Here is a 57,671-nt window from a genome sequence, read left to right on the forward strand (position 1 = left end):
GCGACTACGTCGACGGCGAGGGCTTCGCCGCGCTGATGAGCCGCAGCGGCATCACGCGCGACAGCACGGTCGTCATCTACGGCGACAAGAACAACTGGTGGGCCGCGTACGCGCTGTGGGTCTTCTCGCTCTTCGGGCACCAGGACGTCCGTCTGCTCGACGGCGGCCGCGCGAAGTGGGAGGCCGAGGGACGCGACTACACGACCGAGGCGCCCGAGGTCGAGGCCACCGACTACCCCGTCGTCGAGCGGGACGACAGCGTCATCCGCGCCTACAAGGACGACGTGCTGGCGCACCTCGGCAAACCCCTGATCGACGTGCGCTCGCCCGAGGAGTTCTCCGGCCAGCGCACCACGGCCCCGGCCTACCCCGACGAGGGCGCCCTGCGGGCCGGTCACATCCCGAGCGCCCAGAACGTGCCGTGGGGCAAGGCCGCGGCCGACGACGGCACCTTCCGGCCTCTCGCCGAACTCGACGCCATCTACCGCGACGGGGCGGGCCTCTCCGACGGCGACGAGGTCGTCGCCTACTGCCGCATCGGTGAGCGGTCGAGCCACACCTGGTTCGTCCTGACGCACCTGATGGGCTTCGAGGACGTGCGCAACTACGACGGCTCCTGGACCGAGTGGGGCAGCGCCGTGCGGGTCCCCATCGTGCAGGGCACCGAGCCGGGCGAGGTGCCGGCCCGGTGACCGACGCGGCCCTGCCCGAGGCGCTCGTCGAGATCCGCGAGGAGTTCCTCGCCCTCGACGTGCGGAACCGTCTTCAGTTGTTGCTCGAGTTCTCGAACGAGCTGCCCGAGCTGCCCGCCCGGTACGCCGACCATCCCGACCTGCTCGAACGGGTGGTCGAGTGCCAGTCCCCCGTGTTCCTGTTCGTCGAGGTCACCGACGGTCGGGTGCACCTGCACGCGACGGCACCACGCGAGGCGCCGACGACCCGGGGCTTCGCCTCGATCCTCGCCCAGGGGCTCGACGGACTGACCGTCGAGCAGGTGCTCGACGACGTCCCCGACGACTACCCGCAGACGATCGGCCTGACCGAGGCCGTGAGCCCGCTGCGCATCCGCGGCATGACCGCGCTGCTCGGCCGCGCCAAGCGTCAGATCCGCGAACGGACCGCCGTCGCGTGACGCTCCGGGTGCTGCACGCCCTCGGACGTCCCGGCGACGTCGGGCTCGAGCTCGAGATCGACGAGGACTCGACCCCCGCCCGGATCCGCGAGCTGTACGCCCCGCCGAGCGAGACGTGGCTGCGACTCAACCTGATCGCGGCGGTCAGCGGTGACGCCGCGGGGTCCGACGGCACCTCCGAGACGCTGAGCAACGCCACCGACCGCACGATCCTGGCCGCCATCCGCTCGCTCGCCGACGGTGTCCTCGTCGGTGCGGCGAGCGTGCGCGCCGAGGGCTACCGGGTGCCGAAGTCCTCGCGACTCGTCGTCGTCACGGCGTCGGGCGACCTCTCCGGCCACCGGATGGACCCGGCCGAAGCCGAGCGGGTCGTCGTGGTCTGCCCCGAATCCGCGCGGGCACGGGTCCGCGAGACCCTCGGTGAGGCGATCTGGGCGGCCGCCCGCGTGTTGACGGCGACCGACGACGGCGGCCGGTTGGAGCCCGCCGCGATCCTCCGGTGCCTGCGCGAGCAGCGCCTCCGTTCGCTCGTCTGCGAGGGCGGCCCCTCGCTCGCCGGGCAGTTCCTCCGGGACGGCCTCGTCGACGAGCTGTGCCTGTCGACTTCGCCGGTCGTGATCGGCAGCGGCCTGCCCGTCTTCGGTCGCGAACGTTTCGACCCGGCGTCGCTCGTCCTCGGCCAATTGCTGGTCGACGAGCAGAGCACGCTCTACGCGCGGTGGTCGGTGGACGGTGGACCCGCGAGTCGCTGACGGTCGAGCCATCGACCGATCGCCCCCTCGAACCGCTCGGGGTCGAGGTTCCAGAGCTTGGTGTGCCGGGCGACGTCGAACACCTCGAAGGTCACGATGTCGGGCCGCGCCTCGGCCAGCGCGTAGGACGCGGTGGACGGCACGAAGCCGTCGTCGTCGCTGTGCAGCACCAGCACCGGGAGGTCGAGCTCGCCCGCGCGCGAGACGAGGTCGAGCCGGTCGAAGTCGATGGGCTCGGCGCTGCCGGCCAGCCGGCAGAGCAGGGGCGACCCCAGGAGGCGCAGCACCAGACCCTGGACGACCCCCGGCACCCGCATGGCCGCGCCCTGGTAGGCGAGCGTCGTCCGCCAGTCGACGACGGGCGACTCGAGCACGAGACCCGAGACGGCGCCGCGCAGGGTGGAGCGGGTGGCGGCCTGCAACACCAGCGCCCCACCCATGGACCATCCCATCAGCACGACGGACGTCGCCCCGTGGTCGAGGGCGAACCGGATCGCCGCCTCGACGTCGCGCCACTCGGAGTCGCCCAGCCCGTAACGGCCGTCAGGCGAACGGGGCGCCTCGCCGTCGTTGCGGTACGACACGAGGAGCGAGGTGAAGCCCTCTCGCCGGAAGACCGGTGCCGCACGGATCGTCTCGGCGCGCGTCACCCCGCGACCGTGCACCCCGATCATCCACGGGCCGTCGAGCCCGCCCTCGGCGGGGACCAGCCAGGCGGGGGCCGGACCGACCTCGGTGTCGACCACGACCTCGTCGGCCGTGAGGCCCGCGTCGTGCGGCGTCGGGTACAGCCAGCCGCCGATGCGACCCCGGTGGGCGCGCCGCAGGCCGGATGCCTCGACTCCTTCGACGCCCCCGACGCCGTCCTCGTGTTCGACCCGACGTTCGACGTACCGGCCGTCGTCGTGCACCACCTCGCCGATGCGGGCGTGCCCTCGGCCCCGGTCGTACCAGAAGCTGTAGCGACCGGGGAGGCGCGTGTCGGGCGTCGAACGCAGGGTGATCGTCCCGGCGACGGCGTCGTGGGCCTCGATGCGCACGTCGTCGCGTCGCCTCCGGGCAGGGGTGACGATCTTCCGGGCGATGGCGACGATCCCCGAGACGAGGGCTGTGGACGACACCACCACGGTGCCCCCGACCGCGATCGAGACGACGGCGAGCGGGCCGACGCCCCGTCGACCGGTGGATGCGGGGCGGTTCACGGGCGGCTCCTCGGACGGCGTGAGATGGAGCGGGGAGACCTGTGGATCTGCTGAGCCGGGCGCGGCGTGCCGCGGGGGTCGCCCTCAGGATCGACCCTAGTCTTCCAAGGTGTCCGAGATCCCCCCGACGTCGACCCGCCCGCCCGCGTTCGCCGCGGCCGTCGAGTCCGTCCACCGTGCCGCCGCGCGGGACGCCCTCACCGTGACCGAGATCCCCGCTCCGAACGGCCTCGCCCCCCACGCCCTGGCCCTCGCCGGGGACGTCATCGGCGCGTCCGGTCGCCCGGACCCCGACCTCGGCACCGGACGCTTCGTGCTGCTCTACGACGACGACGAACCCGAGGCCTGGGGCGGACCCTTCCGGGTCGTCAGCTTCGCGCAGGCGCCCCTCGAGACCGAGATCGCCCTCGATCCGTTCGTGGCCGACGTCGCGTGGTCCTGGCTCGTCGACAGCCTCGACGCCCGCGGTGCCGTCTACGACCAGGCATCGGGCACCGCCACCAAGATCCTCTCGACCGGATACGGTGAGCTGGCCAACCACGGTGACGGGGCCCAGCTCGAACTCCGGGCGTCCTGGAGCCCCGCCACGACCGACCTGGCCCCGCACATCGAGGCCTGGAGCGAGCTGATCTGCACGCTCGCCGGCCTGCCCCCGACCGTCGAGGGCGTCACCCTCCTCGCCTCGAGGCGGGTCGGACGAGACTGAACCACCGGAACAGAACAGCGCCCCCGGAGAGAACAGCGGAGACATGACCACAGCGACACCAGACGAGGCCGCACCAGACGCGGCGGCGGCCGACGCGGCAGCACCCCACGGCTCCGAGCCGCGCGACACCCGCCCCCGGGTCTCCGTCCGACCCGTCGTCGAGACCGCCGACTCGCAGCACGGCGAGGTGACCGTCATCGACGACCGCGAGGGGTACCTGGCCGCCGTCGAGGCGATCCGCGCCGGGACCGGGCCGGTCTCGATCGACGCCGAGCGCGCCTCCGGCTATCGCTACTCCCAGCGGGCCTACCTCATCCAGGTGTTCCGACGCGGCTCGGGGGTGTTCCTCCTCGACCCACCCGCCATCGGCTCGTTCGCCGAACTACAAGCGGTCATCGGCGACGAGGAGTGGGTGCTCCACGCCGCCAGCCAGGACCTCGCGTGCCTGCGCGAGGTCGGACTCGATCCGAGCCGCATCTTCGACACCGAACTGGGTGCGCGCCTCGCCGGGCTCCCCAAGGTCGGGCTCGGTGCCGTCGTCGAACAGCTCCTGGGCGTCCACCTCGCGAAAGAACACAGTGCCGCCGACTGGTCGACGCGACCGTTGCCGCAGAGCTGGCTCGTCTACGCGGCGCTGGACGTCGAGCTGCTCGTCGACCTCCGGGACGCCATGGAGGCGGTGCTCGCGGACGCGGGCAAGCTCGAGATCGCGCGCCAGGAGTTCGACGCGACCCTGAGGCGGGAGGCAAAGCCCGCGAAGGTCGACCCGTGGCGTCGACTGACCGGGCTGCACAGCCTGCGCGGGTCCCGGTCCCTCGCCGTGGCTCGTGAACTCTGGCAGGCGCGGGACGACTACGCGCGCGAGATCGACACGGCCCCGGGCCGTCTCGTCCCGGACTCCTCGCTCCTGGCCGCCACGAAGGCGATGCCCACCGACAAACGGTCCCTCGCCGGCATCAAGGAGTTCGTCGGCCGGGCCAGTCGCAGTGAGCTGGACCGCTGGTTCGCGGCGATCGAACGCGGCCGTGAGACGACGGACCTGCCCTCGCACCGGGGGCCGGCGAGCGACACCCTCCCCCCGCCCCGATCGTGGGCGGACAAGAACCCGCTGGCCGACGCGCGCTACAAGGCCGTCCGCCCCAAGGTGACCGAGATCGCCGAGGGGCTCGACCTGCCGGTCGAGAACCTGCTCACACCCGAGACCCTGCGCCGGCTGGCCTGGGACCCGCCCATCCCCTTCGACGCACCGACCATCGCGGCCGCACTCGTCGAGCTCGGTGCGCGGACCTGGCAGGTCGAGGCCGTGGCCGAGGCGGTCGCCGAGGCCTTTGTCGACGCCCACCAAGAGCCCGAGGCGACGGGCGACGGCGCTTCGTAGGATTGCTCGAACGATTCTCGGGCCCCCGGCGTCGTCCCTAAGATCAGGACCAGATCCTGACACTGGAGGCACTGTGGCCGAGAGCAACGATGTCGTGTTCGTCGACGGGGTACGCACCCCGTTCGGTCGGGCCGGCGACAAAGGCATGTACTGGCAGACCCGCGCCGACGACCTGGTCGTCAAAGCGATGAAGGGTCTGCTCGAACGCAACCCGTCCCTACCGCCCGAACGCATCGACGACGTCGCCATCGCGGCGACCACTCAACAGGGCGATCAAGGCCTCACCCTCGGACGCACGACGGCGCTCCTCGCGGGTCTCCCCCAGTCCGTGCCCGGGTACGCCATCGACCGGATGTGCGCCGGCGCCATGACGAGCGTGACGAGCGTCGCCGGCGGCATCGCCTTCGGCGCGTACGACGTCGCCCTCGCCGGCGGAGTCGAGCACATGGGGCGTCACCCCATGGGGTTCGCCGCCGACCCCAATCCGCGCTTCGCCGCCGAGAAGCTCGTCAGCGGCGAGGCCCTGAACATGGGCAACACCGCGGAGCGCATCCACGACCGGTTCCCCCAGCTCACCAAGGAACGCTCCGACCGGTACGCCCTGCGATCGCAACAGAAGCTCGCAGCGGCCTACGACGCCGGCCAGATCCAACCCGACCTCGTCCCGGTGGCCATCAAGACGGACCAGGGCTGGGGGCTCGCCACCCGAGACGAGGCGCCTCGACCCGAGACCACGATGGAGGGTCTCGCCGGGCTGCGCACTCCCTTCCGGCCGCACGGCCGCGTCACGGCGGGCAACTCGTCGGGTCTCAACGACGGGGCGACGGTCAGCCTGATGGCGTCGGGTGCCGCGGCGAAGGAACTCGGGCTCACCCCCAAGATGCGCCTCGTCAGCTTCGCCTTCGCCGGCGTCGAGCCCGAGATCATGGGCATCGGTCCCGTGCCGTCCACCGAGAAGGCCCTCCGCAAGGCGGGGCTGTCGATCGACGACATCGGCCTCTTCGAGCTGAACGAGGCGTTCGCGGTGCAGGTCCTCTCCCTGCTCGACCACTTCGGCATCGACGACGACGACCCGCGCGTGAACCCCTGGGGCGGGGCCATCGCCGTGGGTCACCCCCTCGCGTCCTCGGGCGTGAGGCTGATGATCCAGCTCGCTCGCCAGTTCGAGCAGCACCCCGAGGTGCGGTACGGCCTCACGGCCATGTGCATCGGCCTCGGTCAGGGCGGCAGCGTCATCTGGGAGAACCCCCACTACTCGAAGAAGGCGGCACGCGCATGAGCACGGCGACCGAACAACTGACCGAGCTGTCGGCCGACGAGGTCGTCACGCACTCTTACGTCCGCGACGTGCCGTTGCCCTCCGGCGGCGTCCTGGCGCTCATCACCCTCGACAACGGCCGCGACCACACCCGGCCGAGCACGCTGGGGCCGGCGACGCTGCACGAGTTCGGCGCGACCCTCGACGCCGTCCGCAGCCGCGCCTCCTCGGGTGAGATCGCGGCGATCGCCGTCACGGGCAAGCCGTACTTCCTGGCGGCGGGTGCCGACCTCAGCAAGGTGAGCGCCATCCCCAGCCGCGAGGTCGCCCGCGAGCTCGCCCGGCTCGGCCACGCCGTGCTCGGCAAGCTGCACGACGCCCCGGTGCCCACGTTCGTCTTCGTCAACGGGCTCGCCCTGGGCGGTGGCGTCGAGATCGGGTTGCACGCCGACTACCGCACGGTCGACTCGTCGGCCGCCGCCATCGCCCTGCCGGAGGTCTTCCTCGGCATCATCCCCGGGTGGGGTGGCGCCTGGTTGTTGCCGAACCTGATCGGCATCGAGAACGCCCTCAAGGTCGTCATCGAGAACCCCCTGAAGAACAACCGCACCCTGAAGCCCGCCCAGGCGCTCGAACTCGGCATCGTCGACGCGATGTTCGGCCCCGCGTCGTTCCTCGAGGACAGCATCCGGTGGGCCGACGGGGTGCTGACCGGCCGCGTCAGCGTCAAGCGGCCGAACGTGCCGGGCAGGCTCGAGCGTGCCGTCAAGTGGGACGTCGCGATCTCGGTGGCGCGCAAGTCGCTCGAGTCGAAGATCGGCACCGTCGCGAAGTCGCCCTACGCCGCCCTCGACCTGCTGAAGGCCGCGAAGAACACCGACCGGACGACCGGCTTCGCGGCCGAGGACGAAGCGCTGGCCGACCTCGTGGCAGGCGACCAGTTCCACGCCAGCATGTACGCCTTCGATCTCGTCCAGAAGCGGGCCAAGAAGCCCGCCGGTGCGCCCTCCCCCGACCTCGCCCGGAAGATCGGCAAGGTGGGCATCGTCGGGGCCGGACTCATGGCGAGCCAGTTCGCGCTGCTGTTCGTGCGCCGTCTGCGCGTCCCGGTCGTCATCACCGACCTCGACCAGGCTCGGGTCGACGCGGCACTCGCCCGCATCAGAGGCGAGATCGACGAGTTGCAGGGCGGGGGGAGGATCTCGCGGGACGAGTCCAACCGCCTCAAGGCGCTCATCACGGGCACGACCGATCTCGCCGACTTCGCCGACGCCGACTGGGTCATCGAGGCCGTGTTCGAAGAGCTGTCGGTCAAACAGGAGGTGTTCGCGAACGTCGAGGCCGTCGTCTCGGACACGACGGTGCTGGCGACCAACACGTCGTCGCTCGGCGTCGAGCAGATCGGGGCTCGCCTCGCCCATCCCGAGCGACTGGTCGGATTCCACTTCTTCAACCCGGTCGCGGTGATGCCCCTCGTCGAGGTCGTCAAGACCCCGGCGACCGACGACGAGACGCTGAGCACGGCGATGGTGACGGCGAAGGCTCTGCGGAAGAACGCCGTCATCACGGCCGACACCCCGGGGTTCGTGGTGAACCGCATCTTGGCCAAGCTGCTGGGCGAGGCCATGCACGCCGTCGAGACGGGGACGCCGTTCGAGGTCGTCGATCGGGCGACGGCGCCGTTCGGCCTCCCGATGACGCCGTTCGAGTTGCTCGAGCTGGTGGGACTGACCGTCGGGGCGCACGTCCTGGACACCCACCATGCCGCCTTCCCCGACCGGTTCTTCGCCAGTGACGGACTGCACCGCCTGGCCGAGCACGGCACGATCTTCGAACGCGACTCGAAGGGCCGTCGCAAGGGATTCGACAAGAAGGCCGTCGCCCTCGCCGCCGGACCGGGAACGGCCCTGACCGACGACGAGTTGCGCGTCCGCATCGAGGACGGTCTCGCCGACGAGGTCGGGCGCATGCTCGACGACCACGTCGTGGCCGCGGCCGAGGACATCGACCTCTGCCTGATCCTCGGCGCCGGGTACCCGTTCCAGATGGGCGGGGTCACGCCGTACCTCGACCGGGTCGGTGCCTCACGTCGGGTGCGGGGACGCGACTTCCACGAACCCGCGATCCGCGGCGTCGAGTAGACCACCCACGCCGAACGCCCCGTCTCGAGAGGGACGGGGCGTTCGACGTCTGTCGTGCGGCGTGACACCGCACCGGGGCTCAGTCGTGCCGGGCATCCTCGTGCCGGGATGCGGCAGCGGTCTCGTCCAGTGGCCTCGCCACCGGGATTCGGCTGCCGAGCACCTGCGCGACGACGTCGCGAGCGATGTGCTGCGGCGTGAGGCCGGCCTCGTCGAGGATCTCGGCCCGGGACCCGTGCTCGAGGAACTCGTCGGGCAGTCCCAACTCGGTCACGGCCGTGTCGACGCCTGCGCCACGGAGGTCCTGTCGCACACGGGTGCCGATCCCGCCCACCCGCACGCCGTCCTCGATCGTGATGACGAGCCGGTGGGCCGCGGCCAGCTCGATGATGCTGGCCGGGACGGGGACGACCCATCGAGGGTCGACGACCGTGGCACCGATGCCCTGGGCCTCCAGTCGCTCGGCGACCTCGAGTCCGATGCCGGCCATCGGGCCGACGCAGACGATGAGGACGTCGTCACGGCCGGTGCGTCGCAGCACCTCGACACCGTCCTCGAGTCGTTCGACGGCGTCGTGCTCGACGCCGACGGCGCCTTTCGAGAACCGGATGACGGTGGGCGCGTCGTCGACCGCCACGGCCTCCCGGAGCTCTTCGCGGAGTCGCGTCGCATCACGAGGGGCGGCCAGACGGATGTGCGGCACGATCTGCAGGAGGGCGAGGTCCCACATGCCGTGGTGGCTCGGGCCGTCCGGTCCGGTCACACCGGCGCGGTCCAGCACGAAGGTGACCCCGGCCCGGTGGAGGGCGACGTCCATCAGCACCTGGTCGAAGGCGCGGTTCACGAAGGTGGCGTACAGCGCGACGACGGGGTGCAGTCCACCGAACGCGAGACCCGCGGCACTCGTGACCGCGTGCTGTTCGGCGATGCCGACGTCGAAGACCCGCTTCGGGAACCGTTCGGCGAGCTTGTGCAGGCCCACCGGACGCAGCATCGCCGCCGTGATGCCGACGACCTTCTCGTCGTGCTCGGCGATGTCGACGATCTCGTCGGCGAAGACCGACGTCCACGACGGCGAGGTGGCCGCCTCGAGGGGTTCGCCCGTCTCGGGGTCGATCTGCCCGACCGCGTGGAACTGGTCGGCGACGTCGGCGCGCGCCGGATCGAATCCCCGGCCCTTCTCGGTGATGGCGTGCACGATCACGGGCGCCCCGTAGTTCTTCGCCTGGAGCAGCGCTTCTTCCATGGCGACCTGGTCGTGACCGTCGACCGGCCCGATGTACTTGATGTCCAGGTTCGAGTAGAGGGCCTCGTTGTTCGTGAACCGGCTCAGGAAGCCGTGCAGGCCACCCCGGACGCCGCGGTAGACCGCACGACCCGGATGTCCGAGTCGGTCGAAGACGGCCCTGCTGCCGACGTGGAGCTCGCGATAGGCCTGGCGCGTGCGGACCGTGTTGAGGAAACGGGCCATTCCTCCGATGGTCGGGGCGTAGGACCGGCCGTTGTCGTTGACCACGATGGTGAGGCGACGGTCGTTGTCGTCGCTGATGTTGTTCAGGGCCTCCCACGTCATGCCCCCGGTCAACGCGCCGTCGCCCACGACGGCGACCACGTGCCGATCGTCCCGGCCCGTCAGTTGGAAGGCCCGGGAGATGCCGTCGGCCCACGAGAGCGAACTCGAGGCGTGTGAGCTCTCGACGATGTCGTGCTCGGACTCGGACCGCTGCGGGTATCCGGCGAGACCGCCCCGGAGCCGGAGCCCCGAGAAGTCCTGGCGACCGGTGAGGAGCTTGTGGACGTACGACTGGTGGCCGGTGTCGAAGACGAAGGCGTCGTGCGGCGAGTGGAACACCCGGTGCATGGCCAACGTCAGCTCGACGACGCCGAGGTTCGGCCCGAGGTGGCCCCCGGTCTTCGACACCTCGGTCACGAGGAACCGGCGGATGTCGGCGGCCAGTTCGACCATCTGTTCGTTCGTCAGGCGGTCGAGGTCACGAGGCCCCGTGATCGTCTGCAGCAGGCTCATGCTGGCCTTCCCTCTCGGCCCTCTCGGGCATCCCGCCAGTCTAGGCACGCGACCGGCGAGAACGCCGTGCGACCCCCGGACGACGCGGGCGATCGTCCGGGGGCCTGGTCACTGCGGGGTCCGTCGCTCAGACCAGGCTGCGCAGGACGTACTGCAGGATGCCACCGTTGCGGTAGTAGTCGGCCTCGCCGGGGGTGTCGATGCGCACGACGGCGTCGAACTCGACCGGCTGCTTGCCCGCGGGCGAATGGGTGGTGGGGGTCGCCGTGACGTGGACCGTCTTCGGCGTCGTGCCCTCGTTGAGCTGCTCGATGCCGACGATGTCGATCTGCTCCGTGCCGTCGAGACCGAGCGACTCCCAGCTCTCGCCCTGCGGGAACTGCAGGGGAACCACTCCCATGCCGATCAGGTTCGATCGGTGGATGCGTTCGAAGCTCTCGGTGATGACCGCCTTGACCCCGAGCAGGCTCGTGCCCTTCGCGGCCCAGTCCCGGGACGAGCCCGAGCCGTACTCCTTGCCGCCCAGGATGACCAGGGGCGTGCCCTGCTCCTGGTAGCGGGCACTGGCGTCGTAGATGAACGACTGCGGCCCCTCGGCCTGGGTGAAGTCGCGGGTGTAGCCACCCTCGACCCCGTCCAGCAGCTGGTTCTTGAGACGGATGTTCGCGAACGTGCCCCGGATCATGACCTCGTGGTTGCCGCGACGGGACCCGTACGAGTTGAAGTCCTTGCGGTCCACGCCGTGCTCGTCGAGGTAGTGGCCGGCCGGGCTGTCGACCTTGATCGACCCGGCGGGGCTGATGTGGTCGGTCGTGACCGAGTCGCCGAGCTTGGCCAGCACGCGGGCGCCCTGGATGTCGGTCACCGGCGTGGTCTCGATCGTCATGCCCTCGAAGTACGGAGGTTTGCGCACGTAGGTCGACTCGGAGTCCCACTCGAAGGTGGCGCCCGTCGGGGTCGGCAGGGAGCGCCAGCGCTCGTCGCCGTCGAACACCCCGGCGTACTCGTGGGTGAACATCCCTGTGTCGATGGACGAGTCGATCGTCTGCTGCACCTCGGCCGCGTCGGGCCAGATGTCGCGGAGGTAGACGTCGGAGCCGTCGTCGGCGGTGCCCAGGGCGTCGTTCTCGAAGTCGAAGTTCATCGACCCGGCGAGGGCGTACGCGATGACCAGCGGCGGGCTGGCGAGGTAGTTCATCTTGACGTCGGGGTTGATGCGACCCTCGAAGTTGCGGTTGCCCGACAGGACGGCCGTGACGGCGAGGTCGTTGTCCTGCACCGCCGTGGAGATCTCGTCGAGCAGCGGGCCCGAGTTGCCGATGCAGGTCGTGCAGCCGTAGCCGACGGTGTAGAAACCGAGGTCCTCGAGATAGGTGGTCAGGCCGGCCTTCTCGTAGTAGTCCGTGACGACCTTCGACCCGGGCGCGAGGGTCGTCTTGACCCACGGCTTGGCCTTGAGCCCCTTCTTGCTGGCGTTGCGGGCGAGCAGGCCCGCGGCGAGCATGACGGAGGGGTTCGACGTGTTCGTGCACGACGTGATGGCCGCGATGGCCACGGCGCCGTGGTCGAGCGTGAAGGTCGAGCCGTCGCCGAGCGCCACGGAGGTGGGCTTGGAGACCTTGGCCGGTGCGTGCGACGTGTGCGAGATCGAGTGCGGCTGGGCGTCGTCGTCGTCCTCGGCCGTGAAGCCGATCGGGTCGGAGGCCGGGAACGTCCCCTCGACCGCGGCGTCGACGTGCGAGTGGTCGGTCGTGGCGTAGTTCTCGAGGTCGACCTCGAACTGCGACTTGGCCTCGGTGAGTTCGATGCGGTCCTGCGGGCGCTTCGGCCCGGCGATGGACGGGACGACCGTCCCGAGGTCGAGCTCGAGGTACTCGCTGAAGACGGGTTCGGTCGACGGGTCGTGCCACAGGCCCTGCAGCTTGGAGTACTGCTCGACGAGGTCGATCTGCTCCTCGGAGCGTCCGGTCAGACGCAGGTAGTCGAGGGTCACGTCGTCGATCGGGAAGATCGCCGCCGTCGAACCGAACTCGGGGCTCATGTTGCCGATGGTCGCCCGGTTCGCCAGGGGCACCTCGGCGACGCCTTCGCCGTAGAACTCGACGAACTTGCCGACGACGCCGTGCCGGCGCAGCTGCTGCGTGATGGTGAGCACCACGTCGGTCGCCGTCACGCCGGTCGGGATCGAGCCGGAGAGCTTGAAGCCGACGACCTTGGGGATCAACATCGACACGGGCTGACCGAGCATCGCGGCCTCGGCCTCGATGCCCCCGACGCCCCAGCCGAGCACGCCCAGGCCGTTGACCATCGTCGTGTGCGAGTCGGTGCCGACGAGGGTGTCGGGGTACGCCTGCAGCACTCCGCCGACCTCGCGGCTGTAGGTGACCCGCGCCAGGTACTCGATGTTGACCTGGTGGACGATGCCGGTGCCCGGCGGGACGACCTTGAAGTCGTCGAAGGCCGTCTGCCCCCAGCGGAGGAACTGGTACCGCTCGCCGTTGCGCTCGTACTCGATCTCGACGTTGCGTTCGAGCGCGTTCTCGGAGCCGAAGAGGTCCGCGATGACCGAGTGGTCGATGACGAGCTCTGCCGGTGCCAGCGGGTTGATCTTGGTCGGGTCTCCGCCGAGCTCGGCGACGGCCTCTCGCATGGTGGCGAGGTCGACGATGCAGGGCACCCCCGTGAAGTCCTGCATGACCACGCGCGCCGGCGTGAACTGGATCTCGGTGTCGGGCTCGGCGGTGGGCTGCCACGAGCCGAGTGCCCGGATCTGGTCACCCGTGACGTTCGCACCGTCCTCGGTGCGGAGCAGGTTCTCGAGCAGGACCTTGAGGCTGAACGGAAGCGTCGAAGAACCCTCGACCGCGTCGATGCGGTAGACCTCGTAGTCGGTGGACCCGACCGTGAGGGTGTTCTTCGAGCCGAAACTGTTGATTGCAGACACGTGCCGTCTCCCTTGCTGACTACGCCCTCATCTTGGCCGGTGCGCGCGACGCCCACCAGCGAGGTCAGCCTAAGTCCGCGGGGTGTCCCCGGGGCCGATCCCAGCGATTTGTCTCGATGTCGAGACAAAACATAGCACCAGGAGGCGCGGGTCAGGCCGACGGGCCCCGCGCGTCGTCCGCCGCCTCGCGTCCGCGGTAGACCGTCCGCACGAGGAGCCAGGTCACCCAGAGCAACCCCGCGTAGAGGGGCACGCCCATGACGAGCTTGAGCGTCCCGAGGAGAGCGACGTCCCCGGCCAGCCACAGCGGCACCTGAACGGCGAGGCGGGCGGCGAACAGTCCGGCCCACAACCAGGTGGCCAGGACGAGGACGCGTCGTTTCGCCCGGTCCCCCCGCCAGCCCGTGCCGTCGTTCGTGAGGAGTCCGACCACGATGCCGATGAGCGGCCAGCGCACGGCGATGCTGACGAGCATCGCGGCGAGCGACGCGGCGTTGATCAGGAGGCCGGGCACGAAGTTGTTCTCGGCACGGCCGGAGAGCAAGGCGATCCCCGCGGAGAGGGCGATGCCGAAGACGCCCGCGAGGGCCTGGGCGACCGGACCGCGCTGGACCGCGCGTGCGACGACGAACGCCACGGCCAGGACCAGCGGGATGAGGACCGACGGGACGACGTCCTGCGTGATCGTGTAGACGACCACGAAGCCGAGCCCGGGGACGATGGACTCGACGAGCCCCCGCACCCCGCCGATGGCGGTGAGCAGCGCCGACGCCGTCGGGACCTCGCCGGGGGCCACCTGGCCGATGCCGGCCCGTCGGGCGGCGGCTTGCAACTGGGCCGCGAGCGACACCCGGGGGTCGTCGAGCGGCGACGGATCAGCCGGATCGGGCCGGTCGTCGGACGCGGACACGTCGGGTCAGACGACCGAGGGCGTGGTGCCCGGGGCGTCGGTCGGGCCGGCCTTCGGCATCGACAGCGGGATCAGCTCGCGCGGAGGCATCGGGGTCGTCCCGCGGACCACGACGATGCTGCGGAAGAGTTCTTCGATCTTCTCGGCAGCGTCGCCTTCGTGAGCCGCGTCGCCCGCGATCACGCCGCGGAGGAACCAGCGGGGCCCGTCGACGCCGATGAAGCGTGCTCGCCGGGTCGTGCCGGGGTCACCGCCCATCACCGGGATCTCGGCGCGGACCTCAGGACCGAAGGGCCCCTCGACCTCGGCCGTCGTGCCGCCCTGCTTCTCGATCTGCTCGCTGATCTGACCTCGGATCTCGTTCCAGAGTCCCGTCGTGCGGGGCGCCGCGAACGGCTGCACCTGCAGCGTCGACTTGGCGAAGTCGAGGCCGACGGCGACGACCCTCTTGCTTCCCTCTTCGACTTCGAGTCGGAGGTGGAGCCCTTCGCGGGGCAGGATCTTGACGCCACCGAGATCGACGTACGGGCGGACGGGGTTGGCCTCGGTCTCGTCCAGCGGGCCCACCTCGGAGCGGTCCGCGGGTGCCGACTTGGAGTCGTCGAACACCTCGACCTCGGCGTCGTCGAGGGACTCGATGTCGATCTCGACGTCGGCGACGTCGGCCGACTCGACGTCGATCTCGACTGCGGCCAGTTCTTGCTCGCGGCGTTTGGACTTCCTCACGCGGTGCCTCCTGGGTTGTGTGCGTATCCGGTGGATCCGTGACCTTCGACCCCTCGGACGCTCTCGGGGAGCGTCGCGACGGGGACGAAGGTCGCGCGGACGACCGGCATGATGACGAGCTGGGCGATCTTGTCACCGACGGCGACGTGGTGCTCGGCCTCGAGGTCGGTGTTGAGCAGCGAGACCTTGATCTCTCCGCGGTACCCCGCGTCGACGGTGCCCGGGGCGTTCACGACGGTGATGCCGTGCTTGGCGGCGAGGCCGCTGCGGGGCATGACGAACGCGGCGAAACCCTCGGGAAGGGCGATGGAGACGCCCGTGCCGACCAGGGCGCGGTGGCCGGGCCTCAGCACGAGGTCCTCGGTCGAGACCAGGTCGGCGCCGGCGTCGCCCGGGTGGGAATACACGGGCACCGACATCGCCTCGGCGGCGATGAGGACGTCGAGGGTCTGGATCACGTGTCGAGGGTAGTGCAGAAGTCTGGTCGAATGGACGTCATGAACCCCTACCGTGAGCGCCTGCTCCCGCCGCTCTCCGTCTTCGTGGCCTGCGCGCTCCTCGTCCCCGCCACCCTCCTGGTCTTCCTGCCGATCAACTCGACGGTCGGCGTGGTGATGGCCGTCGTGTTCTACGCGGCCGCCGTCGTCCTGCTCGTCCTGACCTCGCCCGTGCTGACGATCGACGACGAGGGCTTCACCGCGGGGCGGGCCCGTCTGTTCGCCCACGAGATCGGTGACGCCGAGGGGTTCACCGGCGCCGATGCGACACGAGAAAGAGGGCCCCGGCTCGACGCGCGAGCCTGGACCCTCTTCCGGGGGTGGGTGCGACCGGTGGTCAAGATCTCTTTGACGGACCTCGACGACCCGGCGCCCTACTGGTTGGTGTCGACCCGTCGACCCGACGAGGTCGTGCGACGGTTGGAGGCGCTCAGGCGGCGCACTCCCGGCAGATAGCGCCCAGCTTGGTCTCGTGGTCGAGCTGCGAACGGTGCTTGACCAGGAAGCACTCGACACAGGTGAACTCGTCGACCTGCGGGGGGAGGACGACGACGTCGAGGTCGAGGTCCGAGAGGTCCTGCCCGGCGAGCTCGAACGAGCCCGGGTTGTCGGCGTCGTCGTCGACGACGCCGGTCATCTTGTCGGGGACCCTCTCTTTGAGCCCCTCGATCGACTCCGAGCCGTCGTCGTCGTTCTTGCGAGGTGCGTCGTAGTCGGTGGCCATGCCCATCCAGTTCTTCGGTGATTCGTGTGCCCGATTCGGCGGGTGCAGTTTGCATCACTCGTTGTCGAATAGCAAACCAGTTCCCACGGCCTTTCAGCCGCCTCGGGAGAACTGACGGCACGCCCGTCGTATTCCCGTGAGAACGGCCGCCGACGTGCGACTCTTGGCACCGGATCACGACGGTGAAAGGCGTGGAAAATGCAGGATCTCAGGGTCATAGGCGTCCAGAGCGGAGCTCTGCTCGTCGCCACCGACGCCGGTGGCGAGTACCGCCTTCCCGTCACCCACACCCTCCACTCCCAGCTGAGGGCGGCCAGCCCCGGTGACGCCCCGGTCGAACGGAAGGCACCGCCCCGTGAGATCCAGGCCCTGGTCCGGGCTGGCAAGACCCCTCAGCAGGTGTCCGACCTGACCGGCGCCGACCTCGACTACGTGCACCGGTTCGAAGGGCCGGTCCTCGCCGAGCGCGCCTTCGTGCTCGAGAGCGCCAGGGCCGTCCCGGTGTCCGTCGACGACGACGCGGCGTCCGGTGTGCAGGCGACCACCTTCGGAGCCGTCATCGACGAGCGACTGGACGGTGCCGAGACCTCGCAGCGCGACTGGAGCGCCTACAAGGACGCCGAGCACGGCTGGGTTGTCCACCTGGCCTTCGTCACGCACGAGGTCGAGCGCGACGCGACGTGGCGCTTCGACCCGAAGAAGTCGGTCCTCGCCCCCCTCGGCGGCGACGCCCACCGTCTCTCGCAGCACGGCGAGGACGTCGGTCCACTCGTCCCTCGTCTCCGGGCCGTCTCCCGCGAGCCGCGCCACGACGACACCTCGGGCCGTTTCGACAGCGGTGCCTTCCTGGTCGAGCAGGCCGACGCGGTCGAACTGCCGGCCGAGACCGCGACCGACCGGTTGCGTCCCGGCGTCCGCAGCACCGCCTCCTTCGCCGCCGCCAACCGGGCACCCGACGACGAGAGCGGGCACGACCAGACCGCGGACCTCCTCGAGGCGCTGCGACGCCGCCGCGGAGAACGCGAGGCCGCCCGGTTCTCCGACGACGACGGACGCCCGGACCACCAGGCCACCGGGGCGATCCGCGTGATCGACGTCCCCCTGGACGACTTCGACCTGCCCGAAGGGGCCACCAAACCCACCCCCGTGCTGCCCGACCGGTCGACCCGAGGTGACGCCCCGGCGGGCGACGCACCGGTCCAGCCCACGGGCATCCGGGGCAGCCGGGGACGCGCTGGACGACGCGAGATGCCCAGCGCGGCCCAGTCGACGAAGAAGGCGCGGGGGCGCACCTCGATGCCGAGCTGGGACGAGATCGTCTTCGGAGCGCGCACGGACGACGACCCCGCCTGACCTCACCGGCCCGCCCCGGCGGCCACGATCACCGCCGGTAGGCGCCGAACGTCCTCAGGGGCACGAGCGTCTCGTCGTCGGACCACGATCCGTGGTGACCGACCATGGTTCCCGGAGCACCACCGCGATCTCGTCCGTCGTAGTAGGCGACGCCCCGCCGGGCGGCGACGATCACGTCGCCGATGCGGGGCAGGACCGCCGGGTCCACGGCCCCGAACCAACCGGCGTCGACGGCCTCCGACCGGGACAACACCCAGGCTCGGTCGCCTTCGGCTGCTCGCCACGCGTCGAGCACCGCATCCCGGCGGCCCTCGTCGGCATCGGGCTCGAGGTGCAGTTGCAGGCAGCGGGGCTCCCCCGCCACGTGCCTCACCCCGTCGACCAGGGCGGGCATGCCCCCGAAGACGATGCGCTTCCGTTCGGCCACGTCGACGATGCCGTGGTCGGCCGTGACGATCACCCCGACGTCGGGCGCGACCGAGGCCTCCAGCCTCCGGACCTCGCCGTCGACGCCTTCGAGGGCGTCGATCCATTCGTCCGATTCCCAGCCGGCACGGTGAGCGATCATGTCGAGCTCGGGGACGTAGAGGTACACCAAGGAGGCGCGGGTCGAGTCGACGAGCGTCGCCGCGGTCTCGAAGCGGTCGGCCACGCTCTCCGCCACGTCGTAGGTGGCGCCCCGCAGGATGGCCTCGGTCAGGCCGGACGAGCGGTAGCGCTTGGGGCCGACGGCGTGGGACTCCACGTCGGTGGCCGTCTCGAACAACGTGGGACGCCGCTGCCACTCGTCGGGCCGCATGCGATCGTCCCACCCCGAGAGCTGCTTCACCACTCGATCGTTCTCGGGGTCGAGGGCCGAGTAGCCGACGAGGCCGTGCTCGCCGGGGAGCGCCCCGGTCGTCAGCGTCGTGAGCGCCGCGGCGGTGGTCGTGGGCCACCCGGACCACAGGCTGCCTTTAACCCCCGACAACGTCCGGGCGTGGCCCCGACGGGCGCCGAGGGCCGCCTGGCCGAGACCGTCCACCAGGACGACCACCGCGGCCCGCGCGGCGGGCAGGCGGAGCGCGTTCGGCTCGCCCCGCAGGGACGCGAGACTCGAGGGCACCACGTCGGCCAGGCTCACGGCCCCTCTGGGGCGCGCCGGTACGATGGAGGACACCGGCCCCAGTCTGGCACAGCGACGATCGGGTGCCCCGTCCACCCCGATCCGTGAGAAGTGCATGACCACCACCGAGAACACGAGCAGCTCCGACCACGGCGAACGCATCGAGGACATCGACGTCTCGCTCGAGATGCAGGGGTCGTTCCTCGAGTACGCGTACTCGGTCATCTACTCCCGAGCGCTGCCCGACGCCCGGGACGGCCTCAAGCCCGTCCAGCGTCGCATCCTCTACCAGATGTCCGAGATGGGCCTCCGGCCCGACCGGGGCCACGTCAAGAGCGCGCGCGTCGTCGGTGAGGTCATGGGCAAGCTCCACCCGCACGGCGACACCGCGATCTACGACGCCATGGTCCGTCAGGCGCAACCCTTCACCATGCGGGTGCCGCTCATCGACGGGCACGGCAACTTCGGCTCGCTCGACGACGGGCCCGCCGCACCGCGGTACACCGAGGCTCGTCTCGCCGAGGCGTCGTTGGCCATGACCCAGGGACTCGGCGAGGACGTCGTCGACTTCGTCCCCAACTACGACAACCAGTTGATGCAGCCCGAGGTGCTTCCGGCGGCCTTCCCGAACCTGCTCGTGAACGGTGCGAGCGGCATCGCGGTGGGCATGGCGACCAACATGGCGCCCCACAACCTCGTCGAGGTCGTCGGTGCCGCCCGGCACCTGATCGACCACCCCGACGCCAGCCTGGACGACCTGATGGCGTTCGTGCCGGGTCCCGACCTGCCGACCGGCGGCACGATCGCCGGGCTGGCCGGGGTCCGCGACGCCTACGCCACGGGTCGGGGCAGCTTCAAGACCCGGGCGCGGGTCGGCGTCGAGAGCATCACCGCACGGAAGAACGGTCTCGTGGTCACCGAGCTGCCGTACCTCGTGGGGCCCGAGAAGGTGATCGAGAAGATCAAGGACGGGGTGCAGGCGAAGAAGCTCACCGGCATCACGGACGTCACCGACCTGACCGACCACAAGCACGGTCTCCGTCTCGTGATCGGCATCAAGACGGGTTTCAGCCCCGAGGCGGTCCTCGAGCAGCTCTATCGCTACACCCCGCTCGAAGACGGCTTCAGCATCAACAACGTCGCCCTGGTCGAGGGGCAGCCGCGGACCCTCGGCCTGAAGGAGATGCTCGAGGTCTACGTCGCGCACCGCCTCTCGGTCGTCACGCGTCGCAGCCGCTACCGGCTGGCCAAGAAAGAGGACCGCCTCCATCTCGTCGAGGGCCTCCTCGTCGCCATCCTCGACATCGACGAGGTCATCCAGGTGATCCGGACGAGCGACGACACGCCTGCCGCCCGGGCACGCCTGCGCGAGGTCTTCGACCTCAGCGAGATCCAGGCCGAGTACATCCTCGACCTGCAGCTGCGCCGTCTCACCAAGTTCAGCCGCATCGAACTCGAAGCCGAGCGCGACGAGCTGCTCGCGGCCATCGCCGACCTCAAGGACCTGCTGGCCGACCCCGCCCGCCTCCGGGCCCTCGTCTCGAGCGAGCTCGGTGAGATCGCCGAGCAGTTCGGCACGCCGCGTCGGACCCTGCTCACGGAGGCCAAGGCGAGCGTCGCGACGACCGGTCGCGGCAGCAGGTCGGCCCCGGTGCTCGAGATCGCCGACACCCCGACCCGGGTGTTCCTCTCGACGACGGGCCGCGTCCTGCGGGTGGACCACCTCGACCCCGACTCCGCTGCCCCCACTCCCCCGACCCGACGCACGAAGCACGATGCCGTCCTCTCGTCGATCGACACGACGACGCGGACCGAGATCGGCGCCGTGACGAACCTCGGCCGCCTCGTCCGGTTCACCCCCGTCGACCTCCCGTCCGTGCCGCCCACGTCCGTCCAGCTGGGTGCGGGGGTTCCCATCCGGGACTACATCGGCGTGGTCGACAAGAAGGAGCGCGTGCTCGGGCTCGTCTCGCTGACCGCCGACCGGAGCATCGCGCTCGGCACGGCCCGCGGGGTCGTCAAACGGGTCGCGACCGGCCAGTACCCCGCCCGACCCGACTTCCCGGTCATCACGCTGAAGAAGGGCGACCAGGTCGTCGGCGTCGCCCAAGGGGTCGACGAGGACGAACTCGTCTTCGTCACGTCCGCCACGCAGTTGCTCCGGTTCACCGCCTCCGCGGTCCGGCCGCAGGGGCCCGCGGGTGGCGGGGTGGCCGGCATCAACCTTCCGGACGACGCGACCGTGATCTTCTTCGGTGCCGTGCCCGCGGGTCGCGAGGCCGTCGTCGCGACGGTCTCGTCGAGCAGCTCGACGATCGCCGGCACCGACCCCGGACGTGCCAAGCTCAGCGCGTTCGACGAGTACCCGGGAAAGGGGCGTGCCACGGGCGGCGTCCGGTCCCACTCGTTGCTGAAGGGCGAGGACGCCCTGTCGCTGGCCTGGGTCGGCCCGGCTCCCGCTCAGGCGGTCGGGCCGGACGGTTCGGTCCGCACTCTGCCCGCCGAGCTCTCACGCCGTGACGGATCGGGCACGCCCCTGGACGCGCCCGTGGGCTCGGTCGGCGCCTCGGTGGCTCACATCGCCGATTCGGCCACCGGCCTCGAGGCGGGTGCCGAACCGGACGAGTGACCCCTCGACGGACCGACCGAGACGGCGTCCTGGACGTCGAGACAGGGCGTCCTCGTTCTCGGTGACGGCCTGCTCAGGTCTCAGACGTCGATGCGGTCCCGGCTGAGACCGGCGCCGTCGATGATGAACTCCTTGCGAGGAGCCACGTCGTTGCCCATCAGCAGTTCGAAGACGCGGGCGGCGTTCTCGGCGTCGTCGACCTTGACGCGCCGCAGCATGCGGTTCTGGCGTTCCATCGTCGTGGTGCGGAGCTGTTCGGCGTCCATCTCGCCGAGTCCCTTGTACCGCTGGATGGGGTCCTGGAACTTCTTGTTCGTGCGTTTGAGCCCTGCGAGGACACCGTGCAGCTCTTTCTCGGAGTACGTGTAGATCGTCTCGTTCGGCTTGCTGCCGGGGTGCATCACGACCACTCGGTGCAGAGGGGGGACTGCCGCGAAGACGCGACCGGCTTCGATCATCGGTCTCATGTACCGGAAGAACAGCGTCAGCAGCAGCGTCCGGATGTGAGCACCGTCCACGTCGGCGTCGCTCATGATGATGACCTTGCCGTAGCGGGCCGCCTCGAGATCGAAGGACCGTCCTGACCCGGCTCCCAGCACCTGGATGATGGAGGCGCACTCGAGGTTCGAGAGCATGTCGCTGACCGAGGCCTTCTGCACGTTGAGGATCTTGCCGCGGATGGGCAGGAGTGCCTGGAACTCGCTGTTCCGGGCGACCTTGGCCGTGCCCAGCGCGGAGTCCCCTTCGACGATGAACAGCTCGCTGTTCGCCACGTCGTTCGACCGGCAGTCGACCAGTTTGGCCGGCAGGGTCGAGTTCTCCAGTGCGTTCTTGCGACGCTGGGTCTCTTTGTGCGCCCGTGCGGCGATGCGGGTCTTCATCTCGGCGACGACCTTGTCGAGCACGAGGGCGGTCTGCGCCTTGTCTTCTCGCCGGGTCGACGTGAACAACGCGCCCAGCTCGTTCGCCACGACGTTCGCGACGATGGCGCGGACGGCCGGCGTGCCCAGGATCTCTTTCGTCTGGCCCTCGAATTGTGGCTCGGGCAGGCGCACCGTGAGGACCGCCGTCAGACCGGCCAGGACGTCGTCCTTCTCGATCTTGTCGGTGCCCACCTTGAGGCGACGGGCGTTGACCTCGACCTGCTGCCGCACGAACTTGAGCAGCCCGGCCTCGAAGCCGGTCTGGTGCGATCCGCCCTTCGGCGTCGCGATGATGTTGACGTAGCTGCGGAAGACCGTCTCGTACCCTCCGCCCCAGCGCAAGGCGATGTCGACGTCGCACTGCCGTTCGAGTTCGGTGGCGATCATGGCACCACCGTCGGTGAGCACGGGCACCGTCTCGGTGTAGGTGCCCGACCCGGTCAGACGCCACGTGTCGGTCACGGCGGTGTCGGGGGCGAGGAACTCGACGTATTCGCTGATGCCTCCGTCGAAGCGGAAGGTGCTCTCGAGGGGGAAGCCGCCGTCCGTGAGCGAACCCACGCGTTCGTCGCGCAGGGTCAGCGTCAGCCCCGGGATGAGGAAGGCCGTCTGCCGGGCCCTCGCCGACAGTTCGTCCGTCTGGAACGAGGCCCCTCGGGTGAAGATCTGGCGATCGGCCCAGTAACGCACCCGCGTGCCGGTGACGCCGCGCTTGGTCTTGCCCACTTCTCGGAGGACGCTGCCGGACACGAAGGGAGTGAACGGTGAATCGGGGGTGGGTTCGTCGACGTCCTCGAAGGTGCCGGGTTCACCGCGTCGGAACGACATGGCGTACGTCTTGCCGCCCCGGTCGACCTCGACGTCGAGCCTCTCGGACAGTGCGTTGACGACGGAGGCGCCGACGCCGTGGAGGCCGCCGGACGACGTGTAGGACCCGCCGCCGAACTTTCCGCCGGCGTGCAGCTTCGTGAACACGACCTCGACACCGCTCAGACCCGTCTTGGGTTCGATGTCGACGGGCACCCCGCGTCCGCTGTCGCGGACCTCGACGCTGTCGTCGGGGTGCAGCACGACGTCGATGGTGTCGCCGTGCCCGCCCAGGGCCTCGTCGACCGAGTTGTCGATGATCTCCCACAGACAGTGCATCAGGCCCCGGGAGTCGGTCGACCCGATGTACATGCCGGGGCGTTTGCGCACGGCCTCGAGGCCTTCGAGCACCGAGAGGTGCCGAGCCGAGTAGTCGGAGGCGGGGGCGGACGAGGTGGGGGGCATTGTTCTCCTGAGGGGCCCGCCGCCATCTCTCGACGACGGGAATGCGGGGAGGCGGTGACCGCGTTACAGCCTACCGAGGGCCGCCGACACGGCAGTCCCGACACTCGACCGGCCCCTCGCCGCTACGCGATGAGCGAAATCCGGTGCCGATGGCACGCGATACCGACGTCGGCGTGTTTTGATGAGTGTCTCACCCACCGCACCACCGTCAGGAGGAGCATCACATGACTCAGATGGCCACCGACCAGACCGCCGTCGACGAGCTCGGCTCCCGTTACCAGTTGAGCGCCGCGGACCGCTGCGACAGCTGCGGAGCCCAGGCCTACATCCGCGCGACCATGGCCACCGGCGAACTGCTCTTCTGCGCCCACCACGGCGCGAAGTTCAAGGAGAAGCTGCAGCCCACCGCCATCGAGTGGCTCGACGAGAGTTCGAAGCTCCTCGCCCACTGAGACGCCGCGCCTCCCCGGACCACAGCCCGGGCCGGCGGTACGACGAAGGCCCCGCATCCGATCGATGCGGGGCCTTGGTCGTGTCTGCGGACCGACGTCGTCACATGGCCTTGAACGAACGCTCGAGGTTGTCGGCGATGACCTTCTGCGACGCGGCGGCGTACTCGTCGAGCTTCGCGTGCCCGGGGCCTGCCGAGTAGGAGATCATCCGGCGGCTCAGGGCGACGCGGAGCACCCGGTCGGCGAGGGCGGGGTTGAGCGGCAGGACCGGGCCCTTCAGCTGCGTGCCGAAGGAGACCCCGCGTCGGACGCCCTCGCGCCCGTCACCGTTCCCGCCTCCGTGGACGACGGTCCCGAAGGGCTCCGCGTCCACGCCGAGTTCGAGATGCGCGGCATGATCCTCGAAACCGAACAGGGTGACCTCGTCGCCCTGGTAGTCGGTCGTCACCTGCAGGTAGTTCGTCCGTCGCGGAGCCCCGCGGCGGACCACGGCGTCGAAGAAACCGACTCCCTCGACCGTCGCCCCGTCGACGTCCTCGACGCCCCGACTGAGGAGCTCGAGACCGCCCCCCACCGCCACGACCGGCACACCGGACGCCGCGAACGACTCGAGCGCCGGCGCGAGGCGGCGAGCGTCGGCGGCGACGGCTCGCACGCCGGACAGGGGGCCGTGCCCCACGACGACCACGTCGGCGACGGTCGGCACGTCGTCGCCCACGCGGTACTCGAGCACGCGGCTGTCGATCCCGGCTCGGTGCGCGCGCACCGAGAGCGACGTCACGTTGCCCCGATCGCCGCTCACACCGAGCTCTTCCGGGTAGAGGTGGACGATTCGGAGGACGTCGTCGCTCACGCGGTCTTCTCCAGGTCGGGGTGGCCGAGGATGCGACGGGCCAGCATCATCTGCTCGTAGTTCGTCACGAAGTGCTTCGTCTTGTCGCTCGGGGACGGAAGGGCTCGCATCAGACGGATGGCCTTCGAGATGTCTTCTTCGATCACGTGGACCGGGATGCCCTCGTGCTCGAGCCTCAAGGCCAACTGCCAGGCCTTAGCGCCGGCGAGGACGTCGACGTGGTCGAGGTGCGAGAAGTCGATGTCGTAGATCCACGAGATGTCGGGCGTGCCCTCGTCGATGGCCAACATGACCTGCTCGACGCCCTGCGGGAGTGCGTCGAGGTTCATCTGGAGGCTCGCCGCGTTCTTGAACATGATGAACTCGGCTTCGTCGGCGCCGAGGGACATGCGCTCACCACGGCCGTAGGCCGGCTTCATGCTCTCGAACGCCCGCCGGACGGCGGCCGGGTCGACCGGGTGCCCCAGGACGACCGAGGCCGTCTGGAGCGCCGCTGCCGCGTCGACCGCGTAGTGGAGACCACGGGCCGGCAGCCGGACGTCGATCGGAGTGCCCGAGACCGTGATGGTGGCACCCGTGCCCGTGAGCGCGGTCACCTCGGTCTCCGCGGTCAACGAGGAGTCGGCCTCACGGCTGAAGTCGTGCGCGTTCTGCAGGCCGTTGGGCGACGCGGAGACGACCTCGGACGAGGCGCCGAACCGGGTCACCGTCTGGCGACCGACCGGCTGGTAGGGGCCGAGGTGCTGGTCGTCGCGGTTCGTGACGACCGCGACCGTCGCCTCGGCGGCGGTGTCGGTCATCATCGTGCCGACCCGCTCGGTCTCGAAGAACCGGTACAACTGGTCGACCTGCACGTTGAGCATGAGGACCGTGGAGGGGTGCAGGGACTTCGTCAACTCGACCGCGAAGGCCTCGTCGACCTCGATCACGCCGATGTCGTCACGGACGCGACCGAAGGGCGTCACCTCACGGAGGAAGGCCGACGCGATGCCCTGCGGGAGGTTGGCACCCGTGGGGTTCGTGAACACCTTCAACCCGTGGGCACGAAGCGTCTCGGTGAGCATCATCGTGGTCGTCGACTTGCCGTTCGACCCGAGCACGAACACGACGCCGCGATCGAACTGGGACGACACATGGGTGAGGAAGTCGGGCGCGAGCTTCAGGACCGTCTGCCCCGGGTACGCCGACCCGCCACCACGCAACCGGGCGACCGCCCGGACGAGACGGCCGGCCAGCACGGGGACCAGGTAACGCACGGGCCTACTCGAGGTAGTCGCGGAGCGACTGTGAACGCGACGGGTGGCGGAGTTTCGCCATCGTCTTGGACTCGATCTGGCGGATGCGCTCGCGCGTCACGCCGAACGTGTCACCGATCTGGTCGAGGGTCTTCGGCATGCCGTCACCGAGCCCGAAGCGCATGCGGATGACACCGGCCTCGCGCTCGGACAGGCTGTCGAGCAGCGATTCGAGCTGTTTCTGCAGCATCGTGAACCCGACGGCGTCGGCCGGCACGACGGCCTCGGTGTCCTCGATGAGGTCGCCGAACTCGCTGTCGCCGTCCTCACCCAGGGGCGTGTGGAGCGAGATGGGCTCGCGGCCGTACTTCTGGACCTCGACGACCTTCTCGGGCGTCATGTCGAGTTCACGCGACAGCTCTTCGGGCGTGGGCTCGCGTCCCAGGTCTTGCAGCATCTGACGCTGGACACGGGCGAGCTTGTTGATGACCTCGACCATGTGCACCGGGATGCGGATGGTGCGAGCCTGGTCCGCCATGGCCCGCGTGATGGCCTGACGGATCCACCAGGTGGCGTAGGTGGAGAACTTGAAGCCCTTGGTGTAGTCGAACTTCTCGACGGCGCGGATCAGGCCGAGGTTTCCCTCTTGGATCAGGTCGAGGAACTGCATGCCACGGCCCGTGTAACGCTTGGCGAGGCTGACCACGAGTCGGAGGTTGGCACCGAGCAGGTGGCTCTTGGCCCGCTGACCGTCGCGCGACACCCAGCGCAGCTCACGCTCGAGCTCGCGGCTCAGGCCGGTGCTGTTCGCGAGCTTGTCGTCGGCGAAGAGACCCGCCTCGATCCGCATGGCGAGCTCGACCTCTTCGGCCGCGTTCAACAGGGCGACCTTGCCGATCTGCTTCAGGTAGTCCTTGACGGGGTCGGCCGTCGCACCCGTGATCGTCGTCGAGTAGACGGGCATCTCGTCGTCGTCGTCCTGAGAGATGACGAGCGCGCCGGTGGGGAGGATCTCGGGGACGGGCTTGGCGCCCTCGCCGTCCGCGTCGTCGGCGGCAGCCGGGTCGACTGCGGCCTCGGCGTCGACCTCGTCGTCGGCGGGTTCGGCTGCGGCGGCCTTCTTGGCTGCGGCGGTCTTGGCCGGAGCCTTCGTCGCCGCCTTCTTGGCGGGAGCCCTCTTGGCCGGCGCCTTCTTGGCGGGAGGAGCCGTGGTCTCGGCCTCGACGGCCGTGTCGTCGGTCACGGCCTCGTCGGGGGCCGTGGTCGCCTTGCTTCGTGTAGCCATGCGAACACCTTTCAGTTCTCGGTACGTTCCGGACCGGACGCGATCGTCGCGTTCACGTGCGCCGGTGGGGACGTCGACCGGCACTGGGCGTCGGCCGAATTCGGGCAGTACTAGGACCCATGTCAAGTCCTCGATCGAATGCGCGTCGACGACGTCGACGCGGTAACTCGATCGATGGACATGAACGGGTCCGTATCCCATTATTGCACGTCCGACCGGTGCCGAGCGACAAGGGCGACCTCAGGCGGTCGGTCCCCTCCGGGCCCGGGTGCGTGCGGCATGCCATCTCTTGTTGAGGGCAACCCAGAGAGGCGCCACCTCTATTCCTTCCTCCAGCCGCAGGCCCCGGCGGGTGCGCCGACGCTCGACGAGCAGAGCCACCACGCCACCGCCGATCACCACGTACTGCACGAGCAGCGCGATGCGGAACGACTCGAACGCGAAGAGGTCGCTCGGCTGGCCCGAGGCGATGCGGGCGGCATCGAGTCGATCGAGCACGACGCCGATGAGGAACATCATGACGAAGCTCGCCAGGAAGCCACCGACGTTGACCACCCCGTTGGCCACGCCGAGGCTGCGAAGCGGGTTGAAGGTCCGCGCGAAGTCGAAGCCGATCAGGGAACCGGGCCCGCCCACTCCGAGCACGACCACGAGCACGTAGGCGAGCCAGTGCGGGGGTGTCCCCGGCCACGCGAGCAGCGTCGTCCAGACCACGGCCAGCACCGTGACGATGCCGAGGACCAGGTTGGAGCGTCGCATCGGGTACCGGGCGACCAGCACCCCGAGGACCGGTCCCGCCACGACACCCGACAGCACGAGGAGGGAGAGCATGCCCGAGGCCTCGGCGGTCGAGAAGCCCAGACCGCCCACCAACAGGGGAACGCCCCACAGCAGGCTGAAGACCGTGCCCGACGACTGCGTCACGAAGTGCGACCAGAACCCCAGCCGGGTCCCGGGACGCCGGACGCTCTGTCCGAGCTGTCGCCCCGCGTCGGCCCAACTGACGACCGTCTCGGAGCGGACGCGACCGGTCGGCGACTCCTTCACGACCAGGAGCACCACCACGGCGGCCACGACCGACAACGACGCCGCGCTGAGGAAGGCCGGGCCCCACCCCGCCCCGTGCAGGACGATCGACAGCGGCACGGCCGACAGCACCTGACCCAGTTGTCCGACGTTGCCGGTCCACTGCGACACCTGCGGCAGGATCGGACCACGGAACCACGAGGGCAGCAGACGGATCACCGAGATGAAGGTCATCGCGTCGCCGGCGCCGACGAGCACGCGGCCCACGACGGCCACGCCGATCGTCGGGGGCGAGAGCGCCACGACCAGCTGGCCCGCCGCCAGCAGGACGGCCCCTGCGACGATGAGCCTCTTGGGTCCCACCCGGTCGAGCAGGACGCCGACCGGGATCTGCAGCCCGGCGTAGACGACGAGTTGGACGACGGCCAGGGTCGACAGGGTGGAGGCGGAGACGCCGAAGAGCTGCTGGGCCTCGACGCCCGAGACGCCGAGCGACGACCGCTGCAGGACGGCGACGACGTAGGCGAAGACGGCGGCGCCCCAGACGAGCCAGGCGCGTGCGGAGTTCACCCGGTGACCCTAGCCGACCGGGCGCCGGACGCCGGCCCGCGCCTCCTGCGTCCGCGGATCGGAACGGACCCGGGAGGTGCGGTGCCGGTCAGGCGCGGTCGTCGCCCTCGCCGTCGACCCGCCGGGTGGCGAGGAACTTCTCGAGTTCGGCCGCCAGTGCGTCGGCCGTGGGCACCTGGCCGTCCTGGTCGGTCAACGGCGACGGCAGCGGGTTTCCCTGCATGTAGGTGTCGTGACGTTCCTCGAGCGTGGCGACCAGGCGCGAGAGCTCATGGTTGCCGGCGACCTGCTCGTCGACCTTGACCATGAAGTCACGACCCTCTTCGCGGAGGCGGTCGGTCGGGAAGATCAGACCCGTCGCGGCACTGATGCTCGACAGTGCCGCCACGGCGGCGTCGGGGAACTCGGTGTCGGCCAGGTAGTGCGGGACGAGCAGGACGAAGCCCGCCGTGGGGTGACCCGTCTCGCCGAGTCGGTGTTCGACGAGGTGCAGAGCGTTGGCGGGGGCCTGGGTCACGGGCTTCCAGACGGACATCGCCTCGACCAGGTCGGACCGGTTGCCGCTGACCGTCACGCCGATGGGACGGGTGTGGGGCACGGGCATCGGGATCGAGTGCACCCAGGTCGTGGTCGAGACGCGGTAGCGCTCGACGAGCTGCACGACGGCCGCGGTGAAGCGCTGCCACTGGAAGTCGGGTTCGAAGCCCGCCAGCAGGAGGAACCGCTGACCGAGGTCGTCGTGGACGAGGTAGAGGGAGAGGGTCGACGGCTCGATCTCGGAGATGTGGTCCTGGTCGAACGTGAAGGTCGGGCGACGGGCCCGGTAGTCGAGGAGCTCGTCGGCGTCGAACGTCGCCACGAGGGTGTGGTCGAGGGTGTCGAGGACGTACTCCGCGAGCTGGCTCACCGCCGAGCCCGCGTCGGCGAACCCGGTGAGTCCGGCGACGAGCGGGAGGCCCTCGGGCACGCCGTCGGCGTCGGGGGTGAAGTCGTAGAGAGCTGCGGGGTCGTGCATGGTCTCCATGCTAGGCACCGGTCGTCGCCAGGAGGGCCCGCGACCACGTGCCGAGAGCGAACACCACGGTGGATACGATGGATGGATGACCGTCGCCACCCTCTCCGTCCTGCCGTCCGATCCGATCACCGCCGAGGCCGACGTCCTCGTCGTCGGAGTGGTGAAGGGGGCCGACGGTCCCGCGCCGACCCTCGAGGTCCCGGGGCTCGCCGAGTGCTTCGCCGCCCTCGGTGTGACGGGCGCGCGGGACGAACTCGTCAAGGTCCCCGCGTCCGGCGTCACGGCCACCATCGTGGCGCTGGTCGGCCTGGGCGACGCCGTCACGGCCGAGAGCCTGCGCTACGCCGCCGGCTCGGCCGTCCGTCAGCTCACGGCCGTCGACCGGGTCGTCCTGGCCCTGCCCGTGGGCGACGCCGCCGACGCACTGGCCGCCCTCGAGGGCGCCGCGATCGCCTCGTACGAGTTCGACGCGTTCCGGCACTCCTCGGCGTCCGACACCCGTCGACACGCTCGCGACATCGCCCTCGCGACGGCCACGGAGGTCCAGGAGTCCGTCCTCGACCGTGCCGCCGTGGTGGCCGAGGCGGTGCACACCGTCCGTGACCTCGCCACGACTCCCCCGCAGCAGATGTACCCCCAGGCACTCGCCGACTTCGCCGTCGCGCACGCGTCGGACGACGCCCTCTCGGTGACCGTGCTCGACGAGGACGGCCTCCGTGACGGCGGGTACGGGGGCATCCTCGGCGTCGGTCAGGGCTCGAGCCGCGGTCCCCGACTCGTCAAGGTCGAGTACTCCCCCGCCGGAGCCGCCAAGCACCTCGCCCTGGTCGGCAAGGGCATCACGTACGACACGGGCGGGTTGTCCCTCAAGCCCGCCGGGAGCATGCTCGGCATGAAGGACGACATGACGGGGGCCGCCACGGTCCTCGCCGTGACGGTGGCCGTGGCCAAGCTGCGGCTCCCCGTGCGGCTGACCGCCTGGCTCTGCATCGCCGAGAACATGCCGAGCGGCACGGCGATCCGACCCGACGACGTCCTCACCATCAAGGGCGGCACGACCGTCGAGGTGACGAACACCGACGCCGAGGGCCGCCTGGTCATGGCGGACGGGTTGGTCGCGGCGAGCGACGAGCAGCCCGACGCCATCGTCGACGTGGCCACCCTCACGGGTGCCCAGGTCGTCGCCCTGGGCATGCGATACGTCGGCGTCATGGGCAACGACGACCTCGCGTCCGAGATCGTGTCGCTCGCCGACACGTCCGGAGAGACCTTCTGGCGCATGCCGCTGGCCTCCGAACTCCGCGCGCGCCTGAACTCCGACGTGGCCGACCTCGTGAACGCGACCCCGGGCAACACGGCCGCAGGCATGCTGCTCGCCGGCGTCTTCCTCAACGAGTTCGTCGGCTCGCGGGAGGGCACGACGACGCCGATCCCCTGGGCCCACCTCGACATCGCCGGTCCGTCCAACAACAAGGGCGGCGGCTACGGCTACACGGCCAAGGGCTCGACGGGCGTGACCGTCCGTACCCTGATCGAGCTGGCCGACAAGTTTTCTGCTGCGTAGTAGGGTCGAGGGGGCGGGAGAAACCCGCTGAGATCGGTCCCCCGAGAGCATCCTCCGACGCGCGTCACGACGACGCCGCCGAACGGTGCGGTCGGTTCGGGGACGGGCGTCGTCGCCACCGCGACGGCCCCGCCTCGGCGTCGGGGCACCGCGGACGCACGAGGGAGTTGCTGGGTGTCGGAACAGAATTTTGACCTGGTGGTGCTCGGTGGCGGGAGCGGCGGATACGCCGCAGCGCTGCGAGCGAGCGAGTTGGGCCTGAGCGTCGCACTCGTCGAGAAGGACAAGGTCGGGGGCACGTGCCTCCACCGAGGCTGCATCCCCACCAAGGCGCTGTTGCACTCGGCCGAGGTGGCCGACGTGTCGCGCGAATCCGCCAAGTACGGCGTCAACACCGATTTCCACGGCATCGACATCGCCGCCGTGACCTCGTACCGCGAGGGCATCGTCGCCAGCAAGTACAAGGGTCTCCAGGGGCTCGTCAAGGCCCGTGGCATCACGACCGTCGAGGGTGAGGGCAAGCTCACGTCGCCCTCGACCGTCCAGGTCGGCGAGACCACGCTCAAGGCCAAGAACGTCGTGCTCGCGACGGGTTCGTACTCGCGGAGCCTCCCCGGTCTCGAGATCGGCGGCAAGGTCATCACCAGCGAGCACGCCCTCGCGCTCGACCACGTGCCGAACAAGGTCGTCATCCTCGGCGGTGGCGTCATCGGCGTCGAGTTCGCCAGCGTCTGGAAGAGCTTCGGCGTCGACGTGACCATCGTCGAGGCCCTGCCGCACCTCGTCCCCAACGAGGAGGAGTCGATCTCCAAGCAGTTCGAGCGCGCGTTCCGCAAGCGCGGCATCGCCTTCTCGCTGGGCGTCCGGTTCCAGGGAGTCGAGCAGAACGACGACGGCGTCGTCGTCACCCTCGAGGACGGCAAGACGTTCGACGCCGACCTCATGCTCGTCGCCGTCGGCCGTGGCCCGTCGACCGCCGGTCTCGGCTACGAAGAGGTCGGCATCACGATGGACCGCGGTTTCGTCCTGACGAACGAACGTCTCGCGACGAACGTGCCCGGCGTCTACGCCCTGGGCGACATCGTGCCCGGCCTGCAGCTCGCGCACCGCAGCTTCCAGCACGGCATCTTCGTCGCGGAAGAGATCGCCGGCCTCAAGCCGCAGGTGATCTCCGACGTGAACATCCCCAAGGTCACCTACTCCGACCCAGAAGTCGCTTCGGTCGGCCTGACCGAGGTCAAGGCCGCCGACCAGTACGGCGCCGACAAGGTCACCAGCTACGACTACAACCTCGCGGGCAACGGCAAGAGCCACATCATCGGGACCAGCGGCTCGGTCAAGGTGGTCCGCGTCGTCGACGGTCCCGTCGTGGGCGTGCACATGATCGGCGCCCGTGTCGGCGAACTGATCGGTGAGGCACAGCTCGCCGTCAACTGGGAGGCCTACCCGGAGGACGTCGCTCCCCTGATCCACGCGCACCCCACCCAGAACGAAGCCCTCGGCGAAGCCATGCTGGCCCTCGCGGGCAAACCGCTGCACGCGATGTAGATCCCTGGCACCATCGCTCCTGCTCAGCAGGGGCCCGCACCACCACCACATCAACCACAGACACACATGTCGTCAAAGGAGCCCCACAGATGAGCGAATCCGTCAACCTCCCGGCACTCGGAGAGAGTGTCACCGAGGGTACGGTCACCCGCTGGTTGAAGAACGTCGGTGACCGCGTCGAGGTCGACGAGCCGCTGCTCGAGGTCTCGACCGACAAGGTCGACACCGAGATCCCTTCGCCCGTCGCCGGCGTGATCGAGGAGATCCTCGTCGCCGAGGACGAGACCGTCGAGGTGGGCACGGCCCTCGTCCGCATCGGAGACGGCAGCGCCTCCGAGTCGCCGGCGGACGAACCGGAAGCCGCCGCGGAGCCGGAACAGGCACCCTCGGCACCCGCCGAGCCGGAGGCCGAGGAACCCGAGCTCCCGTCGTCCGCGGCCCCTGCCCCGGGTGAGGACTCCGCCGCCAGCGCGCCCGAGCCCGCCCCCGCGGTGGACCCCGCGCCCGCCGCCCAGCAGGACGGCGCACAGCAGGACGCCGCCGGCCAGCAGCCGGCCGCCGCACAGCCCCAGGCCGCCCGGCCCAGCAGCGAGCAGCCGGCCCCGTCGGCACCGACGCCGTCGCCCGCCACGGGATCGTCCGAGACGTCGGCACCCGCCACGCCGGCCCCGAGCAGCGGTGCGCCGGTCGGTTACGTCACCCCGCTCGTCCGCAAGCTGGCGAACGAGAAGGGTGTCGACATCTCGACCCTGACCGGCAGTGGCGTCGGCGGTCGCATCCGCAAGGAGGACGTCCTCGCCGCCGCCGAAGCCGCCGCGACCTCGACGACCTCGGCGCCGGCCTCCTCCGGTCCCGCCCCGATCGAGGTGTCGCCGTTGCGCGGCACGACCGTTCCGATGTCGCGCCTCCGCAAGGTCGTCGCCGAGCGTGCGGTCCAGTCGATGCAGGCCATGGCCCAACTCACCAGCGTGGTCGAGGTCGACGTCACCAAGGTCGCGGCCTTCCGCGACGCCAACAAGGGTGCCTTCCTCGAGAAGACCGGCAACAAGCTGTCCTTCCTGCCGTTCTTCACCCTGGCGGCCGCCGAGGCGCTCAAGGCGCACCCGAAGCTGAACGCCACCGTCGACGGTGACTCGATCGTCTACCCCGACCACGAGCACGTGGCGATGGCGGTCGACACGGAGCGCGGCCTGCTGACGCCGGTCATCAAGAACGCCTCGGACCTCGACCTCGCGGGCATCGCCGGCCAGATCGCCGACCTCGCGCAGCGCACGCGTGACAACAAGCTGAAGCCCGACGAGCTGGCCGGTGGCACCTTCACCGTCACCAACACGGGATCGCGCGGCGCCCTGTTCGACACCCCCGTGGTCTTCCTTCCGCAGGTGGCCATCCTCGGCACCGGCATCGTCGTCAAGCGCCCCGTGGTCATCAAGGCCGACGGTTCGGAGTCCATCGCCATCCGGTCCATGGTCTACCTGGCCCTGTCGTACGACCACCGCATCGTCGACGGCGCCGACGCGGCGCGCTTCCTGGTCGCCGTCAAGGAGCGCCTCGAGGGCGGGGACTTCACGTCCAAGCTGGGCATCTGACGCCCCTCGCGTGAGGCCCGACCGGCCTCACCGATCGACGATCACGTCGCGAAGCCGCCAACCGGCCTCGGTCCTCATCACGAGGACCGAGGCCGGTTCGCCGTGCGGGCCCGTGGCCTCGAGCAACGCCGTCCCCCCGGTTCGTGACGCTCGTCCCGTGAGCTCGAGAGGGACCGTCGCCGCATCGGCGAGCGAGGGGTCGTCGAGCACGTCGGCGTCCCGGAGGGCGATCGGCGAACCGGGTTGAGCGACGGCGTCGAGACAACTCGGCGTGACGTCGCGCAGGCACATCAGCCGTGCCTGTAGGAGCACCTCGGCGGCTGCACCGGCATCGTCACCCCCTACTAAGGCTTCGACCTCGCCGGGCGTCACCGCCCCGCCCGTCCGAGCGGGTGCCGGCGCGCGGGTGTCCGCGGAGTCGCCGGACGGGCTCACCGGCGCCGACGACTCGGCCCCGGGCGCGACCGGACCCACCCCGGTGGCCGGTCCGTCGTGCCGAGGACCGTCATCACGTGCCGAGGCGGCCGGTCCGAGGACGAGAGCCACCCCGGCGACGACGACGCCCGCGGCCGCGAGCAGTCGGTATCGCCGACGGACGGCTCGCAGGGCGTCGACCAGCCGCCGTGGGCGGAGGTCAACCACGCCCGCGATCACCCGGTCGATCGCCTCCGACTCGGGCAGGAGGGCGAGCCAGCCCGGCATGACCCGTTCGTCCGCTGCGACCGACTCGACGCGTTCGCCCTGGGGGACCTCGTCGCCCTCGACCACGGCGTCGACACTCGAGAGCGGGACAGCCTCGCCGAGGTCGAAGACCGATTCGACGAGGGACTCGAAGCTCGTCGAGTCCAGGACCGGCGCCGAGGATCGCGAGGCCGGTCGCACCGCCCGCTCGACCAGGGCCCGGGCGAACTTCGCCGCCACGGGCAGCGACGTGCGCTCGGCGTCCGGCCCCGCATCCGACCCCGCGTCCACAGGATGGACGCCGACCAGGACGGGTGCCCCGCGGGCGTCGATCTCGACGTCGTCGACGTCCAGCGCACGTACGGCCGTGCCCCGACGGGCCAGATGCTGGACCGCGCCGAGCACGGGGACGACGAGGGTGATGACCTCCCCGGTCTCGGGTCGACCGCGGGCGGCCAGCCACGAGGCGAGTGGGTCGCCGCCGACGTCCGCGAAGACGAGCACGACCTCGCCGGACGGGTCCGTCACCACGTCGACGAGGGTGGCGACGTGGGCGTGGTCCGCCCGGGAGAAGGCGACCGCCTCGACGACGGGAGAGCGTCCGGTCGGACGCGACCCGCGCCTCCTGAGCACGACGCGTGAGCCGCCGGGCGCCTCGGCGAGGATGCGCTCCGCCCCGCCGTCGAGGCGCCGGGAGAGCACGCGGTAGGGGCCGATCGACTCGTTCGTCATGAGGCGATGGTGTCGTCCGGTGGTCGTCGGCGCCCTCCCGCCGGGGGGCCCTGTCGACCGGCGACGGACCGGAGTCCCTGGGGAGGATTCGTCGGGACCGCCGACCCCGTATCCTGGTGCACATGGCTCGACGCACGTCTCCCGAGAACACGTCCCCGAAACCGCCGAAGGAACCCGGCCGTTTCAAGCAGATGTGGCAGGTCTTCCAGATGACCCGCCGCGTCGACAAGACGGCGCTGCCGATGATGCTGCTGGCGTTCTTCGTGCCCGTGCTGCTCGGCGTGGCCGCGGCGCTGCTGCTCACGGGTGGCAACGTGCTCGCGCTGGTGCTCTACATCGTCGTCGGCGTCATGCTCGGGTTCTTGCTGCTGCTGATCGTGCTGGGTCGTAAGGCCGAGCGCGCGGCCTACTCGCAAATCGAGGGGCAGCCGGGTGCCGTCGGTGCCGTCATGAAGAGCGGCCTGCGTCGTGCGTGGCGTGCCGCTGAGATGCCCGTCGCCGTCCAGGGGCGCAGTCAGGCCGCGGTGTACCGCGCGGTCGGCCGGCCGGGCGTGGTGCTCATCGCCGAGGGCGGCGCCGGCCAGACCCGCCGACTCGTCGACGAAGAGCGTCGCAAGGTCACGCGCATCCTGCCGAACGTGCCGGTCCACGTGCTGAACGTCGGCCCCGATGCCGACTCCGTGCCCCTCCACAAGCTCGCCGGACGCATGAACAAGCTCAAGTCGTCCATCAACCGCAACGAGGTGCTGGCCGTCAGCAACCGCCTCCAGTCCCTCGGCCAGAACGGCCTGCCCATCCCCAAGGGTGTCGACCCCTTCAAGGTGCGGTCGGGCCGTCCGCGCTGACCCGGCGACCCCCGCCTCGACGTGACGTGACGACGGCGCCCCCCCGACCAGGAGGGGCGCCGTCGTGCGTACTGGACGGGTGCTTCAGACGCGGACGAGCAGCGTCCCGGCGACGCGATCGTGCAGCCCGCGCTGGTCGAGGTCCCAGACGACGGCCGGGATGACGAGCACGAGCAGCACCGACCGCAGGACCGGCCGGCCGACGCCGATGCGACCGCCCGCCATCGGCACGAGGCGCATGCCCAGGGCGAGGTGCCCGAGGGTGCCGCCGAAGAGCACCAGGAACAGGATCTGCATCAGCAGGAACACCCCGGTGATGGCCAGGCCCTCACCGCCGAAGAAGAGTGCGGCGACGGCGTAGGCGATCGCCCAGTCGATGGCCAGCCCCGCCACGCGCCGTCCGAGTCGGGCCACGGAGCGCGGACCCTTCTCGGGCAGCCCGAGACGCTCGCCCGGCCAGCGTTGCGCGCCGTCGTCGGGGCCGCCCACGGAGGCGGGACGGGAAGGAGGCGCGGTGCGATCGGGCATGCATCGAGCCTACCGAGGGGCCGAGCCGTAACATGCCCGAAACATCAGGGACACCGCAGCGAAACGGCCCCTCCGTAGCCTCGACGGAGGCTGCGTCCCGCATCCGATCCGTTCCAAGCCCATTGGAGAGACATCTAGATGTTCACTGATTCTTCCGAGGTGCTGAAGTTCATCAAGGACACCGACGTCAAGTTCCTTGACATCCGCTTCACCGATCTTCCCGGTGTCCAGCAGCACTTCAACATCCCCGCCTCCACGGTCGACGAGGAGTTCTTCTCCGTCGGACAGCTCTTCGACGGGTCCTCCATCCGGGGCTTCGCCTCGATCCACGAGTCGGACATGCAGCTCATCCCCGACGTCACGACCGGGTACGTCGACCCGTTCCGCGCCGAGCGCACGCTCGTCCTCGTGTTCGACATCTTCAACCCGCGCAACGGCGAGCTGTACAGCCGCGACCCGCGCCAGGTCGCCAAGAAGGCCGAGAAGTACCTCGCGTCGACCGGCATCGCCGACACCGCCTTCTTCGCCCCCGAGGCGGAGTTCTACATCTTCGACGACGTCCGCTACGAGGTGAAGCAGAACGCCAGCTTCTACAGCGTCGACTCCGAAGAGGGCGCCTGGAACACCGGCCGCGTCGAAGAGGGCGGGAACCTCGCCAACAAGACGGCGTACAAGGGCGGCTACTTCCCCGTCAGCCCCGTCGACAAGACGGCCGACCTGCGCGACGACATCAGCCTCAAGCTGATCGATTCGGGCCTCGAGCTCGAGCGTGCGCACCACGAGGTGGGCACCGGCGGCCAGCAGGAGATCAACTACAAGTTCGACACGATGGTCCACGCCGCGGACGACATCCTCAAGTTCAAGTACATCGTCAAGAACACCGCCGAGCAGTGGGGCAAGGTCGCGACCTTCATGCCGAAGCCCCTCTTCGGCGACAACGGTTCGGGCATGCACACCCACCAGTCGCTCTGGAACGACGGCAAGCCACTGTTCTACGACGAGAACGGCTACGGCGGCCTGTCCGACCTCGCCCGCTGGTACATCGGTGGCCTGCTCAAGCACGCTCCCGCCGTCCTCGCCTTCACGAACCCGTCGATCAACTCGTACCACCGTCTGATCCCGGGCTTCGAGGCGCCCGTGAACCTGGTGTACTCGGCCGGCAACCGTTCGGCGGCCATCCGCATCCCGATCACCGGCACGAACCCGAAGGCCAAGCGCATCGAGTTCCGCGTCCCCGACGCCGCCTCGAACCCGTACCTGGCCTTCGCCGCGCAGCTGATGGCCGGCCTCGACGGCATCCAGAACCGCATCGAGCCGCACGAGCCGGTCGACAAGGACCTCTACGAGCTGCCGCCCGAGGAGGCGAAGAACATCCCGCAGGTGCCCGCGTCGCTCGAGGGTGCGCTCGACGCGCTCGAGGCCGACCACGAGTTCCTGACCAAGGGCAACGTGTTCACCGAGGACCTCATCGAGACCTGGATCGCCTACAAGCGCGAGAAGGAGATCCTGCCCATGGCGCAGCGTCCTCACCCCTTCGAGTTCGAGCTGTACTTCGGCGTTTGACGCCGTCGCACCACGAGAGGCCCGCATCCCCCCAGGGGGTGCGGGCCTCTCGCGTCGCTGCCGCAGCGGTCCTCGGGGTGACGAACCCGCGCCTCCTCGGGGTCACCCCAGACCAGGAGGCGCGGGGGCGCACGCAGGACGGGCCGCCTCCTGAGGGAGGCGGCCCGTCAGCCCGTGCCCGACGATCCGGTCAGGCGGGTACGGCGGTCGGCGTCAGCACGCGACGCTGGGCCGGCGTGCGACGGCCGCCCAGCGGACGGACCTCCCAGCCGGCGGCCGACCAGACCTCGGCGTCGAGCACGTTGCGCGCGTCGATCACCACGGGGTTCGCGGCGAGCTCGGCGAGCCCGGCCGCGTCCGCCCCGACGAACTCGGGCCACTCGGTGAGGAGCAGCACCGCGTCGGCGTCCGTCACGGCCTCGGCGGCCGAGTCGGCGAACGACAGCGTCGGGAAGCTCCGCTGGGCCGTCTGCGTGGCCTCGGGGTCGACGACGAGCACCTGGGCGCCCCGGAGGTGCAGGGCCGCTGCGACGTTGAGGGCCGGCGAGTCGCGCACGTCGTCGGTGTGCGGCTTGAAGGCCGCCCCGAGCACGGCGATGCGTCGGTTGAGGACCGAGCCGCCGCAGGCGTCGATCGCCTGGTCGATGACCCGCTGGCGCTGGGCCATGTTGATCTCGTCGACCTGTTGCATGAGCCCGACGACGCGGTGGGCGGACAGTTCGTTGGCCCGGAACATCAGGGCACGGATGTCCTTCGGCAGGCACCCGCCGCCGAAGCCGAGCCCCGCGTTCAGGAACTTGCGTCCGATGCGGTCGTCGAAGCCCAGGGCGTCGGCGAGGGTCGAGACGTTGGCACCGGCCGCCTCGCACAACTCGCTGATGGCGTTGATGAACGAGATCTTCGTCGCGAGGAACGCGTTGGCGCTGACCTTGACGAGCTCGGCGGTCGGCAGGTCGCACGAGATGACGGGCGTGCCCGTCGCGATCGGCAGGGCGTAGACCTGACGCATCAGGGCCTCGGTGCGGACGTCGGTACCGCCGAAGACGATGCGGTCGGGACGCAGCGTGTCCTCGACGGCATGGCCCTCGCGGAGGAACTCGGGGTTCCAGACGAGGTCGGCCGAGACACCGGCGGGGACGACGCCCGCCACGATCTCGCGCAGGTGTGCCGCCGTACCGACCGGGACGGTCGACTTGCCGACGATGAGACCGTCGTGGCTGAGGGCGGCGGCGACGTTGCGGGTCGCCTCCTCGACGTACGAGAGGTTCGCGGCGTGACTCCCCCGGCGCTGCGGCGTGCCGACGCAGATGAAGTGCACGTCCGACAGGGCCACGGCCTCGGCGAGGTCGGTGGTGAAGGAGAGTCGACCGGAACCCACGTGCTCGAGGATGAGTTCGGGCAGGCCGGGCTCGAAGAACGGCACGCGCCCCTCGGCCAGGGCGGCGACCTTGGCGGGGTCGGTGTCGACCCCGATGACGTCGAAGCCCATCTCGGCCATGGCCGCCGCGTGCGTGGCGCCGAGGTAGCCGGTGCCGATGACGCTGATTCGGGGCTTCACCGAGGTGGCGTCGGCCCCCGTCGCGGCGACGGCGGACTCGGGGGTGGTGGCGTCTTTCTTCATGATGCGCTCCTGGGGATGGGGAAGAGGCGGGAGAAGGGGAAGGTGGTGGCTGTCGTCACGGCGACGGCTGCAGGTCGTAACCGACGTCGCGTCGGGTGATCCCCGCGGTGAAGGCGGCGAGGCTGTCGGACCGGGACGTGAGGCGCCAGTCGTTGGTCGACCGCACCCCGTCCACGACCGTGGTGGCGACGAGGTCGAAGTACGAGAAGCCGATGATGTCCGCGTTCGCCGGATCGGCCAGCGCGGCGAACAGCGAGTTGAACCACTGCGCCTTCTCGCTCGTGGCCGTCGGATCCGACGAGCCACCCGTCTCGCTGGCGCCGATCTCGGCGAGCAGGATGTTCTTGCCCGGTGCGATCGCCCGGAGCTGCTTCAGGGTGGCCCCGAAGGTGCTGTCGAAGGTCGGCTTGGACTTGTCGTCGTACGGCGGGCGGTAATAGCCCGACATGCCCACGATGTCGACGTACTCGGGGCCCGGGTAGAGGGTCGCCAGGAAGGCCTCCGTGGTGTGGTTGCTCCCGCCCGTCTTGCCCGTGGCCAGACGGTCGACCCGCGTGGGCGCCCAGATCCAGGCGACCAGGTCGTTGGCCCCCTGCCGCTCGAACAGGTCGTGGACGTGCTGCCAGGCCTTCACGTAGTCCCCGGGTCCGTTGCCGTTGACGGCGCCCTTGCTGTTGCCGTAGTCGGTGCTCCAGGGGTACCAGGTGCCGTTCATCTCGTGGTCGAACCGCAGGGCCAGCGGCATGCCGTTGGCCACGATGTCGTCGGCGTAGGTGGTCAGGTACGAGTCGAAGCTGCCGTCGATGATCTTCGTCAGGCTGTAGTCGGGCTGTTCGGGCTCGTTGTTGCCGGCCTTGATCGGCTGCGACTCCCACGTCAGGACGGGCAGCTTGCCCCGCGACCAGGACGAGCGGACGGCGTCGGCTCGGAACTCCTGGTCGAAGCCCTGGAAGTAGCCGACCATGTTGGCCTCGGAACCGACCGCCGCCTCCTGCGCGTCGTAGGTCGCCCAGTTGAACGGTGCCTGGTCCGTGAAGAGCCCGAAGTACCGCGAGTCGGGGTCGATGATCGAGGCGAGGGACGGCGTCTCGACCGTGACGGGGCCCGTGGCGCCGCCTCCGGTCGATCCGTTCGACCCCGTGCCGCCCGACCCGGAGCCGGTCGACGCGCCGGTCCCCCGACCACCGGCGGTGCCTGCGGCGCCCGACCCGGTGCCCGCGCCCCCCGACTCCGCGGCGGACTGTGCCTGGGCCAGCGCCGACTCGGCGGAGGCGAGCTTCGCCTGCGCCGCGGTCAGCTGTCCCTCGGACGTCCAGGCCTGCTGCTGCACGTCGGCCAGGGCGGCCTTGCTCTCGGCGAGCTGCTTCTTCGCGGAGACCAGCTGGTCGAGCAAGGCGGACCGGTCCGCCTTGAGCGACGAGACGTTGATGGACGGGTCGACGCCCGTGACCTCGGTGACGGCACTGCGGACGATGTTGTCGGACGGCGAGACCCAGATGAGCCACGAGATCATCGCGAGCAACACCACCACGGCGGTGGCGCCGAGCGCCGTGCGCCGGGCGTTGCCGTGCGAGGTGGCCCACCAGGCGCCGGAATGCATGTGGACGGGGGTGACGAAGTCCTGTGTCGAGTCAGACAATGAAGAAGACCTCCAGGGCGATGATGGCGGCGCCGATCAGGTACGGGAATCCGGCTTTGGGGTTGAGGCGACGACGAGGAGGCGCGGTGGCGGTGGCCACGGCGGCCACCGGTGCCGGAGTGGTCGCGCCGTCGGCCTCGGCGGCCAGGGCCGCCTTGCGGCTCCGGACGAGGACCGCACCCTGTTCGTCCGTCTCGTCGGCCGTCGAGCCGAAGTCGAAGAGCGTGTCGACCCCGGGGTCGACGCCGTCGCGGAACTGCCGTTCGAGGGCGTCGATGGGGGCCTCCTCGGCCACCTCGTCGAGCGCACCCTGCATCTCGTCGTTCGCCGCGCCTCCTGCGTAAGCCCCGGCCCGGGTGCCCCAACCACTGGCGTGACCCATGCGGAAGAACCCGATGACCCGGATGGGCATGAGGAAGAACGTCGACACGATGATGAACACCGGGAGGCGGAAGAAGTCCGAGGGCTTCTCGGCCAGGTGTCGCATCTGACGGATCGACATGCTGAGCACCGACGAGACCACCATGAGGACGACGATGCTGATGAGACCGGTCTGCACGCCGTACTCCTCGAGGATGCCGCGGTACAGGTTCACGCCCTGGCCGGTGATCCCCCGGTAGATCCAGCCGCCGATGACGCCCATGAGCATGAAGGGCAGCACGATGTCCATGGCGAAGAAGAACGCGAGGAGCGGGGCGTGCCCGACCATCCACGGCATCATGCGGAGGGTGTTGTACTGGCTCCCGCGAGCCCAGCGCAGCTGCTGCTTGTAGAGCTTCTTGACCTGGAGCGGCGCGTCCGTGTAGACGAGGCTGGTGTGCTGGTAGACGGTGCGGTAGCCCTCCTTGAGCGTGAGGTTCGTCAGGGTGCGGTCGTCACTGACCTCGAGGAACACGCCCATGAACTTTTCCGTCATGAACTTGTCCATGACCCGGACGAGGATCTCGCGGCGGAAGGCGATGGTGCGGCCCGGCAGGCAGCCGATCTGCCCCAGCACGCTCTGCGCCGGCATCGAGTACAGGGCACGGGAGTTCTCGAGCCAGTCGGCCCACCGCGTGATCCAGCTGCGCTCGGGCTCGAGGATGCGCTGGCGGGTGGTGACTCCCCCGACGTTCTCCTGGGCGAACGGACGGAGCAGCTCGGAGAGGGTGCCCGGCGTCCAGACCGTGTCGGAGTCGACCAGGACGGTGATGTCGCCCCGGCTGAGCTCGGTGCCGATCATGACGGCGTTGCGCTTGCCCGGGATCGGCGTGTGCACCCACCGGACGAGCGGCCCGAACTCCTCGCAGACGGCGGCGAGCTCGGGGTTGGGCTTGCCGTTGATGACGACGATGATCTCGCCGGGACCCTGTTCGACCATGCGGCCGATGACGTCCCGGAAGAGGTCGAGCGGTTCGTCCACGACGGGGACGACGACGCTGGTCGTGCCGCGGAACTCGCCCGTGAAGGGGCGGTAGCGGCGGGAGAGCAGGACCTTGATGATCCAGAGCACCCAGATGAGGGCGCTGTAGGCGGCGAAGAGGTAGATCTCGGGGTATCCGCCCGCCATGGATCGGATCTGCAGGATGAAGGTCAACACGATGGCCACCTGAGGTGTGAGAAGGGATCGGCTTCCGCAACGCTGGGGAATTGGTCTATCGGGTTGAGGGAATTCTCAGTCACTCACGGGCGACTCACAACCGCCCCCCGACCGCGGGTGGCCGGACGAGCCGATCGGGGTACGTCGGGTCGGGCAAGGTGCTGTCGACAGAAGTGCTGACACGTCGGTGAGGGCTCGACGTCCGAACGGAACCGTTCGATCGGTTCGCCGGTAGGACGGGGAGCCGTGATCCGACGCCGAATAAAAAGCCTGGTCACGAGCCCGGAATCAGCGCCCAGCACGGGCGTTGCCCAATGGGCAGCGATGGGCCTCGACGGCGCCGTCGACGACCACCCCCCACCCGTGGGTCATCCGCCCGAAATGCGATGGACACGTACACAGGGGTACATCAATGCCAAACGGGGTACAGCGAAACGGCCCGACGTCGACCCGAGCGGATCGACCGCCTCCGGCGCAGCCCGGGCGTGTCGCACGTCCCCGGACGAGTCAGCCGAGCGGCTCGGGTGCCTCGTCGATGCCGTAGAACTCGCGCTCGAAGACGGCGCGTGACCGACGGGTGGCCGCGAGGTAGTCCTCTTCGAGGGTCGTGGCGGAGCCCGGCGGGTACTCCATGAGGCGCGCCACGCCTTCGAGCTGCCGACGGTCCCGTGGCAGGACGTCCTGCGTCCGGGAGGTCCAGAGGGTGACCGCCGAGCGCGCCCGGGAGGCCATGATCCAGGCGTCGTGCAGCCGCCGGGCGTCCTCGTCGGCCACCAGGCCGGCGTCCACCGCCGCGGCGAGGGCGTCGAGCGTCGACGGGGTCCGGAGGCCGGGCACGTCCACCCCGTGCTGCAGCTGGAGCAGTTGGACGAACCACTCGACGTCGCTCAGCGAGCCCCGACCGAGCTTGAGGTGACGCGAGGGCTCGGCGCCCTTGGGCAGACGCTCGGACTCGACCCTGGCCTTGATGCGCTTGACCTCGCGGACCTGCTGCTCGGTCAGCTCGGCGGGGTACCGCACCGCGTCGGCGACGGCCATGAAGTCGTCGAGGAGCGTCTCGTCACCGGCCACCGGCCGGGCGCGCAACAACGACTGGGCCTCCCAGGTGAGGGACCAGCGAGCGTAGTAGGCCCGGTACGAGGACAGCGATCGGACCACCGGCCCGTTCTTCCCCTCGGGGCGCAGGCCCGTGTCGAGGTCGAACGGCACGAGGGCGTCGGACGTGAGTCGGCTCATCTCGGCGGCCACCGTGAGGGCACGCCGATGGGCCGTCTCGTCGCCCTCGGGAGCGCGGTAGACGTAGAGCACGTCGGCGTCGGAGCCGAACCCGAGTTCTTCTCCCCCGTAGCGGCCCATGGCGATCACGGCGAACTCGAGGTCGCCGGCGTCCCGGCGGGCGAGGGCCAACGCCCCGGTCACCGAGGCCGTCGTCACCGCGGTCAGGCCCCGGGCCAGGGTGTCGATGTCGAGGATGCCCAGGATGCCGCCCACGGCGAGCCGCAGGATCTCGCGGCGCCGCGCCTGCCGCAGGACCGTCGCCGCCGCGTCGGGCGACCGGTGCCGCGCCAGGGTGGCGGCCGTCTCGTCGAGGAGGCTCGAGAGGGAACGGGCCTTGAGCTCCGCGTCGTTCTCGAGCCACGCCGCGGCCTCGGGGATGCGCTCCAGCAGGTCGGCGGCGAAGGTCGACGACGACAGGACGGTCGTCAGTCGGTGGGCGGCTCCCGACGAGTCCCGCAGCATGCGGAGGAACCAGTACGACTCGCCGAGGCCGTCGCTCAGGCGCCGGAACGCGAGCAGACCGAGGTCGGGGTCGGTGCCTTCGGCGAACCACTGCAGCATGGCCGGCAGCAGGTGGCGCTGGATGCTCGCCCGGCGCGAGACGCCGGCCGTCAGGGCGGCGATGTGACCGAGCGCGCCCTTCGGGTCGGCGAATCCGATGGCCGCGAGCCGCGCCGACGCCTGATCGGAGCTGAGCGCCAGGTCTTCTTCGGGTCGCGCCGCGACGGCCGACAGGAGGGGGCGGTAGAACAGCCGCACGTGCAGCGTGCGGACCCGACGCTTCACCCCCTGCCACAGGTCGACGAGTTGGGCGGCGCCCGGCGCGAGACCGGTGCCCCGGGCGAGGACCCGAAGGGCGTTCTCGTCGGTCGGCATGAGGTGCGTGCGCCGCAGTCGCGTCAGCTGGATGCGGTGCTCGAGCAGGCGCAGCACGCGGTAGTCGCGGTCGAACTCCGCGGCCTCGGCTCGTCCGACGTACCCCCGGGCGGCCAGGGCGCCCAACGCGTCGAGCGTCGAGCGCTGGTGCACGCGTTCGTCGGCCTGCCCGTGGACCAGCTGCAGCAGCTGGATGGTGAACTCGATGTCGCGCAGTCCGCCGGGACCGAGTTTGAGCTGCTGGTCGACCTCGCCCGCGGGGATCAGGGCCGTGACCCGTTCGCGCATGGCCTGGACCGACTCGACGAAGTTCTCGCGCGAGGCGGCCGACCAGACGAACGGCGCGACGGCCGCGACGTAGCGCTCGCCGAGGTCGTCGTCGCCCGCGAGGGGCCGCGCCTTCAACAGGGCCTGGAACTCCCACCCCTTGGCCCAGCGCTCGTAGTACGCGACGTGCGACTCGAGCGTGCGGACGAGGGCGCCGTCCTTGCCCTCCGGCCGCAGGTTCGCGTCGACCTCCCAGAGGTCGGGTTCGACGGCGAGGTCCGAGATCGCCCGAGCCGCGTGCATCGCCAGACGGCTGCCGATCTCGACGGCCCGACCGTTCTCGAGCCCGTCGACGCCCTCGGCGACGTAGACCACGTCGACGTCGCTGAGGTAGTTCAGCTCGCGGGCCCCGGCCTTGCCCATGCCGATGACGGCGAGCCGGGTGCGTTCGACGTCGGCGGCGGGGAACGGGACCTCGCGCCGGGCCACGTCGACGGCGGCGTCGAGGGCGGCGCCCGCGAGGTCGGCGAGGGCGGCGGCCACGCGGGGAAGGACCTCGACGGGGTCGTCGGCCTCGAGGTCGAACGACGCCAGCTGCAGCAGGTGGCGCCGGTACCGGACCCGGAGCGCGACGCGCGCCTCGTCGCCGGTCAGCCCGGTCGCCGCCCGACGGACGTCGTCACGGTACGTCGCGGCCGACGGTGGTTCGTCCAGCGGTTCGAGCAGGACGCCCGCCTCGGCCGGGCGACGCGCGACGAACTCGGCGAGGCCCTCGGAGGCACCGAGGACCCTCAGGAGGCGCGGGCCGGCCTCGCCGTCGAGCAACTCGACCACGCCGGCACGATCCCGCTCGACCGATCGCTCGAGGTGCGCCAGGGCCGCGTCCGGGTCGGCCACCGTGGCGAACCACGGGACGAGGTCGCGCACCTGGGGCACCTCGGCGACGAGGCGGTCGAGCCGGTCACGCCCGGCACCGAGGTCGGAGAACCCGAGCCGCGCCAGCTCGGAGAGACCGGTCGCGGATCGGGGCATGAGGGCGGGGTGGCCGGTCGACTAGAGGATCTCGAGGTTCGAGCGCAGCTCGAACGGCGTGACCTGTGCCCGGTACTCTTTCCACTCTTGTCGCTTGTTGAGGAGCACGTAGTTGAAGACCTGCTCGCCCAGCGTCTCGGCGACGAGTTCGCTGTTCTCCATGATCGACAGGGCGTGGTCGAGGCTGGCGGGCAGCTGACGGTAACCCAGGGCACGACGCTCGGCGTCGCTCAGGCCCCAGACGTTGTCCTCGGCCTCGGCGGGCAGCTCGTAGCCCTCTTCGATGCCCTTGAGCCCCGCCGCCAGCATCAGCGAGAAGGCCAGGTACGGGTTCGCCGCGGAGTCGATGGCACGGTACTCGACCCGGCTCGAGTTGCCCTTGTTCGGCTTGTAGAGCGGGACGCGCACGAGCGCCGAGCGGTTGTTGTGGCCCCAGGTCACGAAGCTCGGCGCCTCGTCGCCGCCCCAGAGGCGCTTGTAGCTGTTGACGAACTGGTTCGTCACGGCCGTGATCTCGGGGGCGTGCTTGAGCAGGCCCGCGATGAACTGACGACCGATGGTCGACAGCTGGTACTCGGCGCCGGCCTCGTAGAAGGCGTTGGAGTCGCCCTCGAAGAGCGACATGTGCGTGTGCATGCCCGAACCCGGGTGCTGGCTGAACGGCTTCGGCATGAACGAGGCGAAGACGCCCTGCTCGATGGCGACCTCTTTGATGACCGTCCGGAAGGTCATGATGTTGTCGGCCGTCGTCAGCGCGTCGGCGTAGCGCAGGTCGATCTCGTTCTGACCGGGCCCCGCCTCGTGGTGGCTGAACTCGACCGAGATGCCGAGGTCTTCGAGCATGCGGACGGAGCGGCGACGGAAGTCGTGGGCGGTCCCGCCGGGGACGTTGTCGAAGTAGCCGGCCGAGTCGACCGGCTGGGGGCCGTCGGCGCCGAGCTGCGCGCTCTTGAGGAGGTAGAACTCGACCTCGGGGTGCGTGTAGAAGGTGAAGCCGCGCTCGCCGGCCCGGGCCAGGGTGCGCTTCAGGACGTTGCGCGGATCCGCCACGGCGGGCTGCCCGTCGGGCGTCGTGATGTCGCAGAACATGCGGGCGGTCGGATCGATCTCGCCCCGCCAGGGCAGGATCTGGAAGGTCGTCGGGTCGGGCTGCGCGAGGACGTCGGCCTCGTACGAGCGCGTCAGGCCCTCGATGGCCGAACCGTCGAAGCCGATGCCCTCGGCGAACGCCCCCTCGACCTCGGCCGGGGCGATGGCGACGGACTTGAGGGTGCCGATCACGTCGGTGAACCAGAGGCGGATGAACTTGATGCCGCGCTCTTCGATCGTGCGGAGGACGAAGTCCCTCTGTTTGTCCATGCCACGGCCTTTCTGCTCCGCCACTACGGTAGTGGACATGCCCCGACTCCGCTTGGCGCTCGCGCAGACCAACCCCGTCGTCGGCGACCTCGCCGGCAACTCCGCCCAGATCGTCGAGGCGGCCCGTCGTGCCCACGCCGCCGGTGCCGACCTCCTCGCCGCGGGCGAGATGAGCGTCACGGGGTACCCGATCGAGGACCTGGCCAGCCGGCCGAGCTTCCTCCAGGCCAGTCGGCACGCCGTCGAGGTGCTGGCCGAGACCCTCGAGGCCGAGGGCCTGGGCGACCTCCCCGTGGTGGTCGGCCACGCCGACGGACCGTTCGAGCCGCGCCTCCTGGGCACGAGCAACGCCCCGACCGCCATCGCGAAGAACTGCGCCAGCGTGCTGCAGGGCGGTCGCGTCGTGACGACCACCGCCAAGTACCACCTGCCCAACTACTCGGTCTTCGACGAGTACCGCGTGTTCATCCCCGGCGACGAGTTGCTCGTCGTCCGCGTGGCGGGCGTCGACGTCGCCCTCGTGATCTGCGAGGACCTCTGGCGCGACGGCGGCCCCGTCGAGCGCGTCCTGCACGCCGACGCGGGCCTGCTCGTCGTGATCAACGCGAGCCCGTTCGTCCGTGACAAGGACGAGGTGCGCCTCCCCCTCGTCACCCGCCGGGCCGTCGAGAACGACACCCTGGTGGCCTACGTCAACATCGTCGGCGGTCAGGACGACCTCGTCTTCGACGGCGACAGCGTGGTCGTCGACGGCAGCGGCACGATCCTGGCCCGGGCCCCGCAGTTCGACGAGCACCTGCTCGTCGTCGACCTCGACCCCGAGCCGGCCACGGACACCGAGCTGCCCGAGGGCATCCGCCGCGTCGAGCTCGACCCGGCGTCCGACGCGACCGTCGTCGGTTCCGGTGGCTCCGGGCCCGACGCGGGGCGCGCCTCCTCGTCCCCGGTCGAGCGCGACGTCGCCGACCTGCCCGACGACCGCCAGCAGCTCTGGAACGCCCTGGTGCTGGGCACTCGCGACTACGTGCGGAAGAACGGGTTCCGCAGCGTGATCCTCGGACTCTCGGGCGGCATCGACTCGGCCGTGTGCGCGGCGATCGCCGCCGACGCCATCGGGGCCGACGCCGTGTACGGCGTCTCGATGCCCAGCCAGTGGTCGAGCGAGCACAGCCGCAGCGACGCCGACGACGTCGCCGAGCGGATCGGCGTGCGGTACTCGACCGAACCGATCGCCGGCCTCGTCGCACCGTTCGAGGACCAGTTGCACCTCACGGGCCTCGCCGCCGAGAACGTCCAGGCCCGCGCCCGGGCGCTCGTGCTGATGGGGTTGTCGAACCTGCACGGCCACCTCGTGCTGACCACGGGCAACAAGACCGAGCTCGCCGTCGGCTACTCGACGATCTACGGCGATTCGGTCGGCGGGTTCGCCCCGATCAAGGACGTCCCCAAGACGATGGTCTGGGAGCTCGCCCGGTGGCGCAACGCCCACGCCGAGTCGATCGGCGAGACCGCGCCCATCCCCGAGAACTCGATCACGAAGCCGCCGTCGGCCGAGCTGCGGCCGGACCAGAAGGACGAGGACTCGTTGCCGCCCTACGAGGTGCTCGACGGCATCCTCGAGGGGTACATCACGAACGCCCTCGGGGCGGCCGACGTCGTGGCGCTCGGCTACGACGCGGACACGGTGGCCGAGATCACGACGCTGGTCGACCGCTCCGAGTGGAAGCGCCGCCAGGGGGCGATCGGCCCGAAGATCTCGGGCATGGCCTTCGGCCGGGACCGCCGGCTGCCGATCACCTACCGGCCGACGACGGTCTGACGCCCGATCGGCCGGTCGGCGACCGGTCGTCCCGTCGGCGACGCGCCGACGGGACGTCCGGACCGGTCAGTCGTTCGCGGCCTCTTCGGCGTCGAGGGCGGCGTTGCGGGCCTTGATCGTCTCGATCGCCCGCGCCGCCTCGTCGCGGGTGGCGTAGGGCCCGGCGCGGTCGACGGCCGGAGAGACCTTGCCCTCCTCGACCTCGTGCGTCTTCGTGTTGAACCAGAACTCGGCCATGGTGTCGTCCTCTCGGTGCGGCTGTCGAGAACGCGAGCCCGTCGCGCTCCCCCTAAGCTTGATCGTATGCCCCGGGACTCCCACGGATTCTTGACCCCGGGCCGGATCTCAGCGCAGCGTCCGGTCCCCCCGTCGATCGCCCGACCCGAGTACGTCGGCAAGGCCGCTCCGGCCGAGTACACCGACGGCGACGTGTACGACGCCGAGACCGTCGAGCTGATCCGCGAGAGCGGCCGCATCGCCTCGCAGGCCATCGACGCCGTCGAGGCCGCCCTCCGCCCCGGCGTGACGACCGAAGAACTCGACCGCATCGCCCACGAGTTCGTCGTCGCCCACGACGCCTACCCGTCGACCCTGGGGTACCGCGGGTACCCCAAGTCGGTCTGCACCTCGGTGAACGAGGTCATCTGCCACGGCATCCCCGACGACACCGTCCTGGTCGACGGCGACCTGATCAACGTCGACATCACGGCGTTCAAGAACGGCGTCCACGGCGACCTGAACCGCACCTTCGTCGTCGGCGAGGCCGCCCCCGAGACCGTCGACCTGGTCGACCGCACCCGTGAGGCGCTGAGGCGCGGCGTCAAGGCCGTCGCCCCGGGCCGTCAGGTGAACGTGATCGGTCGGGCGATCGAGTCGTACGCCAAGCGCTTCGGCCTGGGCGTCGTGCGCGACTACACCGGCCACGGCGTCGGACGCGCCTTCCACTCCGGCCTGATCATCCCCCACTACGACGCCCCGCAGTACGACGACGTCATCGAGGTCGGGATGGTGTTCACCATCGAGCCCATGTTGACCCTCGGCGGCATCGAGGCCGACGTCTGGGACGACGACTGGACCGTCACCACCCGCGACAAGAGCCTCACGGCCCAGTTCGAGCACACCCTGGTCGTCACCGAACGCGGTGCCGACATCCTCACGCTCTCCTGAGAAAGGACCACCCATGGCACGCACCGCAGTGGGAATCGACATCGGCGGCACAGGCATCAAGGGGGCGATCGTCGACCTCGACAGCGGCGAGCTCCTCTCGGACCGCATCAAGAAGAGCACTCCCGAGGGCGGTGAACCCGACGCCATCGTCGCGGTCGTCCGGCAGATCGTGGACGAACTCGGCCTCGACGACGCCTCGGTGCCGGTCGGCGTCTGTTTCCCGGCCGCCATCATGGACGGCAAGACCCTCTCGGCCGCCAACGTGTCGAAGAAGTGGATCGGCTTCGAGGCCGAGAAGCTCTTCGAGACCACGCTCGGCCGCGACATCCACTTCGTCAACGACGCCGACGCCGCGGGCTACGCCGAGACCCGTTTCGGGGCCGCGAAGGACGTGAAGGGCCTCGTCGTCATGACGACGCTCGGCACGGGCATCGGCACCGCCCTGATCAACGACGGCGTGCTCATCGTCAACGCCGAGCTCGGGCACCTCGAGATCGGTGGCAAGGACTACGAGACCAAGGCCTCGTTCGCGGCGAAGGAGCGCGACGACCTCAGCTGGAAGCACTGGGCGAAGCGCCTGCAGAAGTACTACTCGCACCTCGAGGCCCTGCTCTACCCGCGCCTGATCATCGTCGGCGGCGGCGTCTCGAAGCACCACGACGAGTTCTTGCCGCTGCTCGACCTGCGGGCCGAGATCGTCCCGGCGAAACTCCGCAACAACGCCGGCATCATGGGTGCCGCCGCCCTGGCCGCCGACTCGAACCCGGCGTTCTGAGGCGAGGCGCGACCGACGCGAGACGACCCCGGCCGAGGAGGCGCGCCTCCTGGGCCGGGGTCGTCTCGCGTGAGGCGAATGGGCCGACTGCTACGCCGGGTTCTGTCCCGGTGCCGAGGCACCATGGACGGCCATCTCTCTCGGAACTACGTTGCCGCAGCTCTCTAGCGGTCTACCCGGGGACTCGGCGAGCAGCCTCGTCGTCCCCTCTTTGACCTTGCTCCGGGCGAGGTTTACATAGCCGGCCGGTCACCCGAGCCGCTGGTGGTCTCTTACACCGCCGTTTCACCCTTACCCCGTGTCGCACCCGGAGGTGCGACGCGTGGCGGTCTGCTCTCTGTTGCACTTTCTCGCGGGTTGCCCCGGGTGGGTGTTACCCACCGCCCTGCTCTGTGGAGCCCGGACGTTCCTCGGCGACGGGCTCTCGCCCGCCGACGCGACCGTCTTGTCGACCCATTCGCGACCCCGAGCCTAGCGGTGCGACGCCCCTCCGTGTGCCACGGCTCGTGCGGGTGCCCCGCCCCTGGTCAGAGGCCTGATTCGTAGGTGCGGACGAGGACCGCGTTGCTGTCGGGGCAGAGCACGACGTCGTCCTCGGCGGCGGCACGCACGGCCGCGAGGTCGCTGCCCGTCAGGGCCACGCCGCTCGCGCTCGACACGCCACCACGCAACAACGAGGCGCCCACGCCGTAGCGATCCCGCTGACGCTCGTAGAGGGCCAGCAGGTCGGCGGGCACCGTGGCGGCGATCGTCTCGCGGTTGGCGACGACCTCGGCCCGGTCGGTCTCGAGCTCGGCGAGCTTCGCGTCGCGCCCGGTCTCGGCGTCGACGCGGCGGGTGTCGAGCTGGTCGAGCTCGTCCCTGGTCACGGCGGCGACGGCGCCCAGGCTCTCGACGCGCTCCATCACCTCGAGCTGGAGGTCCTCCAGGTCGGAGCGACGCTTGGCCAGGGCGGCGAGCTCGCCCTCGAGGGCGGCGACGTCCTTCGAGGACGACGACGACGCGATGCGCTGCTCGTCACGGGCGACGCGCGCCTCGACGACGGCGACGTCGGACTCGATGCGTTTGAGCTCGCTCTGCGCGTCCTCCCACGCGCCCTGCTCGGTCGCGAGGCGGCTGCGGAGGCGAGAGCCGTCGCCCTCGAGCGACGCGAGGACGGCGATCTCGGGGAGGTTCGCCCCCTTGTGCGCGATCTGCCGGAGTGCGGTGTCGAGTTGCTGAAGGTCGAGCAGCAGGGCCTGGTGCTCGTAGCTGGCTTTCATCAGGGGCATGGGGACTCTTCTCGGGGTCGGGGGGAGGCAGGGACGGGGCGACGAGGAGGCGCGTGCCGCGAGGTCTCGCGGGTCGCGACCCGGCGACGTCGCGACGGGCGGCTCGGCGTGCTCACTGCACGACGGCGAAGTCCCACGGGTCGGTGCGCAGGTCGCTGAGGGTGACCTCGACGTCGTGCAGCTCGCGGCGGAGCTGCGCGGCCGCCGTGTCGAGCCAGAGCCACTCGGCCGCCCAGTGCGACACGTCGACCAGGGCGGGGCCGCGGCCGAGCCTCATGAGTTCGCGCGCGTCGGAGGCGGGGTGGTGGCGCAGGTCGCTGGTGACGTACACGTCGGCGGCCAGCACCGCCGGGTCGGCCAGCAGCGAGTCGCCGGCACCGGCGCAGAGGGCGACGGTCTCGACGACGCGGTCGGCGTCACCTGCCACACGGATGCCGGACGCGGTCGGGGGCAGCACGTCGCCGAGCTGGCGGGCGAGGGCCACGAGCGTCATGGCGTGCGGCAGGCGCCCGACGATGCCGAGTCCCGTGTCGTCGGTGGCACCCCGGGTGATCGGGCGCTGGTCGACGAGGCCGAGCTGGTGCGCGAGCACGCGGGACGTGCCGGTCTCGACGACGTCGGCGTTGGTGTGGGCGGCGACGAGGCCGCACCCGGCACGGACGAGCCGTGCGACGACCGCACCCTTGGTGGTGTCCTCCGACACCGTCGAGACGCCGTGGAACAGCAGCGGATGGTGGACCAGCAACAGGTCGGCCCCCATGCCGACGGCTTCGTCGACGGTGTCGAGCACGGCGTCGACGGCCAGGTGCACGTGGGTCACGGGCCGGTCGGGGTCACCGACGACGAGACCGGGAGAATCCCACGACGACGCGCCCGCGAGAGGCCAGAGACGTTCGATGACGGAGTTGACCGAGGCGAGGGTGGACACCTCGACAGCCTAGTCGCGAGCCGTCGAGCGGAACCCCGTGATCATGACCGCGACGATGAACGCGACGACCGAGGCGCCGAGCAGGGCGACGACCACCGAGACGGACGTCGACAGGCCGGTGAGGCCCACGGCCCGGACGACGAATCCCTGCCAGGCGAACGAACCGAGGTCGCTCAGGAGCAGACCGAAGCCGACGACGGTGCCGACCACGACGCCGGCGACGACGCCCACCGGACCGCGGCGGGCGACGCGGGTGGCGTCGTCGGGGCGGGTCGAGACCGAGGCGAGCGCGGTCAGGCCGACGAGGCCGGTCGCGACGGGGACGGCGACCGTGGCGAGGACGGCCGAGGCCACGGCCAGGGCGGGGACGAAGGCCAGCACGACGGCCGCGACGACGATCAGCGCGGCCGTGGCGGCGACCACGAGCGCGAGGGGACGACGCAGCAGGGGCGGGACGGAGGCGGAGGCGACCGTCTGCCCGTCGGAGGCCGACCGGGTCGGCGCGACCAGCGCCTCCTGGTCGGCTGCCGCCCGGGCGTCCGGGGCGTCGGCGGAGTCGAGCGCGAGGGGACGGGGGCCGGTCGACGGGACGACGACGGGAGCCGAGGTCGGGGTGGCGTCGGCCGGGCGCGCGTCGCGGTCGGCGTCCGGCGCGTGGCCCGCCTCGACGACGGGCCTGGCCTGACGGATCGCCCCGGGCGTCACGACGGGCAGGACCCCGGTGAACCGGAGGCGCGTGGCCTCGAGGGCGCGAGCCGCCTCGTCCGTGCCGACGCGGGTGATCTCGTCCTCCCAGGAGGCGAAGCGCGCGGCCTCGACCTCGCGCAGGGCCAGCTGGGCCTGGACGACGGCCATCAGGTCGATGGTCGCGGTGTCCTCGAGGCGCTTCTCGACCAGGCGCGCGAGCACCTCGTCGTCGAGCGTCATGCGCTCCGGGGGCTGGGGCAGGTCGTCGGGCACCGACACGGCGAGCACCGGCAGGGTGATCGCCGAGGTGTCGACCGAGTGACGGGCCACGCTGGCCGGGCGGGCCTCGAAGGCGTCCGTGGGCACGACGTCGTCGAGGACGACGTCGGCGCGGTGCGAGGGGATCGAGACGGGACGGGGCACCACGGGAGTGGCGGCGTCGACGGGGCGGACCTCGGTGTGGCGCGTCTCGGCCTGACGCGTCTCGGCCTGACGGTCCTCGGTCGTGTCGTCGAGCCGGTCGACGGGGGCCTCGGCGGCCTCGGAGGTCTCGGGGGCGAGGGTCTGGTTCACGGGGTGGTGCTCCTGCTGGTCCGGGCGAGCGGAGGGCTCGGGGACGGTGTCGTCGAGGGGTGCGACGAACGTCACACGGCGCCGGTGGAACGTGACGTCGTCGTCGAGGGGTGCGATGCCCCCGACGCTCGCGGTCTGCACGTTGTCGGCCATGCTCGGATGGTAGGTGACGAACGGCCCCGCGACGGGCGGACTCGCCGGTCCGACCGGCACATTCGTCGTCCGGGGTCCCCTGGCCGACCCCCGGGCGACCCCGGGGCGTCCGCGACGCCCCGGGCGTCAGGAGGCGCGGGTCAGATGGGCGAGCACCTCGCGTGACACCCCTCGCGAGCCCAGGCCGAGGTGACCCGACCGGGGGTGCACGGCGAGCGTCGCGTCCGGCAGGCCGGCGACGGTCCGCGCCACCAGGTCGAGGGGGTAGAAACCGTCGGCACCCCCGGCCACGACGAGCGTCGGGGCCGTGACCTCGCCGAGGCGGTCGCCCACGTCGAACGAGTCCTCGGCGTCCAGCGTCACGACCAGGTCGTCGTGCCGGTCGCCGACCACGAAGTGGTGGGCCACCCGTCCGAGGCGCCGCAGGGCGTTCGAGGACGGGACGCCGGTGGTCGTCTGACCGAGCATCGCGGCCGAGGCACCTCTCGCGTCACCGGCCCGGAGGCGCTCGGCCGTGCGCCGCTGGGCCTCGCGCCCGGCCTCGCCCAGCCGGTGGGCGGAGGACACGAGGACCAGTCGACGGACCAGCGCGGGGTGGTCGACGGCCAGACGGAGGGCGATGCTGCCGCCCGTCGAGGTGCCGACCACGTCGATCGGACCGTCCGCGATCTCGGCCGCGGCCCGGGCCACGTCGTCGGCGAGGTCCTCCATCGTCGTGCCCTCGGGCAACCCGCGGCGACGACCGAGCGTCCAGAGGTCGAGCCGCCGGACGAGCGGCGCCGTCTCGAGCCGCAGCAGGGTCCGGTCCCAGGTCGAGGGGTGGTGGCGACCCGGGCCGACCCCGGGCAGCAGGATCGTCGGGACGCCGCTCCCCCGGCGCACGAAGGGCAGGCCCGCCACGGTGCCCCTGGTCGTCGCGCTCCGGGGGCTCACGGCCGGCCCAGCCGCCGGAACCGCGCGGGGGCGTCGCCGCCCTCGACGAGGTCGACGAGGATCGACCCCACGAGAGGCGTGAACTTGAAGCCGTGCCCGGAGAACCCCGCCCCCACCACGACGGGGCCGACCCGGTCGAGCACGAAGTCCTCGTCGTCGGTGGTCGTGTACGTGCAGCTGATCGGGTCGGCGGTCTCGGCGTCGACGCCGGGCAACCACTCGCGGGCGTACCGCCGCAGCTGCTCGAGCTGCCCGGGGTCGGGTTCGAACGACCGGCGGTCGGGGTGCACGACGGGTCCGGCTCCGTGCCAGCCCGCCTTGACGCCCTCGCCCGGCGTGAGCATGCCGTAGACGACGCCCGGCCACCACGACTCGCCGGGTCGGTCGGGGTCGGGACGGTGGTTGACGCTCGGCCACACGGCCTCGGCGTCGGTCACGGCGAAGTGCGCCGGTTGCTCCTGGGTCACGGTGAGGCGAGGGAGGCGGACGAGGCCCCCGACGACGTCCTCGGTCCAGGCGCCCGCCGTCACCACGACCAGCCGGGCGACGA

46 protein-coding genes and 1 other RNA gene (2 of these 47 running past the window's edge) are annotated in these 57,671 nt (G+C 70.6%); 19 read left to right on the forward strand and 28 right to left on the reverse strand.

Annotation, left to right across the window (positions count from 1 at the left end):
* The 3 genes in view from ACIOSR_RS01390 to ACIOSR_RS01400 are tightly spaced (each overlapping or abutting the next) and all read left to right on the forward strand, a layout consistent with a single transcriptional unit that may run on beyond the window.
* Positions 1 to 692: the 3' portion of a sulfurtransferase gene (locus ACIOSR_RS01390; protein WP_056047468.1), read on the forward strand. 208 nt of this gene lie to the left of the window's left edge; 692 of the gene's 900 nt are visible here — the last part of the coding sequence; the start codon falls outside the window, past its left edge; the stop codon is at positions 690 to 692.
* The gene (locus ACIOSR_RS01395; RefSeq protein ID WP_123570121.1) at positions 689 to 1,132 is read left to right on the forward strand and encodes a SufE family protein; all 444 of its coding nucleotides are present in this window, start codon (positions 689 to 691) and stop codon (positions 1,130 to 1,132) included. The genes ACIOSR_RS01390 and ACIOSR_RS01395 overlap by 4 nt, the downstream gene beginning before the upstream one ends.
* The gene (locus tag ACIOSR_RS01400; RefSeq protein ID WP_307785042.1) at positions 1,129 to 1,884 is read left to right on the forward strand and encodes a dihydrofolate reductase family protein; all 756 of its coding nucleotides are present in this window, start codon (positions 1,129 to 1,131) and stop codon (positions 1,882 to 1,884) included. The genes ACIOSR_RS01395 and ACIOSR_RS01400 overlap by 4 nt, the downstream gene beginning before the upstream one ends.
* Here ACIOSR_RS01400 and ACIOSR_RS01405 read toward each other — a convergent pair.
* On the reverse strand, positions 1,842 to 3,086 hold the full coding sequence (locus tag ACIOSR_RS01405; RefSeq protein WP_402751662.1) for an alpha/beta hydrolase family protein: 1,245 nt from the start codon (positions 3,084 to 3,086) through the stop codon (positions 1,842 to 1,844). The genes ACIOSR_RS01400 and ACIOSR_RS01405 overlap by 43 nt on opposite strands.
* A gap of 109 nt (positions 3,087 to 3,195) precedes the next feature.
* Between ACIOSR_RS01405 and ACIOSR_RS01410 the strand changes: the two genes are divergently transcribed.
* The 4 genes from ACIOSR_RS01410 (at position 3,196) to ACIOSR_RS01425 (ending at position 8,569) form a co-directional block, all read left to right on the forward strand.
* Positions 3,196 to 3,792, forward strand: coding sequence for a DUF3000 domain-containing protein (locus ACIOSR_RS01410; RefSeq protein ID WP_371740311.1), 597 nt, complete (start codon positions 3,196 to 3,198; stop codon positions 3,790 to 3,792).
* Positions 3,793 to 3,835: 43 nt separating this feature from the next.
* Positions 3,836 to 5,170, forward strand: a complete 1,335-nt coding sequence (locus ACIOSR_RS01415; RefSeq protein ID WP_082460233.1) for an HRDC domain-containing protein — start codon at positions 3,836 to 3,838, stop codon at positions 5,168 to 5,170.
* 73 nt (positions 5,171 to 5,243) lie between these two features.
* Positions 5,244 to 6,449, forward strand: a complete 1,206-nt coding sequence (locus tag ACIOSR_RS01420) for a thiolase family protein (RefSeq protein ID WP_123570125.1) — start codon at positions 5,244 to 5,246, stop codon at positions 6,447 to 6,449.
* Positions 6,446 to 8,569 carry a 3-hydroxyacyl-CoA dehydrogenase NAD-binding domain-containing protein gene (locus ACIOSR_RS01425; protein WP_402751663.1) on the forward strand — a complete coding sequence of 708 codons (2,124 nt, stop codon included), beginning with the start codon at positions 6,446 to 6,448 and terminating at the stop codon, positions 8,567 to 8,569. The genes ACIOSR_RS01420 and ACIOSR_RS01425 overlap by 4 nt, the downstream gene beginning before the upstream one ends.
* A 79-nt stretch (positions 8,570 to 8,648) precedes the next feature.
* Here ACIOSR_RS01425 and dxs read toward each other — a convergent pair whose 3' ends face one another.
* The 5 genes from dxs to dut all read right to left on the reverse strand — a co-directional run bounded on the left by dxs (position 8,649) and on the right by dut (position 15,633).
* Positions 8,649 to 10,595: a 1-deoxy-D-xylulose-5-phosphate synthase gene (gene dxs, locus ACIOSR_RS01430; protein ID WP_056045446.1), complete on the reverse strand. Its 1,947-nt coding sequence runs from the start codon at positions 10,593 to 10,595 to the stop codon at positions 8,649 to 8,651.
* Positions 10,596 to 10,722: 127 nt separating this feature from the next.
* A complete protein-coding gene (gene acnA, locus ACIOSR_RS01435; protein WP_159826519.1) occupies positions 10,723 to 13,539 on the reverse strand; it encodes an aconitate hydratase AcnA in 2,817 nt (938 codons plus the stop codon).
* 151 nt (positions 13,540 to 13,690) lie between these two features.
* Entirely contained in the window at positions 13,691 to 14,449 is a 759-nt protein-coding gene (locus ACIOSR_RS01440) for a DUF3159 domain-containing protein (RefSeq protein WP_056045452.1), read from the reverse strand.
* Positions 14,450 to 14,455: 6 nt separating this feature from the next.
* Positions 14,456 to 15,094 (reverse strand): DUF3710 domain-containing protein, encoded by a 639-nt coding sequence (locus tag ACIOSR_RS01445; RefSeq protein WP_123570779.1) that lies wholly within the window; start codon positions 15,092 to 15,094, stop codon positions 14,456 to 14,458.
* Between the two features lie 77 nt (positions 15,095 to 15,171).
* A complete protein-coding gene (gene dut / locus ACIOSR_RS01450; RefSeq protein ID WP_402751664.1) occupies positions 15,172 to 15,633 on the reverse strand; it encodes a dUTP diphosphatase in 462 nt (153 codons plus the stop codon).
* Between the two features lie 30 nt (positions 15,634 to 15,663).
* Between dut and ACIOSR_RS01455 the strand changes: the two genes are divergently transcribed.
* Positions 15,664 to 16,128: a DUF3093 domain-containing protein gene (locus ACIOSR_RS01455; protein WP_402751665.1), complete on the forward strand. Its 465-nt coding sequence runs from the start codon at positions 15,664 to 15,666 to the stop codon at positions 16,126 to 16,128.
* Here the strand turns inward: ACIOSR_RS01455 and ACIOSR_RS01460 are convergent.
* Entirely contained in the window at positions 16,103 to 16,396 is a 294-nt protein-coding gene (locus ACIOSR_RS01460) for a DUF4193 domain-containing protein (RefSeq protein WP_043592858.1), read from the reverse strand. The two genes, ACIOSR_RS01455 and ACIOSR_RS01460, sit on opposite strands and share 26 nt — an antisense overlap.
* Positions 16,397 to 16,594: 198 nt before the next feature.
* Between ACIOSR_RS01460 and sepH the strand changes: the two genes are divergently transcribed.
* Positions 16,595 to 17,749, forward strand: coding sequence for a septation protein SepH (gene sepH, locus ACIOSR_RS01465; RefSeq protein ID WP_192123590.1), 1,155 nt, complete (start codon positions 16,595 to 16,597; stop codon positions 17,747 to 17,749).
* A gap of 28 nt (positions 17,750 to 17,777) precedes the next feature.
* On the opposite strand, the gene ACIOSR_RS01470 is transcribed toward sepH, so the two are convergent.
* Positions 17,778 to 18,908 carry an alkaline phosphatase family protein gene (locus ACIOSR_RS01470; protein ID WP_402751666.1) on the reverse strand — a complete coding sequence of 377 codons (1,131 nt, stop codon included), beginning with the start codon at positions 18,906 to 18,908 and terminating at the stop codon, positions 17,778 to 17,780.
* Between the two features lie 61 nt (positions 18,909 to 18,969).
* Here ACIOSR_RS01470 and ACIOSR_RS01475 point away from each other — a divergent pair, with 61 nt between their 5' ends.
* Entirely contained in the window at positions 18,970 to 21,483 is a 2,514-nt protein-coding gene (locus tag ACIOSR_RS01475; RefSeq protein ID WP_402751667.1) for a DNA topoisomerase (ATP-hydrolyzing) subunit A, read from the forward strand.
* A gap of 80 nt (positions 21,484 to 21,563) precedes the next feature.
* On the opposite strand, the gene ACIOSR_RS01480 is transcribed toward ACIOSR_RS01475, so the two are convergent.
* Positions 21,564 to 23,678: a type IIA DNA topoisomerase subunit B gene (locus tag ACIOSR_RS01480; RefSeq protein WP_402751668.1), complete on the reverse strand. Its 2,115-nt coding sequence runs from the start codon at positions 23,676 to 23,678 to the stop codon at positions 21,564 to 21,566.
* A gap of 224 nt (positions 23,679 to 23,902) precedes the next feature.
* On the opposite strand from ACIOSR_RS01480, the gene ACIOSR_RS01485 reads away from it, so the two are divergent.
* Entirely contained in the window at positions 23,903 to 24,130 is a 228-nt protein-coding gene (locus tag ACIOSR_RS01485; RefSeq protein WP_043592677.1) for a hypothetical protein, read from the forward strand.
* 100 nt (positions 24,131 to 24,230) lie between these two features.
* Here the strand turns inward: ACIOSR_RS01485 and ACIOSR_RS01490 are convergent, their stop codons facing one another.
* The 5 genes from ACIOSR_RS01490 to ACIOSR_RS01510 all read right to left on the reverse strand — a co-directional run bounded on the left by ACIOSR_RS01490 (position 24,231) and on the right by ACIOSR_RS01510 (position 30,114).
* Positions 24,231 to 24,983: a hypothetical protein gene (locus ACIOSR_RS01490; protein WP_402751669.1), complete on the reverse strand. Its 753-nt coding sequence runs from the start codon at positions 24,981 to 24,983 to the stop codon at positions 24,231 to 24,233.
* Positions 24,980 to 26,239, reverse strand: a complete 1,260-nt coding sequence (locus tag ACIOSR_RS01495) for a MurT ligase domain-containing protein (RefSeq protein ID WP_285063517.1) — start codon at positions 26,237 to 26,239, stop codon at positions 24,980 to 24,982. The genes ACIOSR_RS01490 and ACIOSR_RS01495 overlap by 4 nt, the downstream gene beginning before the upstream one ends.
* Positions 26,240 to 26,243: 4 nt before the next feature.
* Positions 26,244 to 27,503: an RNA polymerase sigma factor gene (locus ACIOSR_RS01500; RefSeq protein ID WP_056047486.1), complete on the reverse strand. Its 1,260-nt coding sequence runs from the start codon at positions 27,501 to 27,503 to the stop codon at positions 26,244 to 26,246.
* Between the two features lie 240 nt (positions 27,504 to 27,743).
* The gene (locus ACIOSR_RS01505; RefSeq protein WP_402751670.1) at positions 27,744 to 29,099 is read right to left on the reverse strand and encodes a nitrate/nitrite transporter; all 1,356 of its coding nucleotides are present in this window, start codon (positions 29,097 to 29,099) and stop codon (positions 27,744 to 27,746) included.
* An 88-nt stretch (positions 29,100 to 29,187) separates the two neighbouring features.
* Positions 29,188 to 30,114 carry a proteasome assembly chaperone family protein gene (locus ACIOSR_RS01510; RefSeq protein ID WP_056047489.1) on the reverse strand — a complete coding sequence of 309 codons (927 nt, stop codon included), beginning with the start codon at positions 30,112 to 30,114 and terminating at the stop codon, positions 29,188 to 29,190.
* Positions 30,115 to 30,199: 85 nt separating this feature from the next.
* Between ACIOSR_RS01510 and ACIOSR_RS01515 the strand changes: the two genes are divergently transcribed.
* The 3 genes from ACIOSR_RS01515 to sucB all read left to right on the forward strand — a co-directional run bounded on the left by ACIOSR_RS01515 (position 30,200) and on the right by sucB (position 34,815).
* On the forward strand, positions 30,200 to 31,678 hold the full coding sequence (locus ACIOSR_RS01515) for a leucyl aminopeptidase (RefSeq protein ID WP_402751671.1): 1,479 nt from the start codon (positions 30,200 to 30,202) through the stop codon (positions 31,676 to 31,678).
* A 174-nt stretch (positions 31,679 to 31,852) separates the two neighbouring features.
* Positions 31,853 to 33,226 carry a dihydrolipoyl dehydrogenase gene (gene lpdA / locus ACIOSR_RS01520; RefSeq protein ID WP_159826512.1) on the forward strand — a complete coding sequence of 458 codons (1,374 nt, stop codon included), beginning with the start codon at positions 31,853 to 31,855 and terminating at the stop codon, positions 33,224 to 33,226.
* Positions 33,227 to 33,315: 89 nt separating this feature from the next.
* Complete coding sequence (sucB, locus tag ACIOSR_RS01525; protein WP_402751672.1) at positions 33,316 to 34,815, forward strand: 2-oxoglutarate dehydrogenase, E2 component, dihydrolipoamide succinyltransferase; 1,500 nt, start codon at positions 33,316 to 33,318, stop codon at positions 34,813 to 34,815.
* Positions 34,816 to 34,842: 27 nt separating this feature from the next.
* On the opposite strand, the gene ACIOSR_RS01530 is transcribed toward sucB, so the two are convergent.
* Entirely contained in the window at positions 34,843 to 36,228 is a 1,386-nt protein-coding gene (locus ACIOSR_RS01530) for a hypothetical protein (protein ID WP_402751673.1), read from the reverse strand.
* Between the two features lie 122 nt (positions 36,229 to 36,350).
* Between ACIOSR_RS01530 and ACIOSR_RS01535 the strand changes: the two genes are divergently transcribed.
* The gene (locus ACIOSR_RS01535) at positions 36,351 to 37,073 is read left to right on the forward strand and encodes a DUF4191 domain-containing protein (RefSeq protein ID WP_056045492.1); all 723 of its coding nucleotides are present in this window, start codon (positions 36,351 to 36,353) and stop codon (positions 37,071 to 37,073) included.
* An 84-nt stretch (positions 37,074 to 37,157) separates the two neighbouring features.
* On the opposite strand, the gene ACIOSR_RS01540 is transcribed toward ACIOSR_RS01535, so the two are convergent.
* Positions 37,158 to 37,601 (reverse strand): RDD family protein, encoded by a 444-nt coding sequence (locus ACIOSR_RS01540; RefSeq protein WP_402751674.1) that lies wholly within the window; start codon positions 37,599 to 37,601, stop codon positions 37,158 to 37,160.
* A 138-nt stretch (positions 37,602 to 37,739) separates the two neighbouring features.
* Between ACIOSR_RS01540 and glnA the strand changes: the two genes are divergently transcribed.
* Entirely contained in the window at positions 37,740 to 39,164 is a 1,425-nt protein-coding gene (gene glnA / locus ACIOSR_RS01545; protein ID WP_043592663.1) for a type I glutamate--ammonia ligase, read from the forward strand.
* A 190-nt stretch (positions 39,165 to 39,354) separates the two neighbouring features.
* Here glnA and ACIOSR_RS01550 read toward each other — a convergent pair whose 3' ends face one another.
* The 5 genes from ACIOSR_RS01550 to ACIOSR_RS01570 form a co-directional block, all read right to left on the reverse strand.
* Positions 39,355 to 40,785, reverse strand: coding sequence for a UDP-glucose/GDP-mannose dehydrogenase family protein (locus ACIOSR_RS01550; protein WP_173150906.1), 1,431 nt, complete (start codon positions 40,783 to 40,785; stop codon positions 39,355 to 39,357).
* A gap of 55 nt (positions 40,786 to 40,840) precedes the next feature.
* Entirely contained in the window at positions 40,841 to 42,424 is a 1,584-nt protein-coding gene (locus tag ACIOSR_RS01555; RefSeq protein WP_173150907.1) for a glycoside hydrolase family 26 protein, read from the reverse strand.
* Positions 42,417 to 44,003, reverse strand: coding sequence for a glycosyltransferase family 2 protein (locus ACIOSR_RS01560; RefSeq protein WP_123570783.1), 1,587 nt, complete (start codon positions 44,001 to 44,003; stop codon positions 42,417 to 42,419). The genes ACIOSR_RS01555 and ACIOSR_RS01560 overlap by 8 nt, the downstream gene beginning before the upstream one ends.
* 507 nt (positions 44,004 to 44,510) lie before the next feature.
* Positions 44,511 to 47,456: a bifunctional [glutamine synthetase] adenylyltransferase/[glutamine synthetase]-adenylyl-L-tyrosine phosphorylase gene (locus ACIOSR_RS01565; RefSeq protein ID WP_402751675.1), complete on the reverse strand. Its 2,946-nt coding sequence runs from the start codon at positions 47,454 to 47,456 to the stop codon at positions 44,511 to 44,513.
* A gap of 21 nt (positions 47,457 to 47,477) precedes the next feature.
* Complete coding sequence (locus ACIOSR_RS01570; RefSeq protein ID WP_043592660.1) at positions 47,478 to 48,815, reverse strand: glutamine synthetase family protein; 1,338 nt, start codon at positions 48,813 to 48,815, stop codon at positions 47,478 to 47,480.
* Positions 48,816 to 48,852: 37 nt separating this feature from the next.
* On the opposite strand from ACIOSR_RS01570, the gene ACIOSR_RS01575 reads away from it, so the two are divergent.
* Complete coding sequence (locus tag ACIOSR_RS01575) at positions 48,853 to 50,634, forward strand: NAD+ synthase (protein WP_402751676.1); 1,782 nt, start codon at positions 48,853 to 48,855, stop codon at positions 50,632 to 50,634.
* A 66-nt stretch (positions 50,635 to 50,700) separates the two neighbouring features.
* On the opposite strand, the gene ACIOSR_RS01580 is transcribed toward ACIOSR_RS01575, so the two are convergent.
* Entirely contained in the window at positions 50,701 to 50,871 is a 171-nt protein-coding gene (locus ACIOSR_RS01580) for an SPOR domain-containing protein (protein ID WP_123570143.1), read from the reverse strand.
* A gap of 66 nt (positions 50,872 to 50,937) precedes the next feature.
* Here ACIOSR_RS01580 and map point away from each other — a divergent pair, with 66 nt between their 5' ends.
* Entirely contained in the window at positions 50,938 to 51,801 is an 864-nt protein-coding gene (gene map, locus ACIOSR_RS01585) for a type I methionyl aminopeptidase (RefSeq protein WP_402751677.1), read from the forward strand.
* A gap of 13 nt (positions 51,802 to 51,814) precedes the next feature.
* The gene (gene ppgK, locus ACIOSR_RS01590; RefSeq protein ID WP_056045514.1) at positions 51,815 to 52,576 is read left to right on the forward strand and encodes a polyphosphate--glucose phosphotransferase; all 762 of its coding nucleotides are present in this window, start codon (positions 51,815 to 51,817) and stop codon (positions 52,574 to 52,576) included.
* A gap of 75 nt (positions 52,577 to 52,651) precedes the next feature.
* Here the strand turns inward: ppgK and rnpB are convergent.
* The 6 genes from rnpB to ACIOSR_RS01620 all read right to left on the reverse strand — a co-directional run.
* An RNA gene (rnpB, locus tag ACIOSR_RS01595) (RNase P RNA component class A) lies at positions 52,652 to 53,032 on the reverse strand.
* 71 nt (positions 53,033 to 53,103) lie between these two features.
* On the reverse strand, positions 53,104 to 53,847 hold the full coding sequence (locus ACIOSR_RS01600; RefSeq protein WP_402751678.1) for a zinc ribbon domain-containing protein: 744 nt from the start codon (positions 53,845 to 53,847) through the stop codon (positions 53,104 to 53,106).
* Between the two features lie 112 nt (positions 53,848 to 53,959).
* Positions 53,960 to 54,775: a Nif3-like dinuclear metal center hexameric protein gene (locus ACIOSR_RS01605; protein ID WP_402751679.1), complete on the reverse strand. Its 816-nt coding sequence runs from the start codon at positions 54,773 to 54,775 to the stop codon at positions 53,960 to 53,962.
* 9 nt (positions 54,776 to 54,784) lie between these two features.
* A complete protein-coding gene (locus ACIOSR_RS01610; protein ID WP_402751680.1) occupies positions 54,785 to 56,188 on the reverse strand; it encodes a hypothetical protein in 1,404 nt (467 codons plus the stop codon).
* A gap of 126 nt (positions 56,189 to 56,314) precedes the next feature.
* Positions 56,315 to 57,088, reverse strand: coding sequence for an alpha/beta fold hydrolase (locus tag ACIOSR_RS01615; RefSeq protein ID WP_402751681.1), 774 nt, complete (start codon positions 57,086 to 57,088; stop codon positions 56,315 to 56,317).
* Positions 57,089 to 57,117: 29 nt separating this feature from the next.
* On the reverse strand, positions 57,118 to 57,671 hold the end of the coding sequence (locus ACIOSR_RS01620; RefSeq protein WP_402751682.1) for an FAD-dependent oxidoreductase. The gene runs 586 nt beyond the window's last position; only the last 554 of its 1,140 coding nucleotides appear in the window; the start codon falls outside the window, past its right edge; its stop codon occupies positions 57,118 to 57,120.

This window comes from Frigoribacterium sp. NPDC087798, from assembly GCF_044742985.1.
Lineage (GTDB): Bacteria > Actinomycetota > Actinomycetes > Actinomycetales > Microbacteriaceae > Frigoribacterium.

What these genes read in the sequence shown, in the direction of transcription:
- ACIOSR_RS01415 (WP_082460233.1), top strand. Translation starts at nt 3,836, where the DNA reads ATGACCACAGCGACACCAGACGAGGCCGCACCAGACGCGGCGGCGGCC.
- ACIOSR_RS01425 (WP_402751663.1), top strand. Translation starts at nt 6,446, where the DNA reads ATGAGCACGGCGACCGAACAACTGACCGAGCTGTCGGCCGACGAGGTC.
- dxs (WP_056045446.1), bottom strand. Translation starts at nt 10,595, where the DNA reads ATGAGCCTGCTGCAGACGATCACGGGGCCTCGTGACCTCGACCGCCTG.
- ACIOSR_RS01455 (WP_402751665.1), top strand. Translation starts at nt 15,664, where the DNA reads ATGGACGTCATGAACCCCTACCGTGAGCGCCTGCTCCCGCCGCTCTCC.
- ACIOSR_RS01460 (WP_043592858.1), bottom strand. Translation starts at nt 16,396, where the DNA reads ATGGCCACCGACTACGACGCACCTCGCAAGAACGACGACGACGGCTCG.
- sepH (WP_192123590.1), top strand. Translation starts at nt 16,595, where the DNA reads ATGCAGGATCTCAGGGTCATAGGCGTCCAGAGCGGAGCTCTGCTCGTC.
- ACIOSR_RS01475 (WP_402751667.1), top strand. Translation starts at nt 18,970, where the DNA reads ATGACCACCACCGAGAACACGAGCAGCTCCGACCACGGCGAACGCATC.
- ACIOSR_RS01480 (WP_402751668.1), bottom strand. Translation starts at nt 23,678, where the DNA reads ATGCCCCCCACCTCGTCCGCCCCCGCCTCCGACTACTCGGCTCGGCAC.
- ACIOSR_RS01485 (WP_043592677.1), top strand. Translation starts at nt 23,903, where the DNA reads ATGACTCAGATGGCCACCGACCAGACCGCCGTCGACGAGCTCGGCTCC.
- ACIOSR_RS01500 (WP_056047486.1), bottom strand. Translation starts at nt 27,503, where the DNA reads ATGGCTACACGAAGCAAGGCGACCACGGCCCCCGACGAGGCCGTGACC.
- ACIOSR_RS01510 (WP_056047489.1), bottom strand. Translation starts at nt 30,114, where the DNA reads ATGCACGACCCCGCAGCTCTCTACGACTTCACCCCCGACGCCGACGGC.
- ACIOSR_RS01515 (WP_402751671.1), top strand. Translation starts at nt 30,200, where the DNA reads ATGACCGTCGCCACCCTCTCCGTCCTGCCGTCCGATCCGATCACCGCC.
- sucB (WP_402751672.1), top strand. Translation starts at nt 33,316, where the DNA reads ATGAGCGAATCCGTCAACCTCCCGGCACTCGGAGAGAGTGTCACCGAG.
- ACIOSR_RS01530 (WP_402751673.1), bottom strand. Translation starts at nt 36,228, where the DNA reads ATGACGAACGAGTCGATCGGCCCCTACCGCGTGCTCTCCCGGCGCCTC.
- ACIOSR_RS01535 (WP_056045492.1), top strand. Translation starts at nt 36,351, where the DNA reads ATGGCTCGACGCACGTCTCCCGAGAACACGTCCCCGAAACCGCCGAAG.
- ACIOSR_RS01540 (WP_402751674.1), bottom strand. Translation starts at nt 37,601, where the DNA reads ATGCCCGATCGCACCGCGCCTCCTTCCCGTCCCGCCTCCGTGGGCGGC.
- glnA (WP_043592663.1), top strand. Translation starts at nt 37,740, where the DNA reads ATGTTCACTGATTCTTCCGAGGTGCTGAAGTTCATCAAGGACACCGAC.
- ACIOSR_RS01550 (WP_173150906.1), bottom strand. Translation starts at nt 40,785, where the DNA reads ATGAAGAAAGACGCCACCACCCCCGAGTCCGCCGTCGCCGCGACGGGG.
- ACIOSR_RS01565 (WP_402751675.1), bottom strand. Translation starts at nt 47,456, where the DNA reads ATGCCCCGATCCGCGACCGGTCTCTCCGAGCTGGCGCGGCTCGGGTTC.
- ACIOSR_RS01570 (WP_043592660.1), bottom strand. Translation starts at nt 48,815, where the DNA reads ATGGACAAACAGAGGGACTTCGTCCTCCGCACGATCGAAGAGCGCGGC.
- ACIOSR_RS01575 (WP_402751676.1), top strand. Translation starts at nt 48,853, where the DNA reads ATGCCCCGACTCCGCTTGGCGCTCGCGCAGACCAACCCCGTCGTCGGC.
- ACIOSR_RS01580 (WP_123570143.1), bottom strand. Translation starts at nt 50,871, where the DNA reads ATGGCCGAGTTCTGGTTCAACACGAAGACGCACGAGGTCGAGGAGGGC.
- map (WP_402751677.1), top strand. Translation starts at nt 50,938, where the DNA reads ATGCCCCGGGACTCCCACGGATTCTTGACCCCGGGCCGGATCTCAGCG.
- ppgK (WP_056045514.1), top strand. Translation starts at nt 51,815, where the DNA reads ATGGCACGCACCGCAGTGGGAATCGACATCGGCGGCACAGGCATCAAG.
- ACIOSR_RS01600 (WP_402751678.1), bottom strand. Translation starts at nt 53,847, where the DNA reads ATGCCCCTGATGAAAGCCAGCTACGAGCACCAGGCCCTGCTGCTCGAC.
- ACIOSR_RS01610 (WP_402751680.1), bottom strand. Translation starts at nt 56,188, where the DNA reads ATGGCCGACAACGTGCAGACCGCGAGCGTCGGGGGCATCGCACCCCTC.